The organism is Novosphingobium sp., from assembly GCF_036803765.1.
GTDB lineage: Bacteria > Pseudomonadota > Alphaproteobacteria > Sphingomonadales > Sphingomonadaceae > Novosphingobium.
In genome coordinates, this window is sequence record NZ_DAIRTS010000001.1 from 112817 (window position 1) to 170487 (window position 57671).

General features: G+C 67.5%; 44 protein-coding genes and 1 riboswitch (2 of these 45 running past the window's edge). Of the genes, 20 read left to right on the forward strand and 24 right to left on the reverse strand.

Features of this window, described 5'->3' with window-relative positions; all coding sequences use genetic code 11:
• The 4 genes from V7Q48_RS00515 to V7Q48_RS00530 form a co-directional block, all read right to left on the reverse strand.
• Window positions 1-2769, reverse strand: partial view of an efflux RND transporter permease subunit gene (locus tag V7Q48_RS00515; protein WP_333835624.1) — the 5' portion only. It extends 390 nt beyond the left edge of the window; 2769 of the gene's 3159 nt are visible here — the first part of the coding sequence; its start codon is at window positions 2767-2769; its stop codon lies beyond the left edge, outside the window.
• A 6-nt stretch (window positions 2770-2775) separates the two neighbouring features.
• On the reverse strand, window positions 2776-3987 hold the full coding sequence (locus tag V7Q48_RS00520; RefSeq protein WP_333835625.1) for an efflux RND transporter periplasmic adaptor subunit: 1212 nt from the start codon (window positions 3985-3987) through the stop codon (window positions 2776-2778).
• Window positions 3988-4308: 321 nt separating this feature from the next.
• Entirely contained in the window at window positions 4309-4986 is a 678-nt protein-coding gene (locus V7Q48_RS00525; protein WP_333835626.1) for a murein L,D-transpeptidase catalytic domain family protein, read from the reverse strand.
• A gap of 162 nt (window positions 4987-5148) precedes the next feature.
• Window positions 5149-5742, reverse strand: a complete 594-nt coding sequence (locus V7Q48_RS00530) for a nitroreductase family protein (RefSeq protein ID WP_333835627.1) — start codon at window positions 5740-5742, stop codon at window positions 5149-5151.
• A 165-nt stretch (window positions 5743-5907) separates the two neighbouring features.
• Between V7Q48_RS00530 and V7Q48_RS00535 the strand changes: the two genes are divergently transcribed.
• The 3 genes from V7Q48_RS00535 (at window position 5908) to V7Q48_RS00545 (ending at window position 12060) form a co-directional block, all read left to right on the forward strand.
• Window positions 5908-6831: a LysR family transcriptional regulator gene (locus V7Q48_RS00535; protein WP_333835628.1), complete on the forward strand. Its 924-nt coding sequence runs from the start codon at window positions 5908-5910 to the stop codon at window positions 6829-6831.
• A gap of 130 nt (window positions 6832-6961) precedes the next feature.
• Complete coding sequence (locus V7Q48_RS00540) at window positions 6962-9289, forward strand: TonB-dependent receptor (RefSeq protein ID WP_333835629.1); 2328 nt, start codon at window positions 6962-6964, stop codon at window positions 9287-9289.
• 383 nt (window positions 9290-9672) lie between these two features.
• On the forward strand, window positions 9673-12060 hold the full coding sequence (locus tag V7Q48_RS00545) for a TonB-dependent receptor (RefSeq protein WP_333835630.1): 2388 nt from the start codon (window positions 9673-9675) through the stop codon (window positions 12058-12060).
• Window positions 12061-12794: 734 nt separating this feature from the next.
• Here V7Q48_RS00545 and lpdA read toward each other — a convergent pair.
• The 6 genes from lpdA to V7Q48_RS00575 form a co-directional block, all read right to left on the reverse strand.
• Complete coding sequence (gene lpdA / locus V7Q48_RS00550; protein ID WP_333835631.1) at window positions 12795-14210, reverse strand: dihydrolipoyl dehydrogenase; 1416 nt, start codon at window positions 14208-14210, stop codon at window positions 12795-12797.
• Window positions 14211-14329: 119 nt separating this feature from the next.
• Complete coding sequence (gene odhB, locus V7Q48_RS00555; protein WP_333835632.1) at window positions 14330-15616, reverse strand: 2-oxoglutarate dehydrogenase complex dihydrolipoyllysine-residue succinyltransferase; 1287 nt, start codon at window positions 15614-15616, stop codon at window positions 14330-14332.
• A 45-nt stretch (window positions 15617-15661) separates the two neighbouring features.
• A complete protein-coding gene (locus V7Q48_RS00560; protein WP_333835633.1) occupies window positions 15662-18499 on the reverse strand; it encodes a 2-oxoglutarate dehydrogenase E1 component in 2838 nt (945 codons plus the stop codon).
• Between the two features lie 267 nt (window positions 18500-18766).
• The gene (gene mdh, locus V7Q48_RS00565) at window positions 18767-19732 is read right to left on the reverse strand and encodes a malate dehydrogenase (protein ID WP_333835634.1); all 966 of its coding nucleotides are present in this window, start codon (window positions 19730-19732) and stop codon (window positions 18767-18769) included.
• A gap of 332 nt (window positions 19733-20064) precedes the next feature.
• Window positions 20065-20451 (reverse strand): hypothetical protein, encoded by a 387-nt coding sequence (locus V7Q48_RS00570; RefSeq protein WP_333835635.1) that lies wholly within the window; start codon window positions 20449-20451, stop codon window positions 20065-20067.
• Window positions 20452-20633: 182 nt separating this feature from the next.
• Window positions 20634-21959, reverse strand: coding sequence for a cell wall hydrolase (locus V7Q48_RS00575; RefSeq protein WP_333835636.1), 1326 nt, complete (start codon window positions 21957-21959; stop codon window positions 20634-20636).
• Window positions 21960-22145: 186 nt separating this feature from the next.
• Window positions 22146-22339, forward strand: a riboswitch (cobalamin riboswitch).
• A 107-nt stretch (window positions 22340-22446) separates the two neighbouring features.
• On the opposite strand from V7Q48_RS00575, the gene V7Q48_RS00580 reads away from it, so the two are divergent.
• The 5 genes from V7Q48_RS00580 (at window position 22447) to uvrA (ending at window position 30160) form a co-directional block, all read left to right on the forward strand.
• A complete protein-coding gene (locus V7Q48_RS00580; protein WP_333835637.1) occupies window positions 22447-24330 on the forward strand; it encodes a TonB-dependent receptor plug domain-containing protein in 1884 nt (627 codons plus the stop codon).
• A gap of 130 nt (window positions 24331-24460) precedes the next feature.
• Window positions 24461-25309 carry an ABC transporter substrate-binding protein gene (locus tag V7Q48_RS00585; RefSeq protein WP_333835638.1) on the forward strand — a complete coding sequence of 283 codons (849 nt, stop codon included), beginning with the start codon at window positions 24461-24463 and terminating at the stop codon, window positions 25307-25309.
• On the forward strand, window positions 25306-26292 hold the full coding sequence (locus V7Q48_RS00590; RefSeq protein ID WP_333835639.1) for a FecCD family ABC transporter permease: 987 nt from the start codon (window positions 25306-25308) through the stop codon (window positions 26290-26292). The genes V7Q48_RS00585 and V7Q48_RS00590 overlap by 4 nt, the downstream gene beginning before the upstream one ends.
• Before the next feature lie 28 nt (window positions 26293-26320).
• Window positions 26321-27058 carry an ABC transporter ATP-binding protein gene (locus V7Q48_RS00595; RefSeq protein ID WP_333835640.1) on the forward strand — a complete coding sequence of 246 codons (738 nt, stop codon included), beginning with the start codon at window positions 26321-26323 and terminating at the stop codon, window positions 27056-27058.
• A 147-nt stretch (window positions 27059-27205) separates the two neighbouring features.
• A complete protein-coding gene (uvrA, locus tag V7Q48_RS00600; RefSeq protein WP_333835641.1) occupies window positions 27206-30160 on the forward strand; it encodes an excinuclease ABC subunit UvrA in 2955 nt (984 codons plus the stop codon).
• 154 nt (window positions 30161-30314) lie between these two features.
• On the opposite strand, the gene V7Q48_RS00605 is transcribed toward uvrA, so the two are convergent.
• Complete coding sequence (locus tag V7Q48_RS00605; RefSeq protein WP_333835642.1) at window positions 30315-30743, reverse strand: organic hydroperoxide resistance protein; 429 nt, start codon at window positions 30741-30743, stop codon at window positions 30315-30317.
• Between the two features lie 114 nt (window positions 30744-30857).
• On the opposite strand from V7Q48_RS00605, the gene V7Q48_RS00610 reads away from it, so the two are divergent.
• Window positions 30858-31376, forward strand: a complete 519-nt coding sequence (locus V7Q48_RS00610) for a MarR family winged helix-turn-helix transcriptional regulator (protein WP_442947074.1) — start codon at window positions 30858-30860, stop codon at window positions 31374-31376.
• Window positions 31377-31483: 107 nt separating this feature from the next.
• Here V7Q48_RS00610 and V7Q48_RS00615 read toward each other — a convergent pair whose 3' ends face one another.
• A complete protein-coding gene (locus V7Q48_RS00615) occupies window positions 31484-31633 on the reverse strand; it encodes a lmo0937 family membrane protein (RefSeq protein WP_333835643.1) in 150 nt (49 codons plus the stop codon).
• 240 nt (window positions 31634-31873) lie between these two features.
• Here V7Q48_RS00615 and V7Q48_RS00620 point away from each other — a divergent pair, with 240 nt between their 5' ends.
• Window positions 31874-34120, forward strand: a complete 2247-nt coding sequence (locus tag V7Q48_RS00620) for a putative bifunctional diguanylate cyclase/phosphodiesterase (RefSeq protein ID WP_333835644.1) — start codon at window positions 31874-31876, stop codon at window positions 34118-34120.
• 70 nt (window positions 34121-34190) lie between these two features.
• On the opposite strand, the gene V7Q48_RS00625 is transcribed toward V7Q48_RS00620, so the two are convergent.
• The 5 genes from V7Q48_RS00625 to V7Q48_RS00645 all read right to left on the reverse strand — a co-directional run bounded on the left by V7Q48_RS00625 (window position 34191) and on the right by V7Q48_RS00645 (window position 38913).
• Complete coding sequence (locus V7Q48_RS00625) at window positions 34191-34706, reverse strand: CHAP domain-containing protein (protein ID WP_333835645.1); 516 nt, start codon at window positions 34704-34706, stop codon at window positions 34191-34193.
• Window positions 34707-34914: 208 nt separating this feature from the next.
• Window positions 34915-36324 (reverse strand): type I glutamate--ammonia ligase, encoded by a 1410-nt coding sequence (gene glnA, locus V7Q48_RS00630; protein ID WP_333835646.1) that lies wholly within the window; start codon window positions 36322-36324, stop codon window positions 34915-34917.
• Between the two features lie 149 nt (window positions 36325-36473).
• Window positions 36474-36812, reverse strand: a complete 339-nt coding sequence (locus V7Q48_RS00635; RefSeq protein ID WP_333835647.1) for a P-II family nitrogen regulator — start codon at window positions 36810-36812, stop codon at window positions 36474-36476.
• A 357-nt stretch (window positions 36813-37169) separates the two neighbouring features.
• Window positions 37170-38000, reverse strand: a complete 831-nt coding sequence (gene map, locus V7Q48_RS00640; RefSeq protein WP_333835648.1) for a type I methionyl aminopeptidase — start codon at window positions 37998-38000, stop codon at window positions 37170-37172.
• A 46-nt stretch (window positions 38001-38046) separates the two neighbouring features.
• Window positions 38047-38913, reverse strand: coding sequence for a PdaC/SigV domain-containing protein (locus tag V7Q48_RS00645; RefSeq protein WP_333835649.1), 867 nt, complete (start codon window positions 38911-38913; stop codon window positions 38047-38049).
• A 54-nt stretch (window positions 38914-38967) separates the two neighbouring features.
• Between V7Q48_RS00645 and V7Q48_RS00650 the strand changes: the two genes are divergently transcribed.
• The 3 genes from V7Q48_RS00650 to argC all read left to right on the forward strand — a co-directional run bounded on the left by V7Q48_RS00650 (window position 38968) and on the right by argC (window position 41801).
• Window positions 38968-40365, forward strand: a complete 1398-nt coding sequence (locus tag V7Q48_RS00650) for a leucyl aminopeptidase family protein (protein ID WP_333835650.1) — start codon at window positions 38968-38970, stop codon at window positions 40363-40365.
• A 141-nt stretch (window positions 40366-40506) separates the two neighbouring features.
• On the forward strand, window positions 40507-40875 hold the full coding sequence (locus V7Q48_RS00655; RefSeq protein ID WP_333835651.1) for an SH3 domain-containing protein: 369 nt from the start codon (window positions 40507-40509) through the stop codon (window positions 40873-40875).
• Window positions 40872-41801, forward strand: a complete 930-nt coding sequence (gene argC, locus V7Q48_RS00660) for an N-acetyl-gamma-glutamyl-phosphate reductase (protein WP_333835652.1) — start codon at window positions 40872-40874, stop codon at window positions 41799-41801. The genes V7Q48_RS00655 and argC overlap by 4 nt, the downstream gene beginning before the upstream one ends.
• Before the next feature lie 5 nt (window positions 41802-41806).
• On the opposite strand, the gene V7Q48_RS00665 is transcribed toward argC, so the two are convergent.
• A complete protein-coding gene (locus V7Q48_RS00665) occupies window positions 41807-42847 on the reverse strand; it encodes a DUF475 domain-containing protein (protein ID WP_333835653.1) in 1041 nt (346 codons plus the stop codon).
• A gap of 34 nt (window positions 42848-42881) precedes the next feature.
• On the reverse strand, window positions 42882-43751 hold the full coding sequence (gene panB, locus V7Q48_RS00670; RefSeq protein WP_333835654.1) for a 3-methyl-2-oxobutanoate hydroxymethyltransferase: 870 nt from the start codon (window positions 43749-43751) through the stop codon (window positions 42882-42884).
• Window positions 43752-44033: 282 nt separating this feature from the next.
• Here panB and V7Q48_RS00675 point away from each other — a divergent pair, with 282 nt between their 5' ends.
• Entirely contained in the window at window positions 44034-45554 is a 1521-nt protein-coding gene (locus tag V7Q48_RS00675) for an amino acid permease (protein ID WP_333835655.1), read from the forward strand.
• A gap of 83 nt (window positions 45555-45637) precedes the next feature.
• On the opposite strand, the gene V7Q48_RS00680 is transcribed toward V7Q48_RS00675, so the two are convergent.
• Together V7Q48_RS00680 and V7Q48_RS00685 are read right to left on the reverse strand one after the other, a co-directional pair.
• Window positions 45638-46120 carry a pyridoxamine 5'-phosphate oxidase family protein gene (locus V7Q48_RS00680; protein WP_333835656.1) on the reverse strand — a complete coding sequence of 161 codons (483 nt, stop codon included), beginning with the start codon at window positions 46118-46120 and terminating at the stop codon, window positions 45638-45640.
• A gap of 38 nt (window positions 46121-46158) precedes the next feature.
• On the reverse strand, window positions 46159-47052 hold the full coding sequence (locus V7Q48_RS00685; RefSeq protein WP_333835657.1) for an alpha/beta fold hydrolase: 894 nt from the start codon (window positions 47050-47052) through the stop codon (window positions 46159-46161).
• A 142-nt stretch (window positions 47053-47194) separates the two neighbouring features.
• On the opposite strand from V7Q48_RS00685, the gene V7Q48_RS00690 reads away from it, so the two are divergent.
• Together V7Q48_RS00690 and V7Q48_RS00695 are read left to right on the forward strand one after the other, a co-directional pair.
• Complete coding sequence (locus V7Q48_RS00690; RefSeq protein ID WP_333835658.1) at window positions 47195-48442, forward strand: putative DNA modification/repair radical SAM protein; 1248 nt, start codon at window positions 47195-47197, stop codon at window positions 48440-48442.
• The gene (locus V7Q48_RS00695; RefSeq protein ID WP_333835659.1) at window positions 48439-49836 is read left to right on the forward strand and encodes a UdgX family uracil-DNA binding protein; all 1398 of its coding nucleotides are present in this window, start codon (window positions 48439-48441) and stop codon (window positions 49834-49836) included. Before V7Q48_RS00690 ends, V7Q48_RS00695 begins: the two co-directional genes overlap by 4 nt.
• Here the strand turns inward: V7Q48_RS00695 and V7Q48_RS00700 are convergent.
• Complete coding sequence (locus V7Q48_RS00700; RefSeq protein ID WP_333835660.1) at window positions 49833-52544, reverse strand: hypothetical protein; 2712 nt, start codon at window positions 52542-52544, stop codon at window positions 49833-49835. The genes V7Q48_RS00695 and V7Q48_RS00700 overlap by 4 nt on opposite strands.
• Window positions 52545-52616: 72 nt before the next feature.
• Between V7Q48_RS00700 and V7Q48_RS00705 the strand changes: the two genes are divergently transcribed.
• From V7Q48_RS00705 to V7Q48_RS00720, 4 genes are all read left to right on the forward strand, one after another.
• Window positions 52617-52931, forward strand: a complete 315-nt coding sequence (locus tag V7Q48_RS00705) for an Hpt domain-containing protein (RefSeq protein WP_333835661.1) — start codon at window positions 52617-52619, stop codon at window positions 52929-52931.
• 121 nt (window positions 52932-53052) lie between these two features.
• Window positions 53053-54315, forward strand: coding sequence for a hypothetical protein (locus V7Q48_RS00710; protein WP_333835662.1), 1263 nt, complete (start codon window positions 53053-53055; stop codon window positions 54313-54315).
• Window positions 54316-54331: 16 nt separating this feature from the next.
• Window positions 54332-55306 (forward strand): hypothetical protein, encoded by a 975-nt coding sequence (locus V7Q48_RS00715; protein WP_333835663.1) that lies wholly within the window; start codon window positions 54332-54334, stop codon window positions 55304-55306.
• A complete protein-coding gene (locus V7Q48_RS00720; protein ID WP_333835664.1) occupies window positions 55303-56676 on the forward strand; it encodes a sensor histidine kinase in 1374 nt (457 codons plus the stop codon). The genes V7Q48_RS00715 and V7Q48_RS00720 overlap by 4 nt, the downstream gene beginning before the upstream one ends.
• A 41-nt stretch (window positions 56677-56717) precedes the next feature.
• On the opposite strand, the gene V7Q48_RS00725 is transcribed toward V7Q48_RS00720, so the two are convergent.
• Both V7Q48_RS00725 and V7Q48_RS00730 read right to left on the reverse strand, forming a co-directional pair.
• Window positions 56718-56933: a hypothetical protein gene (locus V7Q48_RS00725; protein ID WP_333835665.1), complete on the reverse strand. Its 216-nt coding sequence runs from the start codon at window positions 56931-56933 to the stop codon at window positions 56718-56720.
• Between the two features lie 14 nt (window positions 56934-56947).
• On the reverse strand, window positions 56948-57671 hold the 3' portion of the coding sequence (locus V7Q48_RS00730; RefSeq protein ID WP_333835666.1) for a citrate synthase. 563 nt of this gene lie beyond the right edge of the window; only the last 724 of its 1287 coding nucleotides appear in the window; its start codon lies off the right edge, out of view; it ends in the stop codon at window positions 56948-56950.

Consider the following 57671-nt stretch of genomic DNA (forward strand, 5'->3'; position numbering starts at 1 on the left):
GAAATAGATGTCGTTGTTGAAGCCACGCAGCGTGACCGCGAGGACGGCGCCGATGACGCCGAGCGGGATGACCATCAGCACCGAAACCGGCACCGACCAGCTCTCGTACAGCGCAGCGAGGCACAGGAAGATGAAGAAGATCGACGCGCCATAGAGCAGGCCGGTCTGGCTGCTGGCGGCGCGTTCCTGGTACGACAGGCCCGCCCAGGCGACGGCATATCCGCCGTTGAGCTTGCCCGCCATGTCTTCCATCTGCATCATCGCCTGGCCCGAACTGACGCCGGGAGCCGGGTTGCCGACGATTTCCTGCGCGGCGATGCCGTTGAAGCGCGGCAGGACCGGGGCACCCACGGTCCATGTGGTCTGCGAGAAGGCGGAGAACGGCGCCATCTGGCCGTTGCTGCCGCGCACGAACCACTGGCCAAGGTCCTGCGGCTTGCTGCGATAGGGCGCATCGCCCTGAACGTAGACCTTCTTGACGCGGCCGCGGTCGACGAAGTCATTGACGTAGTTGCCGCCCCATGCGGTCGACAGGGTGGAGTTCACGTCCGATGGCGAGATCTGGAAGGCGGTGATCGCCTCGTCGTTGAGCGTGACCTTGAGCTGCGGCGTATCTTCCAGGCCCTGTAGGCGTGCCTGCGTCACGTCCGTGCCGGCGTTGGCCTGCTCGACCAGTTGCTTGCGCGCAGCCGTCAGGGCGGTGCGGCCCTGGCCCTGGGCGTCCTGCAGGTACATGTCGAAGCCGCCCGAGTTGCCCAAGCCGCGGATGGCCGGCGGGGACAGCACGAAGACCTGGGCCTGGCGCCCGAGGCGCATGGCGAAGGCCTTGTTGAGGCGCTGGGCGATGGCCGAGGCGCTGTTGTCGCTGCCCGATCGCTCGTCCCAGTTCTTGAGCAGGATGAAGCCCTGGCCGGTGTTCTGGCCGCTGCCGCCCTGGCCACGGCCCGTGACGATGAACACCGCCTGGATGTTAGCGGCCTCGGTCTTCTGGATATAGGCCTGCGCCTGCGCGGCGACGGCGCGCGTCTGCTCCATCGTCGAGCCGACCGGCAAGGTGTAGCTCAGCTGCAGCTGGCCTTGGTCCTCGTCGGGCAGGAAGCTGGTGGGCAGGCGCATGTAGAAGAAGACCATCACGCCGATGATGGCGACAAAGCCGAGCATCCACGGCAACGGTCGCGCCACCACGCGCGACAGGCGGCTGGCATAGCCGCTCTCGAGCCGGTCATAACGACGGTTGAAGCCGCGGAAGAAGCGACCCTTGGGCTTGTCGGTGGCTTTCAGCAGCGTGGCGCAGAGCGCGGGCGTCAGCACGAGCGCGACGATCACCGACAGCACCATGGCCGAGACGATCGTCACCGAGAACTGGCGATAGATCGCGCCGGTCGACCCGCCGAAGAACGCCATCGGGATGAACACCGCGGTCAGCACGAGCGTGATACCGATCAGCGCCGAGGTGATCTCGTCCATCGACTTGACGGTCGCATCGAGCGGCGAAAGATGTTCCTCGTGCATCACGCGCTCGACGTTCTCGACCACCACGATCGCGTCGTCGACCAGCAGGCCGATCGCCAGCACGAGGCCGAACATCGTCAGCGTGTTCACAGAATAGCCGAAGAACGCGAGGATGCCGAAAGTGCCCAGCAGCACGACCGGCACGGCGATCGCGGGGATCAGCGTGGCGCGCCAGCTTTGCAGGAACAGGAACATCACGACCACGACCAGCGCGATCGCCTCGAACAGCGCCTTCACCACTTCCTCGATCGAGATCTTGACGAAGGTACTAGAATCGCGGGGGTAGTCGATCTGGTAACCTTGCGGCATGTCCTTCGACAGCTCGGTGACCTTGGCCTTGACCAGCTTGGCCGTGGCCATGGCGTTGGCGCCCGAGGCCAGGCTCACCGCGATACCGGTCGCCGGATTGCCGTTGAGCGTGTTGATCGAGGCATAGCTTTCCTGGCCCATCTCCACCCGCGCGACGTCGGTCAGGCGCACCTGGCCGCCATCGCTGCTGGTCTTGATGATGACCTTCTTGAAGTCGTCCACCGTCTGCAGGCGCGAACGTGCGGTGACCGTTGCGTCGAGCCGCTGGCCCTCGAGTGAGGGAAGCGAGCCGATCTCACCCGCGGCGACCTGCGTGTTCTGCGCCTGAAGCGCGGCCGTCACGTCGGAGGGCATCAGGTTTACGCCGGCCAGTTTCGCCGGATCGAGCCAGATGCGCATGGCGTAGGACGAGCCGAACACGTCGGCGGAGCCCACGCCCTCGACGCGTGACAGCGGATCCTGGAAATGAGTCGTCAAGTAGTCGGCGATGTCGGCATTGGTGCTGCGACCCGACGTGTCGAAGAGCGCAGCGACGAGAAGCTGGTCGTTCTGCGCCTTGGTCACGGTCACGCCCTGCTGCTGCACGATGGCGGGCAGGCGGTTGGTCGCGCGCGAAATCGCGTTCTGGACCTGCACTTGCGCGGTGTCGGGATTGACGCCCTTCTCGAACGTCACCGTGATGTTGGCCGAGCCGTTGGTGCTGTTCGAGGTAAAGTAGAGCAGGCCGTCGATGCCCTTGAGCTGCTGCTCGAGAACCTGGGTGACGCTGTTTTCGACTGCGGAGGCGTCGGCGCCGTTATACGTCGCGCCGATCGACACCGTCGGCGGGGCGATGTCGGGATATTGCTCGACGCCCATCGTGGTGATCGAGAAGGCGCCCGCGGCCATCACGACGATGGCGATGACCCATGCGAAGATCGGCCGGTAGGCAAAGAATTTGGATAGCATCGCCGGTTACTGCCCCGCTTTGCCGGTGCCGGGGCCAGTGCTGCCGCCGTTGCCCGGAGCGCCGCTCTTGCCGCCATCCATGGCGGGCGGGGGCGAACCGGCGGGGCTGGCCTTGACCTTGGCGCCGGGCTTGGCGCCGACGAGGCCCTCGGTGATGACCTTGTCGCCAGGCTTGAGGCCGCTGGTGACGAGCCAGTCGGTGCCGACCGGCGTGTCGGCGGTGATGTCGCGAGTCTCGGCCTCACTCTTGGCGTTCAGTACCAGCACGGTGGCGCTGCCGCGCGGCGTGCGGCTGACCGCGCCCTGCGGCACCAGGATGCCGTTGGGCACGATGCCCTGGACGATCCGCGCCTTGACGAAGAGGCCGGGCAGCAGGTCGCCGCGCGGGTTGGGCACGGTCACGCGCAGGATGACGGTGCCGGTGCCCGACGCCACGTCGACGTCGGCGAAGTTGAGCCGGCCTTCGACCGGCCACTCGGTGCCATCGGACAGGATGATCTTGACCGCGGCGGTGCCATCGGCGGCCAGCTTGCCCGATTGCAGCGCGCGGCGCAGCGCCATGTAGTCGTTGCTCGACTGCTGGATGTTGACCCACATCGGGTCGAGCTTCTGGATCTTGGCGAGCGCGTCGGTCTGGCTGGTGGTCACCAGCGCGCCCTTCGTCACGCTCGAGACACCGATCCGCCCGCTGATCGGGGCGAGGATGCGGGTAAATCCGAGACTGACCCGTGCGGCCTGGAGCGCACCGCGCTGGGCCAGCACCTGGCCGCGGGCCTGATTGTAGGCGGCGAGCGCGTCGGCCGCATCCTGGCGCGAGATGCCGCCCTGGTCGGCCAGCAGCTTGTAGCGCTCGGCCTTGATGCGCAGCGCCTCGACCGTCGCCTGTGTGGCGGCAAGGTTGCCGGCGGCCTGGTTGGCACTGGCCGCATAACTGCGCGAATCGATCTGGTAGAGCGGCTGCCCGGCCGTGACGTAGGAGCCCTCGGTGAACAGCCGCTGCAGGATGATCCCGGTAACCTGCGGACGCACTTCGGCAATTTCGCTGGCGACCGTGCGGCCGGACAGCTCGGTCGTCACGGGCACCGAGGTCTGCCTGGCGACGATATAGCCGACCTGGATTTCCTTCGGTTTCTTGCCGTCGTCCTTGCTGCCGCATCCGGCGAGGGCCAGGGTCGAGGCAGCGAGCGTGGAAATCGCGAACACGCGGCCGAATGCCACAAGGGAAGGGAGGGCCGGACGCCGGGCGGGGGATGCAACCGGTAGACTGTGCAGCATTCTTTCACCGAATAGTGTGATTCGGGCCGGGCGGTAGCACAGCTTCGTCACGGTGCGCCGCACAAAGGGCTTCGCGGGGAAGCGCTGCGACACTTTATGACAAGTCCGGGCAATGCACGGCCAACCGACGGGGCAGATGCCTGTCGGGATCACACTAAGGCGGGTGAGGCAAGCCTTATCGACCTGTGACAACCTTTTGGGTCGTCACGGGAACCGAACTCCGAGCCGGGGGTAGATACTTTCCGGCTCGCGTCCCGTGGACCCTCAGCGTGCGGCGTAGAGCAGCCGGCCTGGTCCCAGAATCTGCAGGACATGGTCGATGTCGTCATTCGACACCGCAAAGCAGCCCTGGCTGCGACCGACGCGGCCCTGCATCGAGACGATGTCGGGGCCGACGTAGCTCGCCGCATGGATGACGATGCCGCGCGGCTGCGCCAGGTTGTTTTCGGGATCGAGCCCGGCCAGCCGGCGCGAGCGGCCATGGCGCCCGTAATAGGTCTCGCCGGTCAGGAAGCTGCCGCTGCACGATGCCTCCGAGCCCCAGGCGTTCGACAGCTTTTCCACCCAGCCCTTGTTGGCCGGGTCCGAACCGCGGCCATGAGCAACGAGATGGCTCGACACGACGCGGCCGCTGGCCACGTCGACCAGTTGCATGCGTGCCTCGCGCGAGGGGGCGGAGAAGTCGACGATGCCGATGACGTCGCGCGCGGAAACCCGGGCGGCGTGGGTGTGCAGTGCGTCGAGTGCGCGGTTCAGCAGAGCCGGGCTGTTGGCCCCCGGCACGGCGGGAGGGAGAGCTTCGGCACCCGGCCCGAGACCTGGCGTCCAAGCACCGGTCGTCGGCTGAAGGGGCGCGATCGCTTCCGCCGCCGTGCGGGGAAACAGAGCCGAGGCCGCCGTACCGGCAAATGCGCCGAGGAACTGGCGCCTGCCAAAATTCATGATTGCGTGACCCCGAAGTGTTTTTGCGAAATGCTTGTCGTCCAGGGTCAAAATGGCGTCAGGCATGATCCATGCCAAGGGCCAGTGCTGCGTGATGCGATGAACGGTGCATCACGTCGCACTGGCCGTTGGGCGGGCAGGGAACCTTTGCGGCCTGTCGCGTCAGGCGGGCAGGTTGGCGAAGGTGCCGGCAACGGCGAATTCGCCCACGGGCTTGCGACCGCTCGGGGCTTCACGCTCGCGAAGGAAATCAGGGAGCTTTTCCGGCGTGGTCTGGCGGCCGATGACGGTCGCCGCCTCGATCCGGAACCCTTCCGGAACGCCCAGCACGGTGCGTGCCTTGTCGAAGTCGATGCCGGTCATGCCGTGCGTGTGATAGCCCATTGACGTGGCCTGAATCGCCAGCAGCGCCCAGGCGGAGCCGGCATCGAAGCTGTGGCTGTAGAGCGGGCCGGTCTTGCCATCGGGGCCGGTCGAGGTTTCCTGCGAGAGGATGAACACCAGCGCGCCTGCGTCCTTGGCCCAACCCTGGTTGAACGGCACGAGGATGTCGACGAACGCGTCCCAGTTGGCATCGCCGGGGACGGCATAGAGGAACCGCCAAGGCTGGACGTTGAAGGCCGACGGGGCAAGGCCCGCCGCCTCGAAGATAACGGCAAGGTCTTCGGCCGGAACCGCCACGCCATCGAAGGCGCGCGGGGACCAACGGTCGACGATCACGGGCAGGACGCGGGCATCGGCTTTACGTTCGCTCATCGATAAAATCCCGAAAATTTGCGAGGAAGGACAGGTCGGCGGCAAGCGGGTCGCATCGGTCGATGCGTCGTCCACCACCTTGGCGCGGTTTTGCCGGAGGAAAGCCTTTTCGATAATCCCCATTTTTTGCATATGGATGTTCAACTCTTTGGAATGGGGCAGGGCATGGACGTCGGCCAGCCGAGTATCGACCAAGTGCGCATCTTCCTCGCGGTGATCGACGAGGGCAGCTTCAACGGTGCCGCCCGGCGTCTGGGGCGCGCGGTGTCGGTCATCAGCTACGGCATCGCCAGCATGGAGGCGCAGCTCGGTGTCTCGCTGTTCGACCGCGAGGGCTCGCGCCGGCCCCAGCTGACTGAGGCGGGGCGGGCCGTGCTCGCCAGCGCGCGCGATCTCGCCGACAGCGTCGATGCCCTGGTGGCGCGGGTGCGCGGCCACAACCAGGGGCTGGAGGCCGAACTGACCCTGGCGGTCGATGTCATGTTCCCCGCCGAGACGCTCGCCCACCTGCTGCAGGACTTCGCCGCGGCCTTCCCGACCGTCGACCTGCGCCTGCATGTCGAGGCGCTGGGCGCGGTGCCGGGGCTCCTGCTCGACGCCCGGGCCGACCTGGCCATCACCGGCGCAGTCGTGGTCGAAAACCCGACGCTCGACCGCATCACCATCGGATCGGTCGATCTGGTGCCGGTCTCGGCGCCGGGCCATCCCCTCGCGCAGCTACCGGTGATCCCGCCGGGTGCGGGGCGGCAGCACCTCCAACTGGTCCTGTCCGACCGCTCGTCATTGACCGAGGGTCGTGACTTTTCAGTCCTGTCGGCGCGGACCTGGCGGCTGGGGGATCTGGGTTCCAAGCACGCGCTGCTGCGCCAGGGAATCGGCTGGGGCAACATGCCGTTGCACCTGATCGCCGATGACCTCGCGGCGGGGCGGCTGGTGCGGCTGGCCATGCCCGAGGGCGCGAGCATCAATTATCCGCTCCATGCCCAGTGGCGCCGCGACAGCGCGGCCGGCCCGGCGCGTCGCTGGCTGCTCGACAAGGTAGTGGCAGGTTGTTCAGCCCAAAGCGTTGGCGCCGATACTGTGACATGACAGAACGATGACGCGTATGCGGAATAATCGTCGCACGACCGTCACGAAACGGGCATAATATTGCAATGCAGCAGGCCTAACCGCCGCGACGCGCCTCCTATAGCGGAGGGCTTGTCCATGAGGGATATTCATGCGTCGTCTTTCGATCCTGCTCGCCGGCTGTGCCGTCGTGGCCGCCCATCCCGCCCTCGCTGCCGAAACGGCTGCTGAGGCTGCCGCTCCTGCTGCCGAAGCGCCCGCTGCCGACACCGGCGAGGCGATCGTGGTCTATGGCACCGGCCAGACCCGCCAGACCCAGGAACTACGCACCGCCGATCTCGCGGTCCTCGCGTCGGGCACCAGCCCGCTCAAGGCGATAGAGAAGCTGCCCAGCGTCAACTTCCAGTCGGCCGACGCTTTCGGCAACTACGAATGGTCGACCCGTGTGACCATCCGCGGTTTCAACCAGAACCAGCTCGGTTTCACGCTCGACGGCATTCCGCTGGGCAACATGAGCTACGGCAACATGAACGGCCTGCACGTCAGCCGCGCGATCAGCCCCGAGAACATCGGCGTCACCGCCGTGTCGCAGGGTTCGGGCGCGATCGACACGCAGTCGACCAGCAACCTGGGTGGTACGCTCGAGTTCAAGTCGATCGACCCGGCCGAACTGCTGCGCGACCACCACGTCGCCATCGACGCCAGCGGCTCCTACGGCTCGGAAGAGACCTGGCGCGGGTTTGGCCGCATCGCCGTGGGCACCCCCGACGGCGTGCGCGGCTTTGCCTCGCTGCAGTACCAGGACGGCAACAAGTGGAAGGGCAATGGCCAGCAGCGCACGCTGATGACCAACGTCAAGTTCATCGCGCCCGCCGGTGCGGTCAACCTCGAGGGCTGGTACAGCTATTCCGACCGCGTCGAGCAGGACTACCAGGATCTCTCGCTCGAGCAGATCGGGCGCCTTGGCTATGACTGGGACAACTTCGGTCCCGGCCAGTACGCCCTGGCCGTCCGCGTCGCCGACATCGGCGCCAACAACGGCTACACCGGCGTCGTGCCGACGAACCCGGCCGCGGGCACGACCTATCCGGGCAAGATCACCTCGCCCGACGATGCCTATTACGATGCCGCCGGCCTGCGCCGCGACTGGGTCTATGCCTTCGGCGCCAGCGGCCCGCTGAGCGACACGCTGTCGTTTGCGCTCAAGACCTATTACCACCACAACCGCGGCATGGGCCTCTGGGGCACGCCTTATCTGGCCAGCCCGAGCGGCGTGCCGATGTCGACGCGCACGACCGAATACGACATCAAGCGCGAAGGCGTGTTCGGCAACATCGTCGCCGACCTTGGCATGAACAAGCTGACGATTGGCGGCTGGGCCGAGAACAACGACTTCAACCAGGCGCGTCGCTTCTACGGCTTCACCAGCCGCACCACGCCCGGGATCGACTTCCACCACTTCCTGTCGAACCCGTTCGCAACGCAGTGGGACATGAGCTACAACACCGTGACGTACCAGTACTACGTCATGGACGACATCGACCTCGGCCAGTTCAAGATTAACCTTGGCTGGAAGGGCTTCGACGTCAAGAACAACGCCTCGCGCAACTTCGAGCTGACCCCTGGCGGCCACGCCATCGGTTCGCTGCGAGCGCGTGACTGGTTCCAGCCGCATGCCGGCGTGACCTACAAGCTGGGCGGCGGCAGCGAACTGTTCGCCGGCTTCACCCAGGTGACGCGCGCGTTCACCGCCGATGCCACCAGCAGCCCGTTCTCGACCACGCAGGCCGGCTTCAACACGATCTCCGCCAACGGCCTCAAGCCCGAGCAGTCGGACACCTACGAAGGCGGCCTGCGCTTCAACACGGGCAACTTCAACGGCGTGCTCGGTGCCTACTACGTCAACTTCCGCAATCGCCTGCTGACCATCCCGACCTCGGTCGGCATCGTCGGCTCGGCCAACGTGGTGCAGAACGTGGGTGACGTGCGCGCCTATGGCTTCGAGGCGGTCGGCAACTACAAGCTGCCCTACGGCTTCGCGCTGTTCGCCTCGTACAGCTACAACGACAACACGTACCGCGACAACGTCACCTATCGTTCGGGCGGCGTGACGGTGGTGCAGCCGACTGCGGGCAAGACCGTGGTCGACACCCCCAAGCACCTCGCTCGCGGCGAACTGTCGTATGAAAGCACCTCCTTCTTCGGGCGCGTGGCGGTCAACTACATGTCCAAGCGCTATTTCACCTACACCAACGACAAGTCGGTGCCGAGCCGGACGCTGGTCGATGCCACCATCGGCTACCGCCTCGACGTGGGTCAGCGCACCCCGGTCGAACTGCAGATCAACGGCACCAACCTGTTCGACAAGCGCTACGTCGCCACGATCGGGTCCAACGGCTTCGGCTTCAGCGGCGACAACCAGACGCTGCTCGCCGGTGCACCGCGCCAGATCTTCGCGACGCTCAAGGCTGGCTTCTGACGATCGGGCGGGGTGCGGGCTTCGCCGCACCCTGCCTGCCAGCAAAGGGAGGCCCAGGTTCGCCCTGCCGCTTCTGGACAACGATACGCCTCGTCACATTCCGTGACGGGGCGTTTCGCGTTTGCGGGTGCGGTCGCGCTATGCCGCGCGCGATTCGCCAATTGGTTCCATGAGTGACACTGTTTTTCGGGCCTATTTTGTGGCTGTCATTTGCGTGCACTGCAGCATGAGCCGATGAATGCTGGGTTTGGACGGCCTTTTTCCGTCAAACTCCCGTCAAATGTTACATTGCATGACACCTTATCGTCACAAAAGTGCAGCCAATCGCGCCTAGTGCGGCCGGCGAAGGGGCCGCCTTAGGCCTCACCAGTGAGGGACTATCCATGTCGAAGACCATTCGTGCCGGCCTGATGGCCGGGGCGGGCGCCGTTGCGCTCGTCGCCATGCCCGCCTTTGCAGCCGACGCCGCCCCCGCGGCCGACGTCGCTGCCGCTGACGCGCAGTCCGGTGGCCTGACCGAAATCGTCGTTACTGCGACGAAGCGCGAAACCAATCTGCAGAAGACTCCGATCTCGATGAATGTCGTCACCGCCGACATCATCAAGGAACGTCACGTGCAGAGCCTGCTCGACCTCGCCGACGGCGCGGTTCCCTCGCTGCGCGTCGCCACCTTCGAAGCGCGCCAGACCGCGCTGACCATCGGTATCCGCGGCATCGTTCCGCTCGACGCCAACCAGCCCGCTCGCGAGCAGGGTGTCGGCGTCTACATCGACGGCGTATACATGGGTCGTCAGCATGGCCTGAACGCCGCGCTGTTCGACATGGAGCGCGTCGAAGTCCTCAAGGGCCCGCAGGGCACCCTGTTCGGCCGCAACACCGAAGGCGGTGCGCTCAGCCTCGTCTCCAAGGCCCCCTCGGGCGAATTCGGCGGTCGCGTCTCGGGCGGCTTCGGCAACTATGGTTCGTACAACGGTGAAATTCACCTCGACCTGCCCGAATTCAACAACTTTAGCGTCAAGCTCGACGGCGTTGCCCAGTATCAGGGCGCGATCACCAAGAATCCGCTCGCGGGCCAGACCGGCTTCGGTTACTTCGACCGTCGTGGCGGACGCATCGCGGTGCGCTGGAAGCCGTCGGCCGACATCACCAACGATTTCAGCTACGACAACGGCTGGGACAGCAACTCGCCGTTCTACAGCCAGCTGCTGAACTACAACCCCAACGGCTGCGTCGCCGGTGCCGTCACCCGTGCGTGCAGCACGCCGGGCACCAGCTTCGTCACCGTCACCGGCACCGTGAAGAGCCTGCCCGCGATCGTCCAGGTCAATGGCCAGACTCGCATGAAGGTCGCCGACATCGGCGTGCCGCAGGCGCCCAGCGTCGACCGTACGCACGGCTTCACCAACACCCTCAAGTGGAAGATCGCGCCCGAGATCGAACTGCGCTCGATCACCGCATGGCGCGGTGTGAGCTCAGAGCAGTGGGACAACTCGGGCGGTGCGCACCGCGTGCCCGTCTACGCCCCGAACGGCGCGTTCAGCCGCTACTCGCTCGCCAACCTGTGGCAGCATCAGTTCAGCCAGGAACTGCAGGCGGTCGGCACGATCGGCATGGTCGACTACGTCGCCGGCGTGTTCTACTTCAACGAGCACGTGTCGGATAACGCCGCCACGCCGAACTCGAACGTCTGGAACGCCGACGGCACCAGCTACACGATCAACCCGGCGGTGTTCACCAACCCGTTCGCCTCGATCGACCGCGCCTCGGTGGCCAACTCGAAGAGCATCGCCGGCTATGCCCAGGCGACCGCGAACTTCACCGATGCGCTGCATGTCACCGTCGGCGGCCGCTATACCCACGACGAGAAGACCGGCACGCTGGTGACGTTCCGCAACGCCGCCAACGGCAACCGTCTCGACAAGACGTGGAACAAGTTCAACCCGATGGCGACCGTCGCCTACGACGTGAACGCCGACACCCACGTCTACGCCAAGTGGGCGACCGGCTACCGCGCCGGCGGTGCCTCCTCGCGTTCGCCCACGTACCGCGGTTTCGACCCCGAAACCGTCACCTCGTACGAAGTGGGCCTGAAGGCAGACCTGTTCGACCGCCGCGCGCGGTTCAACATCGCCGGCTACATCATGGAGCGCAAGAACAGCCAGGTCGACTTCAACGCGATCTTCGTGTCGAACGGCTCGAACGTGAACGTGCTGGAAACCGTCAACGTGCCGGGCACGACCAAGATCCGCGGGATCGAGGCCGACCTGACCGTGAAGCCGATCGACGGCCTGACGCTGAACGCCTCGTACGCCTATACCTACACCAAGCTGCCGCTGGTCACGAACCCGTTCACCGGCATCCAGCAGAACGTGTACATCGTGTTCACGCCGCGTAACGCTGCCAGCGGCTCGATCGACTACGAAGTTCCCGCGAACATCGGCGACGCCACGCTGCGTTTCCACCTCGACGGGAACTACTCGCAGGCGACGCAGACCTTCGACCAGTTCGCCACCAAGAACGACTCGGCGGTGCTGTTCAACGGTCGCATCTCGCTGGCCGACATCCCCGTCTCGTCGGGTGGCCAGAAGCTGACCGTCGGCGTCTGGGGCCGCAACATCTTCAACGAAGCGCACGTCTATCGTCGCGATCCGTCGAACTCGATCCCGGCCTTCGGTGCGGGCACGAACGGCAACATCAACAACATCCTGGGTGACTACGGCAACTTCAACGCGCCGCGCACCTACGGCATCGACGCCACGATCAACTTCTGATCGACCGGCTTCGGCTGGAACAAGAGGCGGCGGAGCGAAAGCTCCGCCGCTTTTTGTTGGGGAGCACGTGGGGTTGCGCGGCTGCGGTGGAGCTTCGGGATGAGCAGGGCTGTGGGGAGAACCGCCTATCCCTTCACAAGCCCCGTCATTCCCGCGAAGGCGGGAATCCAGGGATCATCCGGCACGATATCAGGAAAGCTGGATTCCCGCCTTCGCGGGAACGACGGGGGAAGGAGCGGGAGAGCAGCCTTTGGCCGGATTAAGCGGGCCCCCGGTTCACGGCCGGGATGATGAGCGTACGTCGGGCAGGCCTGTTCCGTCGCCTGCGGCTTGCGCGCGGCTTCGATACCACTCCTCCCACCTCAAACTTCGTCATTCCCGCGAAGGCGGGAATTCAGTTTGCCTTACACTGTTCCGAATGATCCCTGGATTCCCGCCTCCGCGGGAATGACGGGGGAAGGAACGAGAGAGCAGCGTTTTGCCGGATCAAGCGGGCCCGCTGGCTCAAGGCCAGGGTGACAGTGAGGGTGTTCAGTGGCGCCATTTCGTCACCCCGGCCTTGAGCCGGGGTCCAGCTTCCACTCAGACCGGCATCGGCCGCGTATCGCCCTGTCCAGAACGGCGCCCCCGTTCCGTACCAAAACACCCCCCGACCGCATCCGCCGCGCACAAAAGAAAACCCCCTCCCCGGGTGGGGGAGGGGGTCGTGATCAGCGCCGCGAAGCGCGGATGGGTCAGATGTGGATCGCCTTGCCGCGGACGCCCATGGCGGCTTCCTTGAGCGCTTCCGAGTGGGTCGGGTGCGCGTGGCAGGTGTAGGCGATGTCTTCCGAGGTCGCGCCGAATTCCATCGCGAGCGCGGCTTCGGCGATCATCGTGCCGGCGACCGAGGCGATGGCCCAGACGCCGAGGACGCGGTCGGTGTCGGCATCCGCGATGACCTTCACGAAACCATCGGGTTCGTGGTTGGTCTTGGCGCGGCTGTTGCCCAGCATGGGGAACTTGCTGACCTTGATCTTGTCCTTGTTGCCGCCGGCCTTCTCGAGCGCGGCTTCCTGCGTCAGGCCGACGCCGGCGAACTCGGGGAAGGTATAGACCACGCCCGGGATGACGTCGTGGTTCACGATGCCGGTCAGGCCGGCGATGTTCTCGGCCACGGCGATGCCTTCGTCCTCGGCCTTGTGCGCGAGCATCGGGCCGGGGATCACGTCGCCGATGGCCCAGACGCCGTCGACCTTGGTGCGGAAGTCGTGGTCGGTCTCGATCTGGCCGCGCTTGTTCAGCTCGAGCCCGATCTTGTCGAGGCCGAGGCCTTCGGTGTTGGGACGACGACCAATGGCGACGAGGACGCAATCGGCCTCGAGCGTTTCCGGCGCGCCGCCGGCCGACGGCTCGACGGTGAGGGTGGCCTTGCCGCCTTCGACCGAGACCGCCATGACCTTGGTCGACAGCTTGAGCTCCATGCCCTGCTTCTTGAAGATCTTGGCCGCTTCCTTGCGGACGTCGCCGTCCATGCCGGGCAGCAGCTGGTCAAGGTATTCGACGACGGTGACCTTGGCGCCGAGGCGACGCCAGACCGAACCCAGCTCCAGGCCGATCACGCCGCCGCCGATCACCACGAGGTGGTCGGGCACGCGTGCCAGGGCGAGGGCGCCGGTCGAATCGACGACGACGCCGGCATCATTGTCGACCGTCACGCCGGGCAGCGGGGTGACCGACGAACCGGTGGCGATGACGATGTGCTTGGCGGTCACGCTCTGGCCCGCCACGGTGACGCGGTGCGCGTCCTCGAACGTGGCATAGCCCTTGAGCCAGGTAACCTTGTTCTTCTTGAACAGGAATTCCACGCCGCCGGTCAGGCCCTTGACCGAGTCCAGCTTCTGCTGGTGCATCGCGGCAAGGTCGAGTTCGACCGGGCCAGTCTTGATGCCGTAGTTGGCGAAGGTCCCGTCGACGGCCTCGGCGAACTTCTCCGAACCGTGGAGCAGCGCCTTCGAGGGAATGCAGCCGACGTTGAGGCAGGTGCCGCCCAGCGTCTCGCGCCCTTCGGCGCAGGCGGTCTTCAGGCCCAGCTGTGCCGCGCGGATGGCCGCGACGTAGCCACCGGGGCCGGAACCGATCACCAGGACGTCATAATCGTATTCAGCCATTTCGGCCTCCTGTTCGCGCGCCGCTCGTGCTGGCGGGCCATGGCGCGACTATCGCACAGAATTGATGACGACGGCGTGGCGCGCAAGGCTTTTGGCCGCCGCGCGCCACGACCCGTCGATCACAGGTCGATCAGCAGCCGGGTCGGCTCCTCGATCGCTTCCTTGATGGTCTTGAGGGCGGTCACCGCCTCGCGGCCGTCGATGATGCGGTGATCGTAGGACAGCGCGATGTACATCATCGGGCGGATCACGATCTCGCCGTTGCGCACGACCGGGCGGTCCTCGATGCGGTGCAGGCCGAGCACGGCCGACTGCGGCGGGTTGATGATCGGGGTGGACATCAGGCCACCGAACACGCCGCCGTTGGAGATCGTGAAGGTACCGCCCTTCATGTCTTCCATGGTCAGCGAACCCTCGCGAGCCTTCTTGCCGTATTCGGCGATGGCCTTCTCGATGCCGGCGAACGACAGCTTGTCGCAGTCGCGCACGACCGGCACGACGAGGCCGTTCGGCGCCGAGACGGCGACCGAGATATCGACGTAGTCGTGATAGACGATCTCGTCGCCCTGGACCTGGGCGTTGACCGCCGGGATGTCCTTGAGCGCCAGCACCGACGCCTTGGCGAAGAACGACATGAAGCCGAGCTTCACGCCATGCTTCTTCTCGAAGGCATCCTTGAACTTCTCGCGCGCGGCCATCACCGCCGACATGTCGACGTCGTTGAAGGTCGTGAGCAGCGCGGCGTTTTCCTGCGCGCTCTTGAGGCGCTTGGCGATCGTCTGGCGCAGGCGCGTCATCTTGACGCGCTCTTCGTTGCGGCCGGCCGTGGCGACGGCAGCCGGCACCGGGGCGGCGGCGGTCGCAGCCGGGGCAGGTGCGGCAGCCTTGGCCTGCGCGGCCGCCATGACGTCTTCCTTGGTCAGGCGTCCGTCCTTGCCGGTGCCCTTAACCGTGGCCGGGTCGATGCCGTATTCGAGCACCGCGCGGCGCACCGCCGGCGACAGCGCGGCGACGGCGGCAGCGTCGTCGGCCGCAGCCTGGAGCTGCGACGGGGCGGCAGCGGCCGTGGCCGCCGGGGCAGCGTCGGCCTTGGGCGCGACGGTGTCGGAGGCCGGGGCGACCGGCTTTTCCTCGCGCGGGGCGACGGCGACGTTACCGGCGGCGGCGACGCCGTCCTCGATCGTGCCGAGCAGCGCGCCGACGGTCACGGTGTCACCCTCGGGGACGAGGATCTGGCCGAGCACGCCGGCGACGGGCGAGGGCACGTCGACCGCGACTTTGTCGGTCTCGAGGCTGACGATGGGCTCGTCGAGCGCCACCGTTTCACCGGGCTTCTTGAGCCACTGGCCGACCGTCGCTTCGCTGACGCTTTCACCGAGCGTCGGAACCTTGACTTCGATGGACATGACTTGGTGTTCCTTGGGGAGAGATCAGGTTGACGAAACGGCCGGTCAGGCCTTCTTCTTGCGGCGGATTTCTTCGCGGACCGAGAGCGACAGCGCATCGGCGACCAGGGCAGCCTGTTCGGCGGCATGGCGCTTTGCCAGACCCGTTGCCGGCGAAGCCGAAGCCGAACGGCCGGCGTAGCGGGCACGCGCGATCGGGCTCTTGGCAGCCTTGAGCGATTCCTCGATCAGCGGCTCGACGAAGAACCACGAACCGTTGTTCTTCGGCTCTTCCTGGCACCACACCACCTCTTCGAGGTTGGCCATGCGCGAGAGGCGCAGGGCCAGCGGCTCACCCGGGAAGGGATAGAGCTGCTCGATGCGGATGATCTGCGTGTCGGTGATGCCCGCCGCATCGCGCGCCTCGATCAGGTCGTAGGCGACCTTGCCCGAGCACAGCACGACCTTGCGGGTCTCGTCGTCCTGCGGCGCGGCCGGGTCGGACAGGATGCGCTGGAAGTGCGCGTCACCGATGAAGTCCGCCGTCGACGACTTTGCCAGCGGGTGGCGCAGCAGCGACTTGGGCGTCATGATGATCAACGGCTTGCGGAACGAGCGGTGCATCTGCCGGCGCAGCACGTGGAAGTAGTTGGCCGGACTGGTGATGTTGCACACCTGGAGGTTGTCTTCGGCGCAGAGTTGGAGGTAGCGCTCGAGGCGCGCCGACGAGTGCTCGGGACCCTGGCCTTCGTAGCCGTGGGGCAGGAGCATGACGAGGCCATTGGCACGCAGCCACTTGGCTTCCGAGGCGGCAATGTACTGGTCGATCACGATCTGCGCGCCGTTGGCGAAGTCGCCGAACTGCGCTTCCCAGAGCACCAACGTCTTGGGATCGGCGCTGGCATAGCCGTATTCGAAACCGAGCACGCCATATTCCGACAGCGGGCTGTCGAGCACCTGGAAGCGGCCGTGCGGCAGCGAGGCGAGCGGCACGTACTTGTGCTCGTCCTTCTGGTCGACCCAGACGGCGTGGCGCTGGCTGAAGGTGCCCCGGCCGCAGTCCTGGCCCGAGAGGCGCACGTTGTAGCCCTCGGTGACGAGGCTGCCGTAGGCGAGCGCCTCGGCGGTGGCCCAGTCGAAGCCCTGGCCCGACGAGAACATCTCGCGCTTGGCGTCGAGCACGCGGCCCAGCGTCTTGTGGACGGTGAGGTCGTCGGGCACGGTCGTCAGCGTGCGGCCGAGGCTGTCGAACAGCTTCTGCTCGATGCCGGTCGCCACGTTGCGGCGCGCGGTCATCGGGTCGGCCGGCTTGTTGAGCCCGGCCCAGCGACCGCCGAACCAGTCGGCCTGGTTGGCCTTGTAGCTCTTCGAGTTTTCGAACTCGGCCTCGAGCGTGGCGGTGAAGTGGTCCTCGACCTCGCCCTTCCACGCCTTGTCGATCACGCCCTCAGCGGACAGGCGCTCGGCATAGAGCGACGAGACGGCCGGGTGCTGCTTGATCTTGGCGTACATCAGCGGCTGCGTGAACGAGGGCTCGTCGCCTTCGTTGTGGCCGAAGCGGCGGTAGCACCACATGTCGATCACGATGTCGCGGCCGAACTGCTGGCGATAGTCGATCGCGAGCTTGCAGGCGAAGGTCACGGCTTCGGGATCGTCGCCGTTGACGTGGATGATCGGCGCCTGGACGCCCTTGGCGACATCCGACGGGTACGGCGAGCCGCGCGAGAACTGCGGGCTGGTGGTGAAGCCGATCTGGTTGTTGATGACGAAGTGGATGCAGCCGCCGGTGTTGTAGCCGTGGACGCCCGAGAAGCCGAAGCATTCCCACACGATGCCCTGGCCGGCGAAGGCCGCGTCGCCGTGGATCAGCACCGGCAGCACCTGCTTGTGCTTGCCCGGGCCGACGTCGTCACGGAACTGCTGCTGCGCCAGCACCTTGCCGAGCACGATCGGATCGACCGTCTCGAGATGCGAGGGGTTGGGCACGAGGCTCATGTGGACCTTGGTGCCGTCGAACTCCCGGTCGGTGCTGGTGCCGAGGTGATACTTCACGTCGCCCGAGCCGCCGACGTCCTCGGGGTTGGCGCTGCCGCCCGAGAATTCGTGGAAGATCACGCGATAGGGCTTGGCCATCACGTTGGCGAGCACGTTGAGGCGGCCGCGGTGGGCCATGCCGTAGATGATCTCGCGCACGCCGAGCTGGCCGCCGTACTTGATCACCGCCTCGAGCGCGGGGATCATCGATTCGCCGCCATCGAGGCCGAAGCGCTTGGTGCCGACGTACTTCTTGCCGAGGAACTTCTCGTACTGCTCGCCGCGCACGACGGCGGCGAGGATCGCCTTCTTGCCCTCGGGCGTGAAGTCGATCGACTTGTCGCCGCCCTCGATGCGATCCTGCAGGAAGCGGCGCTCCTCGACGTCGGCGATGTGCATGTACTCGAGGCCGATCGAGCCGCAGTAGTTCTTGCGCAGGATCTCGACGACCTCGCGCACGGTGCCCCACTGCAGGCCGAGCGTGCCGCCGAGATAGACCTTGCGGTCCATGTCCTTGGCGGTGAAGCCATAGTATTCGGGGCTGAGATCGGCGGGCAGGTCCTGCTTGGACAGGCCGAGCGGATCGAGATCGGCAGCCAGGTGGCCGCGCACGCGATACGTGCGGACCAGCAGCATGACGCGGTAGCTGTCATTGGCGGCCTGCTCCAGCGCGGCTTCGTCGAGCGGCGCGGCGCCGCCCTTCTTGGCGGCCTTCTGGACCTCGACCTTGAGCGCCATGGGATCGAGCGCACGGGTCATTTCGTCGCCGGCCAGGGCATCGGTGATCGGCCAGCGCTTGGATTGCCAGGACGGTCCCTGCTGCGGCCCGTCCTGCGGGTCGATCTCGAACTCGTGCACGTCTTGTCCCATCGTCGTCGGACTCCGTTGCCCCCGGGGAGGTGAGGGGCTTGGGAAAACAGAACACAGGCCACGAACCCCTTCGGGCCTGTTCAAGGCGCCACGGTCGTGGTGCCGGTCATGCCCGCGAACGGGCGGTGTGGTATATGGCGTGCCCTCGGGGGGAATTCATCCCGTACCCGGGGGCGGACGCGAAGACATAAAAAGGTGTGTGCCGGGCAGACAGGACGCGGCGTTGCGCGGCAGGCGACGAGGCCCGCCACGCAACGCCTCATCCGGTCAGGCGGCCAGCGAGGGGTCGATGCCCTTGCACGCTTCCAGCAGTTCCTTGACCGCGTCGACCGAGACCTGGAGGTTGGCCTTGGCGGTTTCGTCGAGGTTGATCTCGATGACCTTCTCGACGCCGCCGGCGCCGATCACCACGGGCACGCCGACATAGAGGCCGTCGACGCCATAGGCGCCATCGACGTGAGCGGCGCAGGGCAGGATGCGCTTCTGGTCATTGAGGTAGGCTTCGGCCATGGCGATGCCCGAGGCGGCCGGGGCGTAGAACGCCGAGCCGGTCTTGAGCAGGCCGACTATCTCGCCGCCACCCGAACGGGTGCGCTGCACGATCGCGTCGATCTTTTCCTGGGTCGAGGCACCCATCTTGATGAGATCGGTGACGGGGATGCCGGCGACGGTCGAGTATTCGACCACGGGCACCATGGTGTCGCCGTGGCCGCCGAGCACGAACGAGTTCACGTCGCGCACCGAGACGCCGAATTCCCAGGCGAGGAAGGTGCTGAAGCGTGCCGAGTCGAGCACGCCGGCCATGCCGACGACCTTGTTCGCGGGCAGGCCCGAGAATTCGCGCAGCGCCCACACCATCGCGTCGAGCGGGTTGGTGATGCAGATCACGAAGGCGTCGGGGGCGTTGTCGCGAATGCCTTCGCCGACGGCCTTCATCACCTTGAGGTTGATGCCGAGCAGGTCATCGCGGCTCATGCCGGGCTTGCGCGCCACGCCAGCCGTCACGATGATGACGTCCGCGCCAGCGATGTCCTTGTAATCGTTGGTGCCGGTGATCTTGGCATCGAAGCCTTCGACCGGACCGCACTGCGAGAGATCGAGGGCCTTGCCCTGCGGAACGCCTTCCACGACGTCGAACAGGACGATGTCGCCCAGTTCCTTCTGTGCGGCGAGGTGCGCCAGCGTGCCACCGATGTTACCCGCGCCGATGAGCGCGATCTTCTTGCGTGCCATGTGCTTTACGGTCCTTTCCCGGAGTCGTCGCGGGACAAGCGTTCAAGCGCCTGCCGACTCAAGCCCCCCGAAAGAGGAGGCCCCCCCGCGCCCGCGAGACGGTAAGGGTTGCCGGCAAGTGCAGGGCAGGTAGGCCCGCGCGCAGACGAATGCAACCGCAAAAAGCCGCGGAATTAAGGCTTTTTGCGATAACAGTTCGCAATAGCGATAAGAGCTTAACGGGTGTTCAGGTTTGGCTGCGGTCAACCCATATATACGCAGGGTTATGTGCGAACACTGGTATGATGTCCTACGATAAAATACGCAAAAACCACGATACAGCAAGGGTCTGGTTATCGTCCCAATACTCTGCGCAGGGCCATGCCCTCGCGGCGGTCGAGCGTATGGCATACGTCCGCCCACCAGCGGGCATCGTCATGGTCGTTGCGCGCTGCAGCGTGTGTCGCCCGGTTCGCGGCGTGTTGGGCTGCGCCATGACCGTGCGAGGCGAAAAGACGCAGCGCGGTGGCGATGAGGCCGTCGGGCGCGAGGCTGGCGGCGGCGAGGGATGCGGCGGCGCGCGGGCGTGTCATGGCGGTCAAGCGATCCGCCGGGCAGGCGGCGGGGGGCGTACCGGCGCGCTCGTCACGACCGTTGTCGTTCGCAGGGGTTTTGGGGCGCGGGGCAGGGCGGCGCAGACAGGGCGAGATCAGGCCGTAGCGGGGGGCAAAACGCAGCATGGGCGATGGTCTCCGGTCGTCGTGGTCGCGATGCCGGTCGACCGGGTGGTCTTGCGGCGCATCGATCGGCACGTGCGTTACGGGATTAATTCCTGCGTGTGCCTGCCGTCCTGCTACGATGCGCGCGCCTAACAGGGCGTGAGGCGAGAGGGTAAACGCGTCGTTGATCGCTATTTTTGCGATCAACCGCCCGGCTGGGCGATCCACTTCCCTGCATTTTCATAGGCCTGCCGAGCCTCGGGGCGGATCGTCGTCGCCGGTTGGGCGGACGTTGCCGGCGGGGCGGGGGGGGCCACGCCGGGGCCCGAAGCTTTCTCCGGTGCGGTGCCGATGCCGATGGCAAGCCCGGCGCGGGTCCCGGCGACCGCCCCGCCGGCGGCACCTGCTCCCGATCCGGTCGCGGCGTCATAGGCCTGGAGCCGGCCCTGCTCGAACGCCTTTTCGAGCACGAGCGGGTCCGCGACATCCGTCGCTGCGGGAACCCAGGTGCGCGGGTGCGGTGCGGCCAGCGGCTCGAACCCGCGGTAGCTGGCGGTGAAGGCGCTGACGCGTCCGGCCATCCCGGCCCAGCGATAGAAACGGTGCGCGCCGATGGTGCCGACGAAGGCCAGGCTGTCGGCCCAATAGGGATGGACCGCGCTCGTATGGTAATGGGTCGCAAGGCCGACAGGCGCATAGACGTTGCCGGCCAGGGCATCGGCGGCAACGCGGCGGGCGCGGTCCCAGAACTGCTGCACCGGGCGCCGGGCCATAGCGCCATCGCAGGCGAAGCTGAACTGGCAGCCGGGGCGTTCCGAACCCTGATAGACCACGCCGCAGACCGTCTTGGGAAACGCGGGGTGTGCCACGCGATTGAGCACGACCTGAGCCACCGCACGCTGCCCGGCATCGGGTTCGGAGGCGGCCTCGTAATAGATCGCCGTGGTCAGGCACTGCAGCGCACGCCAGCGGTCCTCGGTGCTGCCGGCCGCGAACAAGGGGCGGGCGACGCCCGCTCCGGGCCAAGGTGCAGCCCCCGGCGCCGGGGCGTCGTCGCCGTGGATCGCAGCCAGTTGCCGATCCCACGAGCGCGCGGCCTCGTCAGGCGCAAGCAGGCCGCTGTCTTCGGGTGCAAGGTAATAGAATGCCGAGCCGGGGAAGCTCTCGCCCGATTGTTCGAACGGCTGCAGCCCTTGCGATCCGTCGCGCGCGGTGGCGCGGTCGATGCCGGGCTGGCCCCAGCCGATGGCGCCGAGCACCAGCCCGAGCGCACCGATCGCAGCGATCCCGGCGGCACGCTCCACCAGCATGTCGCGCCGGCGATGCTGGCGGCGCCAGGACTGGATGTCGCGCCGGCGGATCCGCGCGGTGAAGTCCCGCCCCCGCAACGGCGACGCCATCAGCGTGCCGATCGTCGCACCGTCGACCTGCCGTTGCCGGACCGCGGCCGCGCGCGCTTCCGGGCCCGGCGGCGGCAACAGCGCCTCGGGCGGAAGGGTCGGGGTCGTGAAGGTCTGACAGGCGGTCATCGCGGCGTGGGGCGTTCCTGGGATCCGGCGCCGGGGTGAGCCGGCAGAGGCTTGGTCGATCGTGCGCTAATGCGGCGCGGCCTTGCCCGCATCCCATGAATCGGCATCGTCCCGATAAGATACAACAGGCTACCGACAGGTTAAATGCATGGGCACTCTTGTCGCGCGGGTCCGGCATCGGTATCGGCTCGGCCCGACGCCACCGGTGCCCGCGAGAGCGGGCTAAGAGGGAAGCCGGAACCAACCGGCGCTGCCCCCGCAACTGTGCCCGGACGAGCGCGCGCCACGATGGCCACTGACCTTCTGCGGAAGGATGGGAAGGCCGGCGCGCCGTGATGACCCCGGGCGAGCCAGGAAACCTGCCGGTGTGTGGTCGTTCCGCAGCCGGGCGGGGTGTACCGGGTGCAAGCGTGGTGAGTTTCCGCCCCTTGGCCCGGCGGACCTCCCGCCATGGACGGCAAAGTCCATGGGCCGGGAGGAAAAGACAATGAAGACATCGCATCGCGCCCTCGTGGCCTGTCTGGTGCTGGCAGCGCCCGTTTCTGCACGTGCCGATGAGGCCAGTGCAAACGCCGCGCCCATCACCGTGCTCGCCACCGGCAGCGACCTTTCGCTCGACCGCACCGGCGCGGCGATCAGCGTCGTGCCGCTCGAGACGATCCAGGCCGTGCAGGGCCCCGATCTGACGCGCGTTCTCGAGCGAGTGCCTGGTCTCACGCTGTCGCGGACCGGCAGCCTCGGCGCGCAGACCGCGGTGCGCCTGCGCGGCGGCGAGGGGCAGCACACCCTCGTCCTCGTCGACGGCGTCCGCGTCGAAGATCCCTCGGCGCCGTCGGGCGGGTTCGATTTCGGCACGCTGACCAGCGGCGGGATCGAGCGCATCGAAGTGCTGCGCGGTTCCAACTCGGTGGTCTGGGGCAGCTCGGCGATCGGCGGCGTGATCGCGCTGACCACGCGCGACATCGACGGGGTGGAAGCCTCGGCCGAATACGGCTCGCGCCGCACGTTCGATGCCGATGCGGTCGCTGGGGTGAAGCGTGATCGATACGCCTTCTCGCTCAACGGCGGCTACGTCACCACCGATGGCGTCTCCGCCGCGGCCAAGGGCACCGAGCGCGACGGCTACGACCAGTGGCGCGTCGGCGGGAAGGGCCGCGTGAACCTGACCGATACCCTGTCGGTCGTCGCCACGGCCCGCTACGCCGACGGGCGCGTCGACATCGACGGCTATCCGGCGCCCACCTACACCTTCGCCGATACGCCCGAATACCAGACGACGCGGCAATTCTTCGGCCGCACCGGGCTGCATTACGCCGGCGAGGCGCTGACGCTCGATGCCGGCTATGCGCTGTCGGACACGCGGCGTCGCTATTATACCGGCGGGGCCGATGACAGCTTCGAATACGGCTATAACGGCCGCAGCGAGCGCGCCGAACTGGTCGGCCGATACAAGCTGCCCAGCGACTTCGCGATCGACTTCGGCGCCGACCGCGAATGGACGCGCTTCGACAGCACCTATGATGCGCGCCAGAACGCGCACCTCACCAGCGGCCATGCGCTGCTGGGCTGGTACGGTGCCAAGGCGAGTCTTGCCGGCGGCGTGCGCTACGACGAACACAGCCAGTTCGGCAGCAACTGGAGCTTCGGCGGCAACGGCACCCTCGAGGTGGCTCGCGGCCTGCGCCTCAACGCCAGCTATGGCGAGGGCTTCCGCGCGCCGACGCTCTATCAGCTACTCTCGCCCGACTACGGCAACGCAGCGCTCCAGCCCGAGCGCAGCCGCAGCTATGATGCAGGGGTGGCCTATGTCGCGCCCGACGGCACGTTCCATGCCGGTGTCACGCTGTTCCGCCGCGACACGCGTAATCTCGTTGCCTTCGTGTCGTGCTTCAGCGTGACCGGCGGGATCTGCACGGCGCGGCCTTTTGGCACCTACGACAACGTGGGCCGCGCGCGGGCGCAGGGTGCGGAACTCGATGTGGGGGCCACGATCAGCCCGCGCCTCAAGGGGCAGATCGCCTATGCCTATACCGAGGCGACCGATCGCACGCGCGGCTCGGCCACGTTTGGCCGCGATCTTGCGCGGCGGCCGCAGCACGCGCTCACCACCTCGCTGGACTGGACAACGCCGCTCGCCGGCCTCACGCTCGCAGGCGATGTCAGGTTCCAGTCCGAAAGCTTTGAGAACGCGGCCAATACGGTCAAGCTGCAGGGCGGCGCGGTGACCACGCTGCGCGCCAGCCTGCCCGTGCTTCACCAGGCTGAACTTTTCGGCCGGGTGGAAAACGTGTTCGACAAGCCGCTGGTCACCGCTGCCGGATACGGCGCGCTGGGCCGGTCGGTCTTCGGCGGCCTGCGCGTGCGCTACTGACGTGCTGCGCGGCGCGGCAGCCCCTTGTCCCCCCCGATCCGCTGCGACCCGACCGGGCGCGGCGGATGGGCGGCCGCGTCGCCTCGGCTCGCTGCGACATCGTGGTGCAGCGGGCCGGGCGGCGGCCCCGGTGGCGCTGGCGATGCTGCTCGCCCAGGCGGGTTGCACGGCCGGCGGATCGGCGCCGCCGCCACCCCCGCGCGGTGGCGGTCCGACGATCGTCTCGCTCAATCCTTGCAGCGATGCGATCCTGGCCGAAGTGGCCGATCCGGCGCAGATCCGCGGTCTGTCACGCTATAGCAGCGATCCCGCGCAAAGCTCGATGGATGCAGGCCTCGCGCGGCGCTTCCCTGCCCTATCCGGCGCGGTCGAGGGCGTGTTGGCGGCACGGCCCGACGTCACCGTCGCCAGCGTCTATACCGATCCTGCCAGCCTGGCCGCGATGCGCCGCCTCGGCCTGCGCGTCGAGACGGTGACCATCGCCAACTCGCTGGCCGAGGCCCGCGACCAGGTCCGGCAACTGGCGGCGCTGGCCGGTCATCCCGATCGTGGCGAGGCGCTGGTGGCGCGCATCGACCGGGCTATCGCCGCCGCCGCACCGCCGCAGGGCGCGCGCCCGATCGCCACGGTGCTGTGGGAGCCGGGCGGCATCGTGCCGGGACGCGAGACACTGGTGTCGGACGCCATGGCGCGCGCCGGCTTCAGCAATTTCAGTGCGCAGCGCGGGCTCGGTCAGGCACAACGCCTGCCGCTCGAGCGCATGCTCGCCGATCCGCCACGCCTGATCCTCGCCGTCGGCGGCGATGCCGGTTCGGTGCCCGACGACGATCGCCTGCTGGTGCACCCTGCGCTTGCGGCGCTGAAGGGCACCGCGCACGCGACCCTGGCGCCAAATTTGATCTTTTGCGGTGGGCCGACCATTCCCCGCCTGATGGCGCGGTTGGCGCAGGTACGCCGCCAGGTGGAGCAGGCGCGATGAGCCGGGCTTTTCTTCCCTCTCTGGTCTTGGGCGCCGGGCTGCTGATGGTTTTTCCGCTGTGCCTGCTGGCGGGGCAGGTCTGGATCGACCCGTTCCATGCGACAGGTCCGAACGCGCTGGTGATCCTCGCGCAACTGCGCCTGCCGCGCGGCTTGCTTGCCGTGGTTGTGGGCGCGGGGCTCGGTGCCTCGGGTGCGGCGATGCAAGGCTACCTGCGCAACCCGCTTGCCGACCCCGGCCTGTTCGGCGTCGCCCCGCTCGCTGCGCTCGGTGCGGTCTTGTCGCTGTTCTTCGGCTTTGCCGCGCAGCCGTTCCTGTTGCCGGCGATGGCGCTGGCGGGCGCGGCCGGCGGGATGGTGCTGCTTGCCCTCATCGCTTCGGGATCGCGCGCCGGGCTGGCGGGCGGCGTCGCGCTGTTCACGCTGACCGGCATGATGCTGTCGAGCCTCGCGGGTGCGCTGACCAGCCTGGCGATCAGCGTGGCGCCCAACCCTTTCGCGCTGACCGAGATCGTCACCTGGTTGATGGGGGCACTGGCCGATCGCAGCTGGCACGATGTCGCCATCGCCGCGCCGCTGACGCTGGCCGGCCTTGCCGTGCTGTGGCGCGCCGGCCCCTCGCTCGATGCGCTCACGCTCGGCGAACTGGCCGCGCGGTCGCTCGGGCTGGAGCCGAGCAGGCTGCGCGTCCTCATGGTGCTGGGTGTCGGGCTGGTCGTGGGCGCCGGGGTATCTGCCGCAGGCATAATCGGCTTCGTCGGCCTGATGGTGCCGCACTTCGTCCGCCCTTTCACCGATCGCCGGCCGTCCAGCCTGCTGTTGCCCAGCGCGCTCGCCGGGGCGCTGCTGCTGCTGCTGGCCGATACTGTTTGCCGCTTGTTGCCCCTCGCCGGGGGCGAGCTGCGGCTGGGCATCGCTCTGTCGCTGCTCGGTGCGCCGTTCTTCCTGCACTTGTTGCTGCGCCTGCGCCGGGGGCTGTCATGATGGCGGACGCGTTTCAGGAGGCGCACGCATGGAGCTGATCGCCGACGCCCTGACCGTGGTCGGCCGCCTGCGCGCGGTGGGCGCGGGGCTTGCGCCCGGCCACGTCACCATGATCTGCGGGCCCAATGGCGCGGGCAAGTCCACGCTGCTCTCGGCCCTGGCCGGGTTGACGGTGCCCGATGGCGGCCAGGTCCGCCTTGGCGAGAACCGCCTGGCGGATTTCAGCGGTCGCGAGCGGGCCATGGCGATCGGCTACCTGCCACAGGCCGGGGATGTCGCGTGGAACGTCACGGTGGAGACGCTGGTTCGGCTCGGCCGGCTGCCGCATCGCACATCCGACCGGGTCGATGCCGCAGCCACCGTCGCGGCCCTCACTGCGCTCGATCTCGTGCCGCTGGCCACGCGCGAGGTCGGCACGCTGTCGGGCGGCGAACGCGCGCGCGCGCTGCTGGCGCGCGTGCTGGCGGGGCAGCCACGCTGGATCCTGGCGGACGAGCCGCTCGCTGCGCTCGACCTTGCGCATCAGCAAGCCTTGCTGGCCCATCTGCATCGTCTGGCAGGGCAGGGGGTGGGGGTGGTCGTGGTCGTCCACGATCTTGCCCTGGCGATGAACCACGCCGATCATGTCGTCGTGCTCGATCGCGGCAGCGTGGCGGCGGCCGGTGCGCCGCATGTCGCGCTGGCCGAGGATGTGGTGGCGCGCGTCTGGGGGGTGCAAGCCCGCTGGGTCGGTGACGGGCGCAGCCAGGCGCTGGCGATCGGCTGACGGTTCTGCCCGGCAGGCCAGCTTGCCCTATCGGTCCCGGCTTCCCACATGGGGGCCATCCCCGCGCTCCTTCGGGCCAGCCCGCATGCGCGGCGCCGGCCTGCGACAGGGTTGCGTGAATCGAACAAATATGGAACACCGCCCTTCATGTCGACCGCTCCCCTGACCCGCAGCGCCCTGACCACTCTTTCCGTGCGCGGCGCGCGCGAGCACAACCTCAAGGGCATCGACGTCGACCTGCCGCGCGACAGCCTCGTCGTCATCACCGGCCTGTCCGGCTCGGGCAAGTCGAGCCTCGCGTTCGACACGATCTATGCCGAAGGCCAGCGTCGCTACGTCGAATCGCTGTCGGCCTATGCGCGCCAGTTCCTCGAGATGATGCAGAAGCCCGATGTCGAGCATATCGACGGGCTCTCGCCGGCCATTTCGATCGAGCAGAAGACGACCAGCCGCAACCCGCGCTCGACCGTCGCCACCGTCACCGAGATCTACGACTACATGCGCCTGCTGTGGGCGCGCATCGGCATTCCCTATTCGCCCGCGACAGGCTTGCCGATCAGCGCGCAGACCGTCAGCCAGATGGTCGATCGCGTCATGGCCCTGCCCGAGGGAACGCGCGCCTATCTGCTCGCGCCCGTGGTTCGCGCGCGCAAGGGAGAATACCGCAAGGAACTCGCCGAGTGGCAGAAGGCGGGCTACACCCGCGTGCGCATCGACGGTGAGCTTTATGCGATCGAGGACGCGCCCGCTCTCGACAAGAAGCTCAAGCACGACATCGAAGTCGTGGTCGATCGCATCGCGGTCAAGGACGGCATCCAGACGCGACTGGCCGACAGCTTCGAGCAGGCGCTCAAGCTCGCCGATGGTCTCGTCTTCATCGACTTGGCCGACACGACGGTCGCCGAACTCAATGGCGAGCCAGCGCCCGAAAAGGCCAAGCGCGGCGCCAAGAATGCCAAGGGTGGCCAGCTCAAGGGTGCGGGTCTGCCCGACAACCGCATCGTCCTGTCGGAAAAGTTCGCCTGCCCGGTCTCGGGCTTTACACTCGACGCGCTCGAGCCGCGCCTGTTCTCGTTCAATGCGCCACAGGGCGCGTGCCCGGCCTGTGATGGCCTGGGTGAAAAACTGCTGTTCGACCCGCAACTGGTCGTGCCGAACGAGCATTTGAGCCTCAAGCAGGGGGCTATCGTGCCCTGGGCCAAGTCCAACCCGCCGAGCCCCTATTACATGCAGGTTCTGGCGAGCCTGGCCGATCATTTCGGTTTCAAGCTCGATACCCCGTGGGACAAGCTGCCCGGCGAGGTGAAGGTCGTGATCCTGCATGGCACCGCGGGCAAGGCCGTGCCGCTGACCTTCGTCGACGGCAAGAAGAGCTACACCGTGCAGAAGGCGTTCGAGGGCGTCATCGGCAATCTCAACCGCCGCATGCTGCAGACCGAAAGCGCGTGGATGCGCGAGGAACTGGGCAAGTACCAGTCGGCGCAGCCGTGCGAGGTCTGCGAAGGTGCGCGCCTCAAGCCCGAGGCGCTCAGCGTGAAGGTGGCGGGCAACGACATCTCGGCGACCACGCACCTTTCGGTCAGCGATGCGCTGGAGTGGTTCGCCACGCTCGACGGCAAGCTGACCAGCCAGCAGAGCCAGATCGCCAAGGCCATCCTCAAGGAAATCAACGAGCGCCTCGGCTTCCTCAACAACGTCGGGCTCGATTACCTCAACCTCGATCGTACCTCGGGCACGCTCTCGGGCGGGGAATCGCAGCGCATCCGCCTCGCCAGCCAGATCGGCTCGGGCCTGTCGGGCGTGCTCTACGTGCTCGACGAGCCGTCGATCGGCCTGCACCAGCGCGACAACGACCGGTTGCTCGAAACGCTAAAGCGGCTGCGCGACCTTGGCAACACGGTCATCGTGGTCGAGCATGACGAGGACGCGATCCGCACGGCAGACTACGTCGTCGACCTCGGCCCGGGCGCAGGCGTGCACGGCGGGCAGATCGTGGCCCAAGGGACGCTCGACGACATTCTCGCCAGCGAGGACAGCCTGACTGGTCAGTACCTCACCGGTGTGCGCCGGATCGAGGTGCCCAAGAAGCGCCGCAAGGGCAATGGTCACAAGATCGTGATCGAAGGCGCGCGCGCCAACAATCTCAAGGACGTGACCGCGAGCATCCCGCTCGGCACGTTCTGCTGCATCACCGGCGTTTCGGGGTCGGGCAAGTCGAGCCTGACGATCGATACGCTGCAGGCCGGTGCCGCGCGCACGCTCAACGGCGCGCGTGTGATTGCCGGCCCGCACGATGCGATCAAGGGCCTCGAGCACTGCGACAAGGTGATCGAGATCGACCAGTCCCCGATCGGACGCACCCCGCGTTCGAACCCCGCGACCTACACGGGCTCGTTCACGCTGATCCGTGACTGGTTCGCCGGCCTGCCCGAGGCGGAGGCGCGCGGCTACAAGGCGGGGCGGTTCAGCTTCAACGTCAAGGGTGGCCGCTGCGAGGCGTGCCAGGGCGACGGCCTTATCAAGATCGAGATGCACTTCCTGCCCGACGTCTACGTCACTTGCGAGGAATGCGGCGGCAAGCGCTACAACCGCGAGACCCTCGACGTGAAGTTCAAGGGGCACTCGATCGCCGACGTGCTCGACATGACGATCGAGGATGCGGTCGAGTTCTTCAAGGCGGTGCCGCCGATCCGCGATCGCATGGCGATGCTCAACGAAGTCGGGCTCGGCTACGTCAAGGTCGGCCAGCAGGCGACGACGCTTTCGGGCGGCGAGGCGCAACGCGTCAAGCTGGCCAAGGAGCTGGCGCGCCGCTCCACCGGGCAGACGCTCTACATCCTCGACGAGCCGACCACCGGCCTGCACTTCGAGGACGTGCGCAAGCTGCTCGAAGTGCTGCACCGGCTGGTCGAACAGGGCAACAGCGTGGTGGTGATCGAGCACAACCTCGACGTCATCAAGACCGCCGACTGGATCATCGACATGGGCCCCGAAGGTGGCGTGCGTGGTGGCGAAGTCGTGGCGACCGGGACGCCCGAGCAGGTGGTCAAGAACAAGGCCAGCTTCACCGGGCACTATCTCGCGCCCTTGCTGAAGAAGTAGGCCGCTGGAGCTGGGGTTGGGCTTCGACAAGCTCAGCCCGAACGGTTTGCGATAGGGGATCTCACCATATCTCCGTTCGCCCTGAGCCTGTCGAAGGGCGCCCTTACCCGCCATCGCAGGACGGCACTGCACGCGCAGCGCCGTCCTTTCAGCGTCAGGCAACCGTCAGCGTGACGTCGATGTTGCCGCGCGTGGCGTGGCTGTAGGGGCAGATGGTGTCGGCGCGAGCCACGAGTTCCTCGGCAGCAGCGCGGTCGACGCCGGGCAGGTTGATCGTGAGCGCAACCGACAGGCCGAACCCGCCGTCGTCGCGCGCGCCGATGCCCACGGCCGAATCCACCGAAACGTCGCTGGAGACGCGCGGCAGTGCCTTGTCCTGGCTGGCCGCGAACTTCATCGCGCCGATGAAGCAGGCCGCATAGCCGGCGGCAAATAGCTGCTCGGGATTGTTGCCGGCGCCATTACCGCCGAGTTCCTTGGGCGAGGCCAGGGTAATGTCGAGCGGGTTCTCGGCGATGACGGCACGGCCATCGCGGCCACCGGTGGCGGAGGCATGGGCGGTGTAGAGCGGCTTGATCGACATGAGAGGTCCTTTCCATGTGAGTCGTGCAATATTAAATCGTGCACGATCTAAATAGGGCGCCAGGCTCGTTGGTCAAGGCCTTGTGAAGGGTCGTATGCGATTTATATTCGTACGATGGAAAAAATCGCCGATCTTTCGCTTACCGGCCCTCAGCTTGCGCAGTCGCTGCGCGAGAGGGGGGAGCGCCTCTCAGCCGGGGAGGGTTCGCAGCCATTCGGCCAGATGCTGTGCTTCTCGGTCTATGCGGCGCAGCTGGCGTTCAATCGGCTTTACAAGCAGTTGCTGGCACCGCACGGGCTGACTTACCTGCAGTACCTCGTCCTCGTCGCACTGTTGCAGGCAGACGACCGCACGGTCAGTCAGCTGGGCGAGGCCCTGTTCCTCGAATCGAGCACGCTGACCCCGCTGCTCAAACGCATGGAAGCGGCCGGGCATGTGACGCGGCGGCGCGATGGCCATGACGAGCGCGTGGTGCGGATCGCGCTGACCCCGGCCGGGCGCGTGGCCGCGCAGGCGGTGGACTGCGTCCCTCTCGACGTTCTCGAGGCGCTCGACCTGCCGCTGGCAGATCTCGAGGCGATGAAGCGGACAATCGACCGGATGAGCGCGGCGATCAGGGACGACGTAGGCTGAAGGCCCGGTAGCGCTTCACGAACGGGCCCCATACGAAACCGCCCTGCCGGTGAGGGCAGGGCGGCTATCGCGCAATGAGCCGGCACCGTCGTGCCGGGCACGGCGGTTTAAACCGTACGACGGCCAGTGAACAGCTGGATCAGGCCGACGATGATCGCCAGCACCAGCAGGATGTGGATCACGCCGGCGGTCACCTTGAAGGCGAAAACGCCGAGCGCCCAGAGAACGAGCAGGACAAGGGCGATGGTCAGCAGCATGGCAGGCTCCTCAGATGTTGTGGCCCCCCTGCATCTTGCGGCTTTCGCCGCCGACACCGAGACATGGCCCTCTATGGTGCTGGAAACGTCGAATGTGACGGCGGGTTCCGCGATGCGATGGCACGGGCCGTAAAACATCAGTCAAGTTGCGGCGTGATAACCATTTGTTGGTATTGTTGGCCCAATCCATGAAAGGTGATGGGGACCTTATGGACCCCACGAAGTTCGCGGGGGCAACGGGTGAGCGGAAGTCGGCGCACGGACTGGGTGGTCATCACCACGTTTATCGCGCTGCTGGCCCTGTCCGCGGCGCTGATAGCGGCGTTCCAGCATTCGATCCGGGTGGCCGACAACTTCACCCGCAAGGACGAACAGCAGATGGTTTCGCGCTATCTCGACGGGCGGATGCGCGCACTGATCATGGCCCAGACCGGGCAGATCGTCTGGGACGAAACCGTCCGGCACACGCAGGGCAAGCCGGACCTGGCGTGGATGGACCGCGAGCTCGGCGAGTTTCCTTTCACCAACCAGGGCGCGCACGAGAGCATGGTCGTTCGCCCCGACGGCACGCTGGTGCGTGCATGGCGTCAAGGCAAGCCGGCCGATGATTATCGCTATGGCGCAATGCGTTGGCAGGTCGAGGCCGTTCTGCACCGCGCCCGGACCAGCGGGCGGACCATGGGCAAGCCGGCAGGCCTGCGTCGTCTCGGCAACGTGCTATGGCCGTTCAATAAGCGCGGGGCACCACTGTCGCGCTGGACCGGTGCCGTGGCGCTGCGTGACGGAGAGCTGATCCTGCTCACGGCGGCGGCGATTGTACCGGACCGGACTTTCGCGCTGCTGACCGGAGAACCCCAATATTTCGTGACCGTGCGGCCGATCGAGCCGGCCATGCTGCACGAGCTCGGCGCCGACCTTCTTATCCGTGACTTCCGCTTTACCCGCACCATGCCGGAGGCCAACGACGGAAATGCGGTTCCAGCGACGGCCGCCGACGGGACGCCACTGGGCTATTTCGCCTGGCGGGGCGACATGCCCGGCCCCGTGATCTGGCGCGGGACTGCGCCCCTGCTGGTCAGTTATATCGTGCTGTTCATGGCGGTGCTGATTGGCGGCACGGTGATCGTGCGGCGGATGCATCGCACCACCCGTGAATTGCAGGTAAGCGAGGCGCAGGCTCAGCACAACGCGTTGCATGATCCGATGTCGGGCCTGGCCAATCGCGTGCACTTCATGGATCGCCTGCGTAGCGCGCTGGGCGAGATCGTCGCGTCGGAGCAGGGCGGAGATGTCTTCGTCGCCTATATCGATCTCGATGCCTTCAAGTCGGTCAACGACACCATGGGCCATCATGTCGGCGACCAGCTGGTCAAGCAGGTGGCGGCACGGTTGCACGAGCGCCTGTTGCCCGACGACATGATTGCGCGCTTCGGCGGGGATGAATTCGTCATCATGCGCTGTGCGACCGGCGGGCTGTCGGCGGCCAATGCGCTGGGCCGGCAGATCGTCGGCGCGATGGCCGATCCGTTCATCGTGTCGGGCCATAGCCTGGGCGTGACCTGTTCGTGCGGGATCAGCTGGGGGCCCGACCAATCCGACGATCCGGGCGAACTGCTGCGCCGCGCCGACATCGCGCTCTATCGCGCCAAGGAAGGCGGGCGCGCCCGCTACCGCTGCTATACCAACGGCATGGACGCGAGCGAGCGGCTCCAGCGCGAGCTCGAGGTCGAACTGCGCCATGCCCTGGCGGCGGACGAGCTCGAGCCGCATTTCCAGCCGATCATCGATCTTGCCACCGGTCAGATCGAGGGCTTCGAGGCGCTGCTGCGCTGGCCGCACCTGCTGCGCGGTAACATCACGCCTGCGACATTCATTCCCATCGCCGAACAATGCGGGCTGATGGTGCCGCTCGGCACCTGGATGCTGCGCCGGGTTTTTGCGGAATGCCGCGCCTGGCCCAGCTGCGACATCTCGATCAACCTCTCTCCGCTGCAGATCATGGCACATGGTTTCGTCGAGACGGTCGAGGCACTGGTCCAGGAAACGCGGATCGATCCGGCGCGCGTGATCCTCGAGGTGACCGAGAGCGTGATGCTCGATCGCAGCGAACAGGTCGCGGAATCGTTGCGCGCCCTGCAACACATGGGCTTCCGCATCGCGCTCGACGACTTCGGCACCGGTTATTCCTCGCTCAGCTATCTCCGGTCGTTCCAGTTCGATCGCATCAAGATCGATCGTTCGTTCGTGCAGCATATCGAGTCCGACGGCGACGCGCAGGCCATCCTCGGTGCGATCGCGGACCTGGGGCAGATGTTGCGGATGAAGGTCGTGGCCGAGGGTGTCGAGACCGTGACCCAGCAACACCTTGTGCGTGCCGCCGGTTGCGAGATGGCGCAGGGCTATCTCTACTGGCCGGCGCTGCCGGTCACCGAGGCGCGGGCGCTGCTCAGCCTGCGTCCGGCCGACGGCCTGCGCTGCGTCGGCTGAGAACGCGCACTACCGGGCAACAAAAAAGCCGCCTCGAGGGCGGCTTTTGTCATCGGTACAAGCGAAGGCCTCAGCCGTTCGCAGGATCCGACGGCAGCGTGATCGACGCCGTCACGGTGACGGGGGCGGTGCTGGCCGGTGCGCCATGGGCGTAGATGAAACCGAAGGCGGGCGAGGGGCGCAGGCCAAGCGAACGGGTCGGGCCGTACCACACGCGGACCTGGCTCCAGTCGCCAGCGGGCGAGACGTCCACCGCCATGACGCCGCGCTCGACCATGCCGGGGCGCGACCAATTGGCGTGGTTGATCATGACGTGGCGTGCATCGACCACCTTGCTGACCACGGCGACGTGGCCGTAGGGCATCGCCGACGATGCACGGAAGGCGAGGACGGCGCCGGCCTGGGGGGCCTGTCCGCGGGCATAGGTGCCTGCAGCATTGCCCCACCATTCGCGGGCGTTGCCGCTCAGCTGCACGTCCGAAACCTGCCGCGCATAAGTCACGCACTGGAGCCGCGCATGGGCCACGTTCGGCAGTGCAGCAAGCGTTGCGAAGGCGGCGGCAGCGGTGAGTGCGGTGCGAAGCATGGCCTGCACTTTAGGGAACCTGTCGGATTCGTGAACCGGGGGTTCCCGCGCTTCACCGCGCGCCGCCAACCGTTCGTCGGCTCAAAATGCAGGCTGTGGATAAGTGCTGCGATGCGGCAGCAATCGATGCAAAAATGCCCGGACCGCTTGGGTCCGGGCAGTTTTGTTGCGCACAAGCGCCGCGCGATGCGGCGGTGCAAAAGCGCGATCAGGCGCTGTAGTACATGTCGAATTCGACCGCCGACGGGGTGGTTTCCCAACGGAACACTTCGGGCCACTTCAGTTCGATGTAGGCCTCGATCTGGTCCTTGGTGAACACGCCGCCGTCGAGCAGGAACTCGTGATCGGCCTGGAGCGATTCCAGCGCTTCACGCAGGCTACCGCACACAGTCGGAACCTGAGCGAGTTCTGCCGGCGGCAGATCGTAGAGGTTCTTGTCCATGGCGTCGCCGGGGTGGATCTTGTTCTTGATCCCGTCGAGGCCGGCCATGAGCAGCGCGGCATAGGCGAGGTAGGGGTTGGCCATCGCGTCGGGGAAGCGGAACTCGACGCGCTTCGCCTTGGTGCCGGCACCGTAGGGGATGCGGCACGAGGCCGAGCGGTTGCGGGCCGAATAGGCCAGCAGCACGGGGGCTTCGTAGCCCGGCACCAGGCGCTTGTAGCTGTTGGTGGTCGGGTTGGTGAAGGCGTTGAGGGCCTTGGCGTGCTTGATGACACCGCCGATGTAGTAGAGGCACATGTCCGACAGGCCGGCATAGCCGTTGCCGGCGAAGAGCGGCTTGCCTTCCGACCAGATCGACATGTGGGTGTGCATGCCCGAGCCGTTGTCCTTCATGATCGGCTTGGGCATGAACGTGGCCGTCTTACCGTAGGCCTGCGCGACCTGGTGGACGACGTACTTGTAGATCTGCATGCGGTCGGCGGTCTGGACCAGCGTGCCGAAGGTCAGACCGAGTTCGTGCTGCGCGGCGGCCACTTCGTGGTGATGCTTGTCGCAGGGGAGGCCCATTTCGAGCATGGTCGAGACCATTTCGCCACGGATGTCGACGCAGCTGTCGACCGGGGCGACGGGGAAGTAGCCGCCCTTGGCGCGCGGACGGTGCGCGAGGTTGCCCGCTTCGTATTCGCGGTTCGAGTTGGTCGGCAGCTCGATGTCGTCGATCTTGAAGCCGTTGCCGTCATAGCCGTCATAGAACTTGACGTCGTCGAACAGGAAGAACTCGGCTTCCGGGCCAACATAGATCGTGTCGCCGATGCCGGTCGACTTGAGGAAGGCTTCGGCGCGCTTGGCGGTCGAGCGCGGATCGCGGGCGTAGAGCTCGCCGGTCGACGGCTCGACGATGTCGCAGTTGATGATGAGCATCGGCGTGGCCGAGAACGGATCGACATAGACCGAGTCGAGGTCGGGCTTGAGGATCATGTCCGACTCGTTGATGGCCTTCCAGCCTTCGATCGACGAACCGTCGAACATCAGGCCGTCTTCCAGTTCGTCCTCACCCAGGACCGACGACACCATGGTCAAGTGCTGCCACTTGCCCTTGGGGTCGGTGAAGCGAAGATCGACCCACTCGATTTCCTCTTCCTTGATGCGGGCGAGGATGTCCTTTGCACTAGCCATTGCTGGTCCTTCTGTTTGCCCGCATCGCGTGCCGGGCTTCATTGGGGGTGGTAGGAAATGGAGGCCGCCCGTCCCTAGGCCACCCCCGCAAGCGTGCCGCACCCCGCGCCTACCCCGATGAGGGCAGGGCAGCGGCGCGCGGCGGTAAATCAGATGGCGTCGTTGTCGCGTTCGCCGGTGCGGATGCGCAGCGCGCTCTCGATCGGGATCACGAAGATCTTGCCGTCACCGATGCGGCCGGTCTGCGCGGCGGCGGCGACCGCCTCGACCACGCGATCGACCAGGGTATCGGGCACGACGACTTCGAGCTTCACCTTGGGGAGGAAGTCCACCACGTATTCGGCGCCGCGGTAGAGCTCGGTGTGCCCCTTCTGCCGGCCGAAGCCCTTGGCCTCGGTCACGGTGATGCCCGACACGCCGATCTCGTGCAGCGCTTCCTTCACTTCATCGAGCTTGAAGGGTTTGATGATCGCTTCGATCTTCTTCACCGGTTTCTGACCCCTGCGCCTGTTGCAGCCGCGCCGCCGGAAGGCGGGCGGCCGGTTGATGTCCGCGTCCGTGGCAAATCCTAACAAGAATCGTGCCACTGTTAGGGACATTGCACTAGGCGATAGGACGCCGGGGCGAAAGCCGCAAAATGCGGGTCATGGGCAAGAATCCTACCCAAGATTGTGCATATTCATGCAGGTTGTTGCGTGAAGACGACGGATTAGTGCTCAAATAAAAGGCAGCGTGCCTGTTTTTTGTGCAACTGCGCCAGAAGCAACGCGGGCCCCGGGTGATGTCCGGGGCCCGGTGCGGGATATGGAGGCAAGACGGATGCTTGCCGGGATCGGTCAGGGCGATCAGACCGCGTAAGGCGGCTGGTGCAGGCCCTTGGGGCTGGTGGTGAAGATCTCGCAGCCATCCTCGGTGATGCCGATCGAGTGCTCGAACTGCGCCGACAGCGAGCGGTCGCGCGTCACCGCCGTCCAGCCGTCATCGAGGATCTTCACCGCCGGCTTGCCGAGGTTGATCATCGGCTCGATCGTGAAGAACATCCCGGGCTTCAATTCCGGACCGGTGCCGGCGCGCGCGGCGTGCACCACCTCGGGAGCGTCGTGGAACAGGCGGCCGAGGCCATGGCCGCAGAAATCGCGCACCACGCCGTAGCGCTGTCGCTCGGCATGGGCCTGGATCGCGGCGCCGATGTCGCCCAGCCGCGCGCCGGGGCGGGCGTGCTCGATGCCCAGCATCAGGCATTCATAGGTCACGTCGACCAGGCGGCGCGCCTTGAGCGGTACGTCGCCGACCAGGTACATGCGGCTGGAATCGCCGTGCCAGCCGTCGAGCAGCGGGGTCACGTCGATGTTGACGATGTCCCCGTCCTTGAAGGTTTTTTCCGACGGAATGCCATGACACACGACATGGTTGATCGAGATGCAGCACGAGTGGGCATAGCCGCGATAGCCGAGTGTGGCAGGCACGGCGCCCGCGTCGAGCGTCATCTGGCGGACCAGATCGTCCACCGCAGCGGTGCTGACGCCAGGCTGGACCAGCGGCGCCACGGCATCGAGGATTTCGGCGGCAAGGCGCCCAGCCTTGCGCATGCCCTCGAAGCCAGCGGGGCCATGGAGCTTGATCGTGCCGTCACGCAGGACGGTCTCGGTATCGTCAACGGTCAGATATTCGGTCATGCTGCCCAAGATAGCGCAGGCGCCCGCAAATTGCGAGGCGCGGACATCATTTTGCCGAAAACGCGCCGCGCCATTCGGGCTTGATCGTCTCGATCAATCGCTGCGTGACCGGCAGGGTGACCTCGTAGCTGCCCTCGGCATAAGGCCCCGCCTCGTAGGGGGCGATGAGGAAGCCGATGCGGTCGAAGGTCCGGCCGTTGGACGAGCCGAGGATCACCGTCTGCGCCAGCGGATCGATACAGGCGTCGAAGCCGCTGTCGCCGCCCATCGAGGCGACGCCGCCGCGCTTCTTGGCGCGCTGCCGCTTGAGCTCGTCGCAGAACGGCTGATGGATCGCGCCCGACAGCGCGGCGCGGGCGATGAACAGGTCCATCACGTCGCGGCGCAGGCCCGCCTGCTTGTCCCACAGGATCGCCTGATAGCCGTAATTGGGATGCGCGCCGCCGCGGTCGTCGCCCACAAGGCTCGACAGGCTGAGCCAGCCCGGCAGGTTGGTCACGACCTGCCATTCCTGCCAATGGCCGAAGGGATGGAAGGGATAGCCGTGCTGGCGGGCGTCGCTCTGGCCCGCTTTCGCGGCGGCCTCGAGCTTGCTGCGCGCGCTTGCCTCGTCGCGCGCCAATTGGTCGCGCAGCGCCGGGATCGCCTCGGCGGCGCCGGGCCAGGAATAGGTGAATTCGTACAAGTCGTTGCTGGCCTTGACCGCATGGGCCGTGCCCTTGCCGCCGGCGTCCGTGCTGGTCGTGGCCGATGCTGTCGCGCTCGAGCCGGTGCTGGTCGCCCTGGCCTCGACCGCAGCGCCACCCGAGGGCGGTGCGGCGGGTTCCGGGGTCTTCGAACACGCCGAAAGCGTCACGGCCGCGGTGGCCAGCAGGGGGGCGAGAATGACCGAAACCGATGGCGAACGCCGCATGGACCGCATTTTCCTCTCGAATTCGCCGCGGGGCTGCGGCACAACATCAGGGTGATGACCGACAAGCACGCGCTGATCCAGCCCGATCGCGACCAGAAGGCGATCCCCCTCCACATCATCGACAAGGCGGCGTGGCCCGAATGGTTCCGCAGCCGTGGTGCCACGGCGCGCACCATGCTGACCGCGCAAAAGTTCGAGGGCGGACCCGGCGAGGTTGCCGTGGTGCCCGACGGAAGCGGCGATGCCTGGGAGGCGGTGGCCGGTGTCGCCGACGCATCGAACCTGTCGGCCTGGTGTCTGGCGCGCGCGGCCGAGACGCTGCCCGCGGGCACGTATCGGCTGCATGGGGCCGAGGCAGGCAAAGCGATGCATGGCTGGGTCACCGGCCAGTACCGCTTCGATCGCTATCGCACCGAACCGGGCCGCGAGGTCGAGCCGCGCATCCTCCTGACCCGCGAAGTGCGCGCGCTGCCGGGGGCGCTCGCCGAAGCGACGGCCGTCGCCATGGTCCGCGACCTCGTCAACACACCCGCCGAGGACATGGGGCCTGCGCAGCTGGAGGCCGAGGCGCGCGCTTTGGCCAAGGCGCACCATGCCACGATCCATGTGGTGTCCGGCGATGCGCTCGAGCGCGAGTACCCGATGATCCACGCCGTGGGCCGCGCCGCCGCCCGCAGCCATGCCCCGCGGCTGATCGAGCTGGAGTGGGGCGACGAGCGCCATCCGCGCGTCGCGGTGGTGGGCAAGGGCGTATGCTTCGATTCGGGCGGGCTCGACATCAAGCCGGCGGCGGGCATGCTGCTGATGAAGAAGGACATGGGCGGCGCCGCGCACGCGCTGGCGCTAGCCGCGCTTATCATGGGGCAGGGGCTGCCGGTGCGGCTGCATCTGCTGATCCCGGCGGTCGAGAACGCGATCGCGGGCAATGCCTTCCGGCCCGGCGACATCCTGCGCACGCGACAGGGGCTGAGCGTCGAGGTTACCAATACCGATGCCGAGGGACGCTTGGTGCTCGGCGATGCGCTGACGCGTGCCAGCGAAGCCGGGCCGGACCTGGTCATCGATTTCGCCACGCTGACCGGCGCGGCGCGCGTGGCGCTCGGCCCCGACCTGCCGGCACTGTTCACCCGCACCGACGACACCGCGGCAGCGCTGATCGCGTCCGGGCTGGAGCGGGACGACCCGTGCTGGCGCCTGCCGCTGCACGATGGCTATCGCGAATGGCTGGAATCCGATGTGGGGGACTTGCAGAACGCGCCCGCCAACGGCTTTGCCGGGTCGAGCGTGGCGGCGTTGTTCCTCGACCGGTTCGTGGGCGCAGGCATCGACTGGGCCCATTTCGACACCTTCGCCTGGCGGCCTGCGGCCAAGCCCGGACGCCCCAAGGGTGGTGAAGCGTTGGGGCTTCGCGCAGCCTGGGGCCTGTTGCTGGGGCGCTACGGACAGGCCTGAGGCAATGGGAGGCGGGGCAAATCGTCCCGCCCGTGCGGCGACGCGCAAGGCATCGCCAGCGGCCACCGCTTGAATCGGGGGGCAAGGACAGCTAAGCGCGCGCCTTCGCGTTTTTGCCGGGAACCTGCCTTGTCCGCCGAGATGTCTGTCCAATCCGATCTTGCCCTCGTCGTCTCCGGGGCCGCCGTGCCCGCTGGTGAACTCGCGCTGTCAGGACCGTCGATGCGCGTCGAGCCGTCGCGGCTGCCCGTGCGCGGAGATCTGGCGCATATCCGACTGGCGGGCCGCGTCTTCGTGCCGCACTATGCCGTGCCGATGGCGATGCAGGTGACGCAGGCCACCACGCTGCGCAAAGCCGGTCGCGCCGATGGCGAGGCGATCGCCGAACTGCCGGCCGGCGAATTCTTCGCCGTCCTCGATCTCGCGGGGACCTGGGCCTGGGGCCAGGCCAGCGACGAGGGTGGCCTCGTTGGCTATGTCGCGATCGACGCGCTGGAGCAGGTGGCATGACGATGCTGGTGTTCATCGACGGAGCCGCCGGCACGACCGGCCTCGAAATCGCCGACCGGCTGGCGGGCCGCGACGAGTTCGCGCTCATCACGCTCGACGAGACGCGGCGCAAGGACCAGGGCGCCCGTGCCGAGGCGATCAACGCTGCCGATGTCGTGATCCTGTGTCTGCCCGACGATGCGGCGCGCGATTCCGTGGCGATGATCGCCAACGACCGGACCCGCGTGATCGACGCCTCCACCGCGCATCGCGTTGCCGAAGGCTGGACCTATGGCCTGCCCGAAGTGATCGGCCGCGAGGTCGTGGCCAATGCCCGTCGCGTTGCCAACCCCGGCTGCTATCCCACCGGCTTCATCGCGCTGCTGGCCCCGCTGGTCCGTGCCGGGCTCGTGCCGGCGAACTGGCCCTATGTCGTCCATGCCGTGTCGGGTTATTCCGGGGGCGGCAAGGCGCTTATCGCGCGCTTCGAGGACGACACCGACATCGCGTGGCGAGGCTATGGCCTGGCGTTCGGGCACAAGCACGTGCCCGAGATGGCCGCCTACGCCGGCCTGACGGTGGCACCGCTGTTCAGCCCCGCCGTCGTGCCCGCGCTGCGCGGCATGGTGGTGGAAGTGCCGCTTTCGCTCGAGGGCATGCCGGGCGCGGCCATGGCCGCCGAACTGTATGCCGCGCTGGCCGCGTTCTACGCCGGCAGCCCGATCGTGAGCGTGCACGAGGGCGCGCCGGCCGATGGCGAGTTCCTCATGCGGCGCAGCGCGCCGGCGTGGGACGGCCTGGCGCTGCATGTCATCGGCAGCGCCGACGGCACGCAGGCGCGGCTGGTGGCCCGGCTCGACAACCTGGGCAAGGGCGCGAGCGGCGCGGCCGTGCAGACGCTCAATCTGATGGCCGGGCTGGACGAGACCGCTGGCCTCGCCCTTTAGCCTGCTCAGGCCTCGGCCTCGCGGCGGCGCTGGCGAACCGACCACCACAGCGAGGCCGCGATCAGCGCGGCGCCGATCAGGCCGGTGACGGTCTCGGGCACTGCGACCCGGGCCGAGGCTAGCATGATTCCGGCCAGCGCGACGATCGCCCAGAACGCGCCGTGTTCGAGAAAGCGGTATTCCGCCAGCGTGCCCTGCTTGACGAGCAGGATCGTCAGCGCGCGCACGAACATCGCGCCGATCGACAGGCCGAGCGCGATCACGACCATGTTGTTGGACAGCGCGAAGGCGCCGATCACACCGTCGAAGCTGAACGAGGCGTCGAGCACGTTGAGGTAGAGGAAGCCGCCGAGGCCCGACTTGACCACCGCGCCCGCGGCCTGCTGCGCTGCCTCGCGCATTTCCAGTACGGTGCCGATCGCCTCGACCACCACGAAGGCGACGATGCCGAGCGCGCCGGCGGTGAGGAAGGTCAGCGCTTCGGCCGGGTCGAGCAGGCTGGCGATGACCACGAGCACGACCAGCAACAGCGCGATTTCCGCCGCCTTGATCGCCGAGACGCGCGACAGGCGCTCCTCGATCCAGCGGATCCAGTGGACGTCCTTGTCCTCGTCAAAGAAGAAGCCGAGCCCGACCATCGCCAGGAACGCGCCGCCAAAGCCGGCAATGCCGACATGCGCGCCGCTGACGATCTGCTCGTAGCGTGCCGGGTCCTCGAGCGAGAGGCGCAGCGCCTCGACCGGACCGACGCCCGCCGCGATCGCGACGATGGCCAGCGGAAAGACGATGCGCATGCCGAACACCGCGATCACCATGCCCCAGGTCAGGAAACGCTTCTGCCAGACCGCATCCATGTCCTTGAGCACGGCGGCGTTGACCACCGCGTTGTCGAACGACAGCGAGATTTCGAGCACGGAGAGCACCAGCACGATCCACACCAGCCCGGCGGTCGCCGCGATGGACTGGGTCTGGAACCACCCGTAAGCCACCGCGAGCGCGAGGCAGACGAGCGAGAACAGCAGCGATCCTTTGAAATTCCTGAGCAAGCGGTCCTCTTGTCAGCTGGAGGGAAGGGGCGGTTTACTTCGGCTGGTATGTCTGTTCGATGCCGGGGAACGTCCGGGCGCGCACTTCGGCAGCATATGTCGCGGCGGCGTCGCTGATCGTCGTCGCCATGTCGGCGTAGCGCTTCACGAAGCGAGGCACGCGCTCGAACAGGCCCAGCATGTCCTCGGCCACCAGCACCTGCCCGTCGCAGCGCGCCGAGCCGCCAATGCCGATCACCGGGCAATCGACCGCCTCGGTAACGGCGATGGCGATGGGTTCGACCACGCCCTCGACGACGATGGCGAAGGCACCCGCTTCGGCCAGCGCGCGGGCGTCATCGACGATCTTAGCAGCCTCGGCCTCGCTGCGGCCGCGGGCGTTGTAGCCGCCGAGGAGGTTCACCGCCTGCGGGGTCAGGCCGACGTGGCCCATGACCGGGATGCCGCGTGCGGTCAGGAAGGCGACCGTCTCGGCCATGGCCGCGCCGCCTTCCAGCTTCACGCCCGCGCAGCCGGTGTCCTTGAGCAGGCGCGCCGCTGCGGCGAAGGCGTCCTGCGGCGAGGCTTCGTAGGCGCCGAACGGCATGTCGACCAGCACGACCGAATGGTACGAGCCGCGCACCACCGCCGCGCCATGGGCGGCCATCATGTCCATCGTCACCGGCACGCTCGAGGGCAGGCCGTAGATGACCTGGCCAAGCGAATCTCCGACGAGCAGGATGTCGCAGTGCGCGTCGAGCAACTGCGCCTGGCGCGCGGTATAGGCGGTCAGCATCACGATCGGCTCTGCCGTGTGGCCGTCCTTCTTGCGCTGGCGGATCGCGGGCACGGTCAGCCGCTTCATCGGCGCCGGGGTAGGGTGCGCGCGGCTGGTGCTGGTATCGAGCTGGAACGTGGTGGACATGCGCGTACTCCCGAGGCTTTGGCCCGTCGGCGGCGGCTTCTATAGCATGGCGGGAAACCCGCAAGGCCGGCCGGCGCGCTGACGATCCGGTCGATGCGATCACACCAAGGGCCGTCCCAACGGGCGAATGCCGGCCCTGCCGGGGGAAATGGACACCGTGGCGGAAAAAAGGGCCTTTGCGCGGCAGGGGCTTGCCGCTAGCGTCGGTTTCATAACCTGGTTACCGGTGCAACATCATGGCGTGGGGATGCCCGCCGCACCGGCCCAAGGCGGGAGATTTCAATGTTGGGACGCGTCAAACCACTCGACGCTATTTTGGCCACGGCCGAAAAGAAATCGTTGCACCGATCGCTGGGCGCCTTCCAGCTGACCATGCTGGGCGTCGGCGCCGTCATCGGCACGGGTATCTTCGTTCTCACCGCCGAAGCGGCGCAGAAGGCCGGCCCCGGCATGATGGTGAGCTTCATCATCGCCGGTTTCGTCTGCGCGGTAGCCGCGCTGTGTTACGCCGAAATGGCATCGATGGTGCCGGTCTCCGGCTCCGCCTATACCTACAGCTACGCCGTCATGGGCGAACTGGTCGCCTGGATGGTGGGCTGGGCGCTGATCCTCGAATACGCGATCGCGGCGGGCGCCGTGTCGGTCGGGTGGTCGGGCTACATGGTCGGCTTCGTCCAGAACAGCCTGCACATAACCGTCCCGCTCGAATTCGTGCGCGGCCCGTTCGACGGCGGCATCATCAACCTGCCGGCCATGGCGATCGCGGCTGCGATCACCGGCCTGCTGATCCTTGGCACCAAGGAAAGCGCGACCGTCAACGCCATCCTCGTCGCGATCAAGATCGCCGCGCTGACGCTGTTCATCGCGTTGACCATCCCGATGCTCAAGTCGGGCGAGTTCCACCCCTTCGCGCCGCTCGGCTTCACCGGCATCTCGGGCGCGGCGGCCTCGATCTTCTTCGCCTATGTCGGGTTCGACGCGGTATCCACCGCGGCGGAGGAAACCAAGAACCCGCAGCGCAACATGCCGATCGGGTTGATCGGCAGCCTCGCGATCTGCACCGTGTTCTACATGCTGGTTGCCGCCGGCGTCATCGGCACGGTCGGTGCGCAGCCGGTGTTCGGCCCCAATCACGAAGTGCTTTCGCCGGGTTCGGCCGCGCTGTCGGACGCCTGCAAGGCGATCGGCGAGAACGCCGTGGTCTGCTCGAAGGAAGCGCTGGCGTGGACGCTGCGTTCGGTCGGCTACCCGCTCGTCGGCTGGCTGGTCGGCCTGGCCGCGATTCTCGCGCTGCCCTCGGTCATCCTCATGATGATGTTCGGTCAGACCCGCATCTTCTTCGTGATGAGCCGCGACGGCCTGCTGCCGGAATTCTTCTCCAAGGTGCACCCGCGCTTCCACACCCCGCACGTCATCACCCTGCTGACGGGCGTGTTTGTGGCGCTGTTCGCGGCGTTCTTCCCGGTCGGCCTGCTTGCCGACGTGTCGAACTCGGGCACTCTTTTCGCGTTTGCCGCGGTGTCGATCGCGGTGCTGGTGCTGCGCCGGACCGATCCCAACCGGGCCCGTCCGTTCCGCACCCCTGCCGTCATGATCGTCGCGCCGATCTCGATCCTGGGCTGCATCTACCTGTTCGGCAGCCTGTCGGCCGCCACGATCCAGCTGTTCGTGGGCTGGGCCATCGTCGGTCTGATCTTCTACTTCGCCTATAGCCGCAGCCGCAGCCACGTCGGCCGTGGCCTCGTCGAGACTCACGAACTGGACGGGGACGTGCCGCCCAGCTCGGTCCCGCCGATCGACTGATCCGGCACAGTCTCGCTTGGCCCATGAAAAAGGCCGCCGTCCCGACCCGGGGCGGCGGCCTTTTCGTTAGAGGCTACTAGTCCTCAGAGGCTGGTTTCGGCGTAACCACCCTTGATGGTGTTGCCGACCGGCAGGCCCAGTGCGGCCTTCACAGTATTGAACACGCCGAGCTCGCCCGACCAGATCGCGGCATCGCCCAGGTCCATGCGCAGGAACAGCAGGTTGGGGTCGGTCTTGCCGCCCGGGTACCAGGCTTCGACCATGTTGTTCCAATGCTGGTCGAGCAGCGCGCGATCGGTTTCCTCGACGAGCGTCCCGTCGAAGCGGGCAAACACGTCGTGCCCCTTCGATGCGAACGTCGCGGCCGCCGCGCCCATGGCGGCGAAGCGGTTGTCACGCATGGTGAAGAACCAGATCGCGTGGTTCGCATCCTTGTCGAGCTGCGCGGTCATCGGCGCTGCGCTGTCGGCATCGTTGGCCAGCTGCAGCATCACGAACGGCGAGTGGCTCAGCGACTTCCAGAACTTGTCCTTCAGTTCCTGCGGGTTGCCCTGGTCATACTTCATGGTTCTCTCCTCTGTTGCGTTTTGCTTGTGCGTCGCAATCAGACGTGCGGATTGGTCAGCATCTCGGCGGTGATGGCATCGATCGCCGGCTGGCGGTCCTCGGCGGGGCGGCCCGACAGGAAGTCGGTCAGGTCGGTGATGAGGCGCTCCTGCACCGTCGCGAACACGCCATGCGGCTCGCCCGAATATTCGACGATCTGCGCATGCGGCACGGCCTTGGCGACGGCGCGGCCAGTGGCATCGATCGGCACGGTCTTGTCGCTCGTGCCGTGGATCACCAGCGTGGGCACGGTGAAGCTGGGCAGGTCGGGGCGGAAGTCGGTGGTGGCAAAAGCCTTGGCCGCCAGAAGGGTGGGCTTGAGGCCGGCCTGCATGGCGTGGGTCCACGACAGCTTGAGCTGCTCGTCGCTGACGGGCTGGGTCAGCAGGCCGACGCCATAGAATTCCTTGAAGAACTGGCCCATGAATTTGGCGCGGTCTTCGAGCATGCCCTGCGTCATCTGGTCGAAGGTGTCCGACGGGACGCCATCGGGGTTGTCGTCAGTCTTGGCCATGTAGGGCACCACCGAGGACACCAGCGCGACGCGGGCGATGCCCTGTGCGCCATGGCGCGACAGGTAGCGAGCGATCTCGCCGCCGCCCATCGAGAAGCCGACCAGCGCGGTATCCGACTGGGCGTCGGTCGCCTTCAGCACGTCCGCGAGGTCGTCGGCGAAGGTGTCGTAGTCATAGCCGCCATCGGGCTGGTCCGACCGGCCGAAACCGCGGCGGTCATAGGCGATGGCGCGGAAACCGGATTCGGCGAGCGCATTCATGACCGGATCCCAGCTGTCGGCATTCAGCGGCCAGCCGTGGATCAGGACGACGGCCGGTCCTTGGCCCCAAGATTTGACGTAAAGCTGCGTGCCATCACGCGTTTCGATCATCGGCATGTCCGGGGTCTCCAAAAGGGAAGCGGGTTATGCGCGTTCAACCGGCCGCATGCCGGCTTCGTTCCGCCGCTCTGCCCGAATTGCCAGCCGCCTCGTCGCACGCGGACTGGTAACCGGCGCCATCGGAACGTATATGGAACGAATGGCGCAACCGAGTGTGATGGAACGACTGGGCATCCTGGCCGATGCCGCCAAATACGACGCATCCTGTGCGTCATCGGGCACGACCAAGCGCAACAGTGCAGGCGGCAAGGGTCTCGGCTCGACCGAAGGCATGGGCATCTGCCACGCTTATGCGCCCGACGGGCGCTGCATCTCGCTGCTCAAGATCCTGCTGACCAACCACTGCATTTTCGACTGCCACTATTGCGTCAACCGCAAGAGCTCGAACGTGCGCCGGGCCAAGTTCACCCCGCAGGAGGTCGCCGACCTCACGATCGCGTTCTACAAGCGCAACTATATCGAGGGGCTGTTCCTGTCCTCGGGGATCATCCGGTCGTCGAACAACACGATGGAGCAGATGATCGAGACCGCGCGCATCCTGCGCGAGGAACACCAGTTTCGCGGCTATATCCATCTGAAGACCATTCCCGAGGCCGACCAGGAACTGGTCGAGCGCGCCGGTCTCTATGCCGACCGCGTATCGATCAACGTCGAGCTGCCAACGGTGGCGGGTCTAACGCGGCTGGCACCGGACAAGTCCGCCCCCGTGATCGAGGGGGCGATGGGCAAGATCGGCTCGGCGATCGTCGAGGCCAAGGATGCCCGCAAGCGGTTTCGCCATGCCCCGCGCTTCGCCCCCGCAGGCCAATCGACGCAGATGATCGTGGGTGCCGATGCAGCCAGCGATGCCGACATCGTCGCGCGGTCGGCGCAGCTCTATGGGAAGTTCGGCCTGCGCCGCGTCTATTATTCGGCGTTCAGCCCGATCCCCGACGCAAGCGCCGTCCTGCCCCTGCAGCGCCCGCCGCTGATGCGCGAGCATCGACTCTACCAGTCCGACTGGCTGATGCGCTTCTACGGCTACAGCGCGCAGGAAGTGCAGCAAGCGGCCGATCCGGGCGGGATGCTGCCGCTCGACATCGACCCGAAGCTCGCCTGGGCGCTGCGGTTTCGCGAGAGTTTCCCGGTTGACGTCAACCGCGCCCCGCGCGAGGCCTTGTTGCGGGTGCCTGGCTTGGGCGTTCGCGCGGTCAATTCGCTGCTCTCCGCGCGTCGCCAGCGGCAGCTTCGCCTGGAAGACGTGGGCCGGCTGACCGTGTCGCTCGCCAAGGTGCGGCCGTTCATCGTGACGGCGGACTGGCGCCCGACTCTGCTGGTCGATCGTGCCGACCTGCGCGGGAGCCTAGCGCCGCAGAAAAAGCAGCAGCTGGAGCTGTTCGGGGCGTGACGATCCGCGTCAGCCTGCCGGCGAGTGACGACACCGATGCCTGGCGCGATGCGGCGCGCGCGCTGGTGCTGGCCGGGGTCGAGCCCGATGACGTGACCTGGGACGAGCCGGCGCTCGCCGCGCCCGACCTGTTTGCTGATGCTGCGACACCGATCCCGCCGCCGCGGCCCGACGCGCCCGCGGTCCGTGCCAGCAAGGCGTTCTTGTCGCTCATGCGCATGGCGCTCCTGCATCGCGAGCCGGCGCGGTTCGACCTTGCCTATCGCCTGCTGTGGCGGCTGCAGGAGCGGCCCCGCGCCGCCGAGGATGCGGCCGATCCGCTGGTCCGGCGGCTCGATCACCTTGCGCGGCCGGTGCGCCGCGACATCCACAAGATGCGCGCCTTCGTCCGCTTTCGCAGCGTGATCGAACCCGACGGCGAGGAACGCTACGTCGCGTGGTTCGAGCCCGAGCATCATATCCTGCGCGCCAACGCTGGCTTCTTCGTGCGCCGCTTCGCGTCGATGCACTGGTCGATCCTGACCCCGCAAGGCACGCTGCACTGGGATGGGATCAGCGTGCAGGAGGGACCACCGGCGACGCGGCTCGATGCCCCTGCCGGCGATCCGCTCGAGGACCTGTGGCGGACTTACTATGCCTCGATCTTCAACCCGGCGCGGTTGAAAGTCGGCGCGATGCTCAAGGAAATGCCGCGCAAGTACTGGAAGAACATGCCCGAGGCGGCGCTGATCCCCGATCTCATCGCCGGGGCCCAGGCACGCGAGGCGGCCATGGTGGAAGTGGGTGCGAGTGCCGACTTCGGCGCTCCGCCGGAAACGCTTGCGGCGCTGGCCGGAGGGATCGACGCCTGCCGCGCTTGCGCCATCGGCTGCAACGGCACACGCGCGGTGGCGGGTGAGGGTGCAGGCGAGGGCGCCGCCTTCATGATCGTCGGCGAACAGCCGGGTGACAACGAGGAGCGCGAAAGCCGGCCCTTCGTCGGCCCGGCCGGGCAAGTGCTGCGCGCCCACCTCAGCCGTGCCGGGATCGATCCGGCGCGCGGCTGGCTGACCAACGCGGTCAAGCACTTCAAGCACCAGCCGACCGGCAAGCGCCGCCTGCACCAGACCCCGACCGCGGGCGAGATCGATCACTGCCGCTGGTGGCTGGACCGCGAGCGCGACCTGGTACGTCCGCGCCATATCCTCGCGCTCGGCGCCAGCGCGGCGCGCGGGCTGCTGGGACGGACTGCCAGCGTGCAGCGCGAGCGGGGGCTGGTGGCCGAGCAGGACGGGGCCGAGGTCTGGCTGACCTGCCACCCCAGCTACCTGTTGCGGCTCGACGGCCCGGCGCGCGAGGCCGAGGAAGCGCGCTTCATCGCCGACCTCGCCGCCTTTTCCCAGCGGATCGGTTAGGCACGCAGGCGCTCGATCCCCTGGGCAAGGGCGACATAGAGCTTGCCCATGTCCGACGAGAGCAGCGTGACGCCCAGCGCATTGCCGTCGCGCGTCGAGAGCAACTGGCGCAGCATGCCCTCGAAATCGTGGATGTAGCGGTTCACGTGCCCGCGGAATTCGCCGTCGCCATTGTAGTGCTGTTGCACCGCCTTGACGTCGGCGCTGTCGAGCAGCGTGACCGCGCGGCGCGTGAAGATGCCGCGGTCACCGCGCAGGTACGAGGCCCAGGCCGTTTCCGACACATCGGCGGACAGGCGCTGCGCAATGTCGATCGCCGCGGAATTGAGCGATTCGGTGATGAGCGCGGCGCGGCGGGCAAAGTCGTTGTCGACCTGCTCCTCGGCGCGTTCGCGGGCGCGCGTGACGCGGTTCTCGAGGTTGGCGGTCAATTCGTCGACCTTGGCAAGCTGGTCGCGCATCTGCAGCGCGCTTTCGCGGCTGGCGTCCGCTGCGCTGTCGATCGCCTGTTCGAGCCGCGCGATCAATTCGGCACCGCGACCCTGCAGCACGCGCGCGATCGCGGCATTGCTTTCCTCGCCGATCCGCTCGGCCATGGCGGTGATGTCGGCCTCGATCGTGCCGCCGATGCTGGCGCCGGCACTGCGCGCTGCCGCATGGAGGCGCTCGATCGCGGCGGCGAGCGAGCCGGCGACATCACCGGATAGCGCCTCAGCCTCGCCGCGCGCGGTGTCCAGCGTGGCGCGCAAGGTGTCGAGCTGATGCTGCTGCGCCTCGGCCTGGCGGGCGAAAGCCTCCTGCAGCCGTGCGACGTGCGCCAGCGCCGTGGCAACCTCGCCCGTCGTGCCTTTGACGCTGTCGGCCAGCGCCGCGCTGCGTGTCCCGGCATCGGCCAGACCCGAATGCAGTTCGCCGATGCGCTGGTCGAGCTGCTCCAGCCCGGCCTCACTTGCGCGCAGGACCTGCGGCAGCTCGCGGCGGCCATGCTCGCCGGTCGCCTGGATCAGTTCGAGCAGGCGCACGGCGGCGTCGGTGGTGCGCGCCAGGTGATCGTCCTGCGCGGTCAGCTCCACGCCGGTTTCGGCAAGGCGCGTGCGCAGCAGGTCGAGAGCCTGGCCCACGCCCTGCGCGGTGCTTTCGCCAAGACCCGCCGAAGCCTGCATCGTCTGCGCCAGCCGTTCGGCGCGCTGTGCCGCGTCGTCGCAGGCTGCGGCAAGGCGGCGCGCCTCGTCCTGCTGACGCGTGCGCTGGGTATCGAGCGCGCGGTCGAGGTCGGCCAGCTTGTGCGCGAGCCCTTCGGCGGCGGCATTCGCGGCGGCGGTAACCGCGCTGCGGCGCTCGGCGATCGCGCGGTCGATCTCGACCATGCGGTGGGCAAGCGTTTCGCGCTGTTCGTCGGCGCCGGCGACCAGGGCCGCGCGGCGTTCGGCGACTTGCGCGTCGATCGTCGCCGCGTCGGCGTCGAGGCTCGCCATGAGGGCGCGGCCCTGCTGGGCCAGCGCTTCGACACGCGCTGCCTGCGCCTCGGTGGCGGCGTCGTGGGCGGCCGACAGCTCGTCGAGGGCGGCGCGGAGTGTGCGGATCTGCGCCTCGCTGCGGGCCTGCCAGCTGACGAGTGCCGCGTCTTCGTGTCCTGCGATCGTTGCGCCGATCGTGCTGCTCGCCTGCTGCAGGGCATCGAGCCGACGCTCGAGCGCGCCAGTGCTTTCGCGCTCGGCCACCGCGAGGTTGCGGCGCTGCGCCTCGAGCGTGTCGGTCAGTGTCTGGGCTCGCGCACGAATCGCGGCGAGGGCGGCGTGCTCCTGGCTGTCGAGCGCGGCACGGTGCGCCGCCACTTCCTCGCGCAGCGTCACGAACCGGCTCTCGGTCTGGCGCGCGAGGTCGGCGGTCGAGCCCGAGAGCTGGGTCAGCGCGGCGTCGACGTGTTCGCGCACGCTCGCCACCTGGCGTTCGCTAGCGAGACCGAAGTCGTTGAGCCGCTGGAACCCTGCGACCATGTCCTCGAGCTGCACGTGGGCGGTGCGCCCGGCATTGGCGATGGCGTTGGTCACGTCCTTGGCGCTGTTGGCCAGGACAGGGAGCTGGCCACGCAGCTTTTCCATGTTGTCCAGTGCGTTGGCGGACACACCTGCGATGCGGTCGACCTGGGCGCCATTGTCGTGGATCAGCGCGCGCAGCGTTTCGGCATTGGTCGAAAGCCGGTCTGCGGCGATCCGGCCCAGCGCTTCGAGATCGCGCGATTGCGCGGCGATGAAGTCGCGCGCCAGCGAAAGCTCGGTATTCATCGCGGAGAGACGCGAGGCCAGTTGCGCCGATTCGCGCGAAAGACCGCTGGCGATCCCGGCGAAGCGGCTGGCCTCGCGCCGGCTGGCGCGCTGGCCAAGCAGGGCGAGCACGAGCACCACCAGAACAGGCGAGGCCCATTGCCCCACCGCCACGGCCGATGCCGCGGGGCTGGCAATCCCGATCAGGCCGGGAAGGCTGGCCCACAGGAAGAAGGCCGTCCACACGAGCACGACTCCGCCGGCAAGAACCAGCGGCCAGCGCGGCGCAGCGGCAACCTCGGCGACGTCGTCCTCCGGGCTCGCGAAGGTCACGTCGGCCCAGGCGGGGGCGTCGTCGGCCGCGGCGCTGATCATGGTTGCGCTCAGCCCGCCGGTTTCCGGCTGGTTGCTCTCGATCGGAATGATCCGTGGTCCCCCGTTCATGCGCGGGGGTGTATCACGGAATTTGCCTGCGGTTAAACCCGCCTTAAGCCGTGGCGGGGCACAAGTGCGGCCATGGCTTATCTTGGCGACCCGATCGACCTCCAGCTGTCTGCCGCGGCCGGCAACGACCCGGAACTGTTCGCGGAATTGCGCGCGGCGTTCCTTGAGTCCGCACGACGCCAGCTGGACCTGATGCAGCGGTCGCGGTGCGACGGAAACTGGTCGATGGCGGGCATGCGCCTCGAGGGGCTGGCCGCGTCGTTCCATGCCCAGGGATTGATGGCGCTGGTCGAAGCCGCGCTGGCCGGGGCGCCGGGCGATCCCGCCGTGCTGAGGAAGATCAGCACCTGGCTCAACGAATTCGCGACGGGCCTGCCGCCTGCCTGACGAGACCCAGCCAAGAGCCTGGTGATCGTACCGAATGGTGCGGCGCTTGGCAGGAGCCGGTGCGCACCCTACGATGGCCGCGACAGGAGGCTGAAACTTGCGGGTCGCGCTCATATCGTTGATGGAACAGGTCGCTGCCGCAGGTACGGGGGGCGGGCCCGGCGAAGCGCCGGCGGTCTCCGTCGTGAACCCCGGTTTCCTGCCGATCGCAGGCCACAGCATAGCCCGCCACCAGCTCGGCCTCGCCCTGGCGCTGGGATGCACGCGAATCGTCGTTCATGCCGAGATGCTGACCGCAGAGATCGTCGAGATCCAGCACGCGGCCGAGGCGCGCGGCGCCCGCTTCCACATCATTACCGCCGCCCGCGCGCTTGTCGGCCTGGTCGCCGCCGAGGATGAGCTGTTCGTCTTTGCCGAAGGCTTCCTCGCCATGCCGGCGGAGGCCCGGCGCCTGCTCGACGAAGCGCCGGGCGTGCTGGTCCTGCCGGTCGAGGCGGGCGTGGCCGCCGGGTTCGAGCGCATCGACATCAATCATGCCTGGGCGGGGGCCTTGCGCATGCCCGGGCGGATCGTCGCCGGGTTGGGCGATCTTCCGGCGGACTGGAACCCGGTGGCGGCGCTGCTGCGGCTGGCGGTGCAGGCGCGGCTGGCGCTGCGCGCGGTCCCGCAGGCTCTGCTCGAGCGCGGTCGCTGGCGGCTTGTCCGGACCGAAGACGATGCCCATGCCGCCGAGAACGACTGGCTCGCCCAGCATACGGCGGCAGATCACATGCGCTCGCCGGGCGAATGGCTGGCGGTGCAGGGCGTGCGCCGCATCGGCCCGGCACTGCTTCACGCCCGGACCCGCCCCTGGGTGGTGGCCGTCGCGGCGCTCGTGCTCGTCATGCTGGCACTCGGCGCAGGCTGGTGGGGCTGGTCGGGGATCGCGTTCGCGCTGATCGGGCTGGGCTGGGTGCTAAGCCAGGCGGCAGGAATGCTGGCCAAGGTCGAGCAGGATTCGCTGCTGGAAAGCTCGGGGCGGGTCAGAGGCGGTTCGTGGCTCAACCCTTTGCTCGATGTCGTGCTGATCGGCGCCTGCGCCTGGCATGGGTCGAGTGCGGCTGTGACAGGGGCGGGTGCAGGGACGGCAGTGCCGGCCGGCGCTACCTGGTTCGCGCCAGTGGTCCTGGTCCTGCTGCTATGGCTCTATCCCATGGTTTTGCGCGAATTTTGCTGGACCGGGTGGTTGTGCGATCGCCTGCTCGTCGCGCTCGTCCTCATCGGAATGACGCTGATCCTGCCCGTGCAGACCGCGTTGCACCTCATCGTTCTCGCGCTGCTTGCCACTGCGCTCGCACAGGCGCATGGTCTGTTTCCTAACCGCTTGCTAACCACTGGGTCTTAAGACCACGGCGATGGAAATGGCGCCTCACGCTTCGGCGGTCGCCCCGGCGGGCGACATCGGCTGGTTCACGGCCGCGCTGGCACGCGCCGGCATCGCAGCCGAAGGTCTTGCCCCGGTTGTCCGCACCCTCGTCGGCGGCGCGCCTGCTGATCTGCATTCGGACGACGTGATTGCCCGGACCCGCGGGATGATCGCCGATGTCGCCGGCCAACTCGCCACGGCGCTCGCCGAAGGCGCGGGGGCAGGCAAGGATGCAGCCCGCCACGATGCCACGGCGCTCGAGCGCGATGGCGCCGCCATTGCCGCACTGCTGACGGCCAGCGCGCCGTTCCTGATGGCCGTTCATGCGCTGGCGCTCGAATGGCACGTCACCGACCGGCTCGATCGCACGCACGGTATCGATCCCGTCCTGCCGCCCCTGATGGCCGAGGGCATCGCGGCGGCCGATGCGGATCATGCCGACGCCACCAAAGCGGTGCTGGCGGCGCAGGCGCGGTTCTGTTCGGCGCAGCGCCGGATGCAGCTTCGCTTGTCCGAACTGCCGGCGGACCTGTTCCGCATCGCGGTGCAGACGCTCCACGCCTGCGCGCTCGCCGCTCCGGCTGCGGACGCGCAAAGCCGGGCGATCATCGCTGAGCGCTCGCTACGCTTGCGTTTCGATGCCGAACGCGGGCGCCTTGCCCTGCTGCGCCGCCTGTTCGAGCGCGCGCCCGAACCCGCGCTCTGGCTCGATCCGGCCCAGGCCGGCGCCGCCCTGTTCCTGACGGCACTGGCGCGCATCATGGGCGCCCCGCGCGAAGAAGCGGTGCTCTTGACCAGCGCCGCGCAGGCCGGCCGGCTGGCTCTCGTGCTGCGCGCGGCCGGGATGGATGGCGCCGCCGTTCGCCGCACGCTGCTGTGCCTGCACCCCGACGTTGCGGTACCGCCGACACTCGACGATCTCGACCCCGCCGCTGCCGCGGCGCTGGTCCAGTGGACGCCGGAAAGATGAGCGGCGGCGCCGCGCCGATCTGCGCCCGCTGCGATGCCGCCGACCGCCTGATCGAGGCCGATGAAGCTTTGCTGCGGCTTCACCTGGCATCCGGCGGCGATGTGTCCGGGCAACTGGCCGTGCCCTCGCTGCTCCAACTGGTGCGCGAGGCACGCGCCTCGGGCCTGCCGCAGGTGCGGAGCGTTGTCATGCACGATGGCGGGCAGTCGCTCGCCGCCCACGCGGAGGCCCGGCCCGAGGGCGATACCGTCGTCATCCTCACGCGCGACTGGCAACAGACAGGCGCCCTCGCCGATGAGCGCCCCGCCGCGCTGCTGCATCACCTGGCACAGGGGCATGTGCTGCTGGACACCCAGCAGCGCGTCGTTCTGGCGGCTTGCGAAGCGCCCGACCTTGCCGCAGCCGCTGCCCTGCTTGCCGCCGCCCCGGGCGTGCATTGGACCCAGGCACTCGGGTTGGCGGAGGCCGAGCGCCTGGCCACGCTGCACTGGCGCCTGCTCGACGACATGGTGGTCGATCTTCCGGGATCGGCGCGGCGCTGGCGCGTGCGGCTCCTGCCGCGTTCTGCCGGCTTCGACCTGCTGCTCCTGCCCGAGACGATCGCTGCCTTGCCCGATAGCCTGTCCGAGGCGCTGCCGGCGGATGCGGACGACACGGCGCTTCAGCCCTGGGCCGCATTCCTCGGTCGCGATCTCGCGCCCGCGCTGCGCCAGCCAATCAGCCGGATCATCGCCAATGCCGAGACGATCCGCAGCCGGCTGGCCGGGCCGCTGGGCGAGGCTTATGGCAACTATGCCGCCGATATTGCCGAGGCGGGGCGACACCTACTCGGACTGGTCGACGACCTTGCCGATCTCGACGCGGTCGAGGCGCCGGGCTTCGCGCCGATCCCCGACCACATCGACCTGGCCGACTGCGCAAGGCGGGCGGCCGGCATCCTGTCGGTGCGCGCGCGTGAGCGGGGCATCGTGGTGGTCGTGCCGGATGAAGGTACCCAGGTGCCCGCGATCGGCGAGTTCCGGCGCGTGCTCCAAGTCCTCCTCAACCTGCTCAGCAATGCGATCCGCTATACCCCGGCACACGGCACGGTCGAGCTGGCCTGCGGCATCGAACGCGGACAGGCCTGGCTTGCGGTCCAGGATCGCGGCGAGGGGCTGACGGCCGATCAGGCGGCGCGGGTGTTCGACAAGTTCGAGCGGCTGGGCCGCAAGGGCGATGGCGGCAGTGGCCTGGGACTCTACATCTCGCGCCGGCTTGCGCGCGCGATGGCAGGCGATCTTGCGGTGGAAAGCACGCCGGGCCAAGGGGCCCGCTTCGTGTTGACGCTGCCGGCGGACGTACCGGCGGCCGGTCTCGTCAACGCACGCTGATTTTCAAGATTTTTTACGTCAGGGCTGGCGCGACAAACGCGTCAGCGCTGGGTGCGGCGCCAGGCGCGCCACATCACGACCGCGCCGATGAGCGCAAGGCCGGCGCCCCGCCACGCCCATGGCCGCTGATCAAGCATGAAGCTCTCGCGCGGCCAATGGACGTAGCCGAGGCCTTGTCCGATCCAGAGTACGCCCATGAGAAAGGCGGCCAAGCCGATGAAGCCGAAGATCGTCGCCTTGGCTGCCTGTCTTTTCATGGGATCCGCTCCGCTCAGCGCTGGTCGAGCGGCACGTAGTCGCGCTGCGTCGGCCCGGTGTAGAGCTGGCGCGGGCGGCCGATCTTCTGGCCGGGATCGGAGATCATCTCGTTCCACTGCGCGACCCAGCCGACGGTGCGGGCGAGCGCGAAGAGCACGGTGAACATCGTGGTCGGGAAGCCGATCGCCGACAGGATAATGCCCGAGTAGAAGTCGACGTTCGGGAAGAGCTTCTTCTCGACGAAGTACGGATCGTTGAGCGCGATCTCTTCGAGGCGCAGGGCGGTCTCGAACAGCGGATCGTTGACCTTGAGCGCGTCGAACACCTCGCGCACGGTCTTCTGCATCACGGTCGCGCGCGGGTCGTAGTTCTTGTAGACGCGGTGACCGAAGCCCATCAGGCGGAACGGATCGTTCTTGTCCTTGGCGCGCTCGATGTAGTGCGGGATCTTGTCCGGCGTACCGATTTCCTTGAGCATGTTGAGCGCGGCTTCGTTCGCGCCGCCATGCGCGGGGCCCCACAGGCAGGCGATGCCGGCGGCGATGCACGCGAACGGATTGGCACCCGACGAACCGGCGAGGCGCACGGTCGAGGTCGAGGCGTTCTGCTCGTGGTCGGCATGGAGGATGAAGATGCGGTCCATCGCCTTCTCGACGGCGGGGATCACTTCGTATTCCTCGGCCGGAACGCCGAAGGTCATGCGCAGGAAGTTGCCCGTGTAGGACAGGTCGTTGCGC

What these genes read in the sequence shown, in the direction of transcription:
- V7Q48_RS00525 (WP_333835626.1), bottom strand. Translation starts at nt 4,986, where the DNA reads ATGAATTTTGGCAGGCGCCAGTTCCTCGGCGCATTTGCCGGTACGGCG.
- V7Q48_RS00530 (WP_333835627.1), bottom strand. Translation starts at nt 5,742, where the DNA reads ATGAGCGAACGTAAAGCCGATGCCCGCGTCCTGCCCGTGATCGTCGAC.
- V7Q48_RS00535 (WP_333835628.1), top strand. Translation starts at nt 5,908, where the DNA reads ATGGACGTCGGCCAGCCGAGTATCGACCAAGTGCGCATCTTCCTCGCG.
- V7Q48_RS00540 (WP_333835629.1), top strand. Translation starts at nt 6,962, where the DNA reads ATGCGTCGTCTTTCGATCCTGCTCGCCGGCTGTGCCGTCGTGGCCGCC.
- V7Q48_RS00545 (WP_333835630.1), top strand. Translation starts at nt 9,673, where the DNA reads ATGTCGAAGACCATTCGTGCCGGCCTGATGGCCGGGGCGGGCGCCGTT.
- lpdA (WP_333835631.1), bottom strand. Translation starts at nt 14,210, where the DNA reads ATGGCTGAATACGATTATGACGTCCTGGTGATCGGTTCCGGCCCCGGT.
- odhB (WP_333835632.1), bottom strand. Translation starts at nt 15,616, where the DNA reads ATGTCCATCGAAGTCAAGGTTCCGACGCTCGGTGAAAGCGTCAGCGAA.
- V7Q48_RS00560 (WP_333835633.1), bottom strand. Translation starts at nt 18,499, where the DNA reads ATGGGACAAGACGTGCACGAGTTCGAGATCGACCCGCAGGACGGGCCG.
- mdh (WP_333835634.1), bottom strand. Translation starts at nt 19,732, where the DNA reads ATGGCACGCAAGAAGATCGCGCTCATCGGCGCGGGTAACATCGGTGGC.
- V7Q48_RS00570 (WP_333835635.1), bottom strand. Translation starts at nt 20,451, where the DNA reads ATGCTGCGTTTTGCCCCCCGCTACGGCCTGATCTCGCCCTGTCTGCGC.
- V7Q48_RS00575 (WP_333835636.1), bottom strand. Translation starts at nt 21,959, where the DNA reads ATGACCGCCTGTCAGACCTTCACGACCCCGACCCTTCCGCCCGAGGCG.
- V7Q48_RS00580 (WP_333835637.1), top strand. Translation starts at nt 22,447, where the DNA reads ATGAAGACATCGCATCGCGCCCTCGTGGCCTGTCTGGTGCTGGCAGCG.
- V7Q48_RS00590 (WP_333835639.1), top strand. Translation starts at nt 25,306, where the DNA reads ATGAGCCGGGCTTTTCTTCCCTCTCTGGTCTTGGGCGCCGGGCTGCTG.
- V7Q48_RS00595 (WP_333835640.1), top strand. Translation starts at nt 26,321, where the DNA reads ATGGAGCTGATCGCCGACGCCCTGACCGTGGTCGGCCGCCTGCGCGCG.
- uvrA (WP_333835641.1), top strand. Translation starts at nt 27,206, where the DNA reads ATGTCGACCGCTCCCCTGACCCGCAGCGCCCTGACCACTCTTTCCGTG.
- V7Q48_RS00605 (WP_333835642.1), bottom strand. Translation starts at nt 30,743, where the DNA reads ATGTCGATCAAGCCGCTCTACACCGCCCATGCCTCCGCCACCGGTGGC.
- V7Q48_RS00610 (WP_442947074.1), top strand. Translation starts at nt 30,858, where the DNA reads ATGGAAAAAATCGCCGATCTTTCGCTTACCGGCCCTCAGCTTGCGCAG.
- V7Q48_RS00615 (WP_333835643.1), bottom strand. Translation starts at nt 31,633, where the DNA reads ATGCTGCTGACCATCGCCCTTGTCCTGCTCGTTCTCTGGGCGCTCGGC.
- V7Q48_RS00625 (WP_333835645.1), bottom strand. Translation starts at nt 34,706, where the DNA reads ATGCTTCGCACCGCACTCACCGCTGCCGCCGCCTTCGCAACGCTTGCT.
- glnA (WP_333835646.1), bottom strand. Translation starts at nt 36,324, where the DNA reads ATGGCTAGTGCAAAGGACATCCTCGCCCGCATCAAGGAAGAGGAAATC.
- map (WP_333835648.1), bottom strand. Translation starts at nt 38,000, where the DNA reads ATGACCGAATATCTGACCGTTGACGATACCGAGACCGTCCTGCGTGAC.
- V7Q48_RS00645 (WP_333835649.1), bottom strand. Translation starts at nt 38,913, where the DNA reads ATGCGGCGTTCGCCATCGGTTTCGGTCATTCTCGCCCCCCTGCTGGCC.
- V7Q48_RS00650 (WP_333835650.1), top strand. Translation starts at nt 38,968, where the DNA reads ATGACCGACAAGCACGCGCTGATCCAGCCCGATCGCGACCAGAAGGCG.
- V7Q48_RS00655 (WP_333835651.1), top strand. Translation starts at nt 40,507, where the DNA reads ATGTCTGTCCAATCCGATCTTGCCCTCGTCGTCTCCGGGGCCGCCGTG.
- argC (WP_333835652.1), top strand. Translation starts at nt 40,872, where the DNA reads ATGACGATGCTGGTGTTCATCGACGGAGCCGCCGGCACGACCGGCCTC.
- panB (WP_333835654.1), bottom strand. Translation starts at nt 43,751, where the DNA reads ATGTCCACCACGTTCCAGCTCGATACCAGCACCAGCCGCGCGCACCCT.
- V7Q48_RS00675 (WP_333835655.1), top strand. Translation starts at nt 44,034, where the DNA reads ATGTTGGGACGCGTCAAACCACTCGACGCTATTTTGGCCACGGCCGAA.
- V7Q48_RS00680 (WP_333835656.1), bottom strand. Translation starts at nt 46,120, where the DNA reads ATGAAGTATGACCAGGGCAACCCGCAGGAACTGAAGGACAAGTTCTGG.
- V7Q48_RS00685 (WP_333835657.1), bottom strand. Translation starts at nt 47,052, where the DNA reads ATGCCGATGATCGAAACGCGTGATGGCACGCAGCTTTACGTCAAATCT.
- V7Q48_RS00690 (WP_333835658.1), top strand. Translation starts at nt 47,195, where the DNA reads ATGGCGCAACCGAGTGTGATGGAACGACTGGGCATCCTGGCCGATGCC.
- V7Q48_RS00700 (WP_333835660.1), bottom strand. Translation starts at nt 52,544, where the DNA reads ATGAACGGGGGACCACGGATCATTCCGATCGAGAGCAACCAGCCGGAA.
- V7Q48_RS00705 (WP_333835661.1), top strand. Translation starts at nt 52,617, where the DNA reads ATGGCTTATCTTGGCGACCCGATCGACCTCCAGCTGTCTGCCGCGGCC.
- V7Q48_RS00710 (WP_333835662.1), top strand. Translation starts at nt 53,053, where the DNA reads ATGGAACAGGTCGCTGCCGCAGGTACGGGGGGCGGGCCCGGCGAAGCG.
- V7Q48_RS00715 (WP_333835663.1), top strand. Translation starts at nt 54,332, where the DNA reads ATGGCGCCTCACGCTTCGGCGGTCGCCCCGGCGGGCGACATCGGCTGG.
- V7Q48_RS00720 (WP_333835664.1), top strand. Translation starts at nt 55,303, where the DNA reads ATGAGCGGCGGCGCCGCGCCGATCTGCGCCCGCTGCGATGCCGCCGAC.
- V7Q48_RS00725 (WP_333835665.1), bottom strand. Translation starts at nt 56,933, where the DNA reads ATGAAAAGACAGGCAGCCAAGGCGACGATCTTCGGCTTCATCGGCTTG.